General features: G+C 70.9%; 48 protein-coding genes and 2 pseudogenes (1 of these 50 running past the window's edge). 23 read left to right on the forward strand and 27 right to left on the reverse strand.

Going from position 1 to position 57671, the window contains the following annotated elements:
- Positions 1–132 (forward strand): sigma factor-like helix-turn-helix DNA-binding protein (locus ABZW18_RS19935; protein WP_356189194.1); only part of this gene is annotated, 132 nt, incomplete at its 5' end.
- Between the two features lie 68 nt (positions 133–200).
- Positions 201–431: a DUF5133 domain-containing protein gene (locus ABZW18_RS19940; protein WP_356189099.1), complete on the forward strand. Its 231-nt coding sequence runs from the start codon at positions 201–203 to the stop codon at positions 429–431.
- 177 nt (positions 432–608) lie between these two features.
- On the opposite strand, the gene ABZW18_RS19945 is transcribed toward ABZW18_RS19940, so the two are convergent.
- Positions 609–1403, reverse strand: coding sequence for a VOC family protein (locus tag ABZW18_RS19945; RefSeq protein ID WP_356189101.1), 795 nt, complete (start codon positions 1401–1403; stop codon positions 609–611).
- Between the two features lie 219 nt (positions 1404–1622).
- Positions 1623–2267: a precorrin-8X methylmutase gene (locus ABZW18_RS19950; RefSeq protein ID WP_356189103.1), complete on the reverse strand. Its 645-nt coding sequence runs from the start codon at positions 2265–2267 to the stop codon at positions 1623–1625.
- A 587-nt stretch (positions 2268–2854) separates the two neighbouring features.
- Here ABZW18_RS19950 and ABZW18_RS19955 point away from each other — a divergent pair.
- Positions 2855–3913, forward strand: coding sequence for an acyltransferase family protein (locus ABZW18_RS19955; protein ID WP_356189105.1), 1059 nt, complete (start codon positions 2855–2857; stop codon positions 3911–3913).
- Positions 3914–4138: 225 nt separating this feature from the next.
- Entirely contained in the window at positions 4139–4720 is a 582-nt protein-coding gene (locus ABZW18_RS19960; RefSeq protein WP_356189107.1) for a hypothetical protein, read from the forward strand.
- Between the two features lie 170 nt (positions 4721–4890).
- On the opposite strand, the gene ABZW18_RS19965 is transcribed toward ABZW18_RS19960, so the two are convergent.
- Positions 4891–6483 carry an ABC transporter substrate-binding protein gene (locus ABZW18_RS19965; protein WP_356189109.1) on the reverse strand — a complete coding sequence of 531 codons (1593 nt, stop codon included), beginning with the start codon at positions 6481–6483 and terminating at the stop codon, positions 4891–4893.
- A 647-nt stretch (positions 6484–7130) separates the two neighbouring features.
- On the opposite strand from ABZW18_RS19965, the gene ABZW18_RS19970 reads away from it, so the two are divergent.
- From ABZW18_RS19970 to ABZW18_RS19990, 5 genes are all read left to right on the forward strand, one after another.
- Positions 7131–8153 (forward strand): LacI family DNA-binding transcriptional regulator, encoded by a 1023-nt coding sequence (locus ABZW18_RS19970; protein ID WP_356189111.1) that lies wholly within the window; start codon positions 7131–7133, stop codon positions 8151–8153.
- A gap of 294 nt (positions 8154–8447) precedes the next feature.
- Positions 8448–8753, forward strand: a complete 306-nt coding sequence (locus ABZW18_RS19975; RefSeq protein ID WP_356189113.1) for a hypothetical protein — start codon at positions 8448–8450, stop codon at positions 8751–8753.
- Between the two features lie 17 nt (positions 8754–8770).
- Positions 8771–8941 (forward strand): hypothetical protein, encoded by a 171-nt coding sequence (locus ABZW18_RS19980; protein WP_356189115.1) that lies wholly within the window; start codon positions 8771–8773, stop codon positions 8939–8941.
- Positions 8942–8979: 38 nt separating this feature from the next.
- Positions 8980–10656 carry a glycoside hydrolase family 13 protein gene (locus ABZW18_RS19985; RefSeq protein WP_356189117.1) on the forward strand — a complete coding sequence of 559 codons (1677 nt, stop codon included), beginning with the start codon at positions 8980–8982 and terminating at the stop codon, positions 10654–10656.
- A 152-nt stretch (positions 10657–10808) separates the two neighbouring features.
- On the forward strand, positions 10809–11180 hold the full coding sequence (locus ABZW18_RS19990) for a VOC family protein (RefSeq protein WP_356189119.1): 372 nt from the start codon (positions 10809–10811) through the stop codon (positions 11178–11180).
- 188 nt (positions 11181–11368) lie between these two features.
- On the opposite strand, the gene ABZW18_RS19995 is transcribed toward ABZW18_RS19990, so the two are convergent.
- The 4 genes from ABZW18_RS19995 to ABZW18_RS20010 form a co-directional block, all read right to left on the reverse strand.
- Entirely contained in the window at positions 11369–11743 is a 375-nt protein-coding gene (locus ABZW18_RS19995) for a metalloregulator ArsR/SmtB family transcription factor (RefSeq protein ID WP_356189121.1), read from the reverse strand.
- A 93-nt stretch (positions 11744–11836) separates the two neighbouring features.
- A complete protein-coding gene (locus tag ABZW18_RS20000; RefSeq protein ID WP_356189123.1) occupies positions 11837–12205 on the reverse strand; it encodes an SCO5918 family protein in 369 nt (122 codons plus the stop codon).
- A 223-nt stretch (positions 12206–12428) separates the two neighbouring features.
- Entirely contained in the window at positions 12429–12668 is a 240-nt protein-coding gene (locus tag ABZW18_RS20005; protein WP_356189125.1) for a DUF1059 domain-containing protein, read from the reverse strand.
- Between the two features lie 164 nt (positions 12669–12832).
- Positions 12833–13456, reverse strand: coding sequence for a TetR/AcrR family transcriptional regulator (locus ABZW18_RS20010; RefSeq protein ID WP_356189127.1), 624 nt, complete (start codon positions 13454–13456; stop codon positions 12833–12835).
- Positions 13457–13649: 193 nt separating this feature from the next.
- Here ABZW18_RS20010 and ABZW18_RS20015 point away from each other — a divergent pair, with 193 nt between their 5' ends.
- Positions 13650–14237, forward strand: coding sequence for an ATP-binding protein (locus ABZW18_RS20015; protein WP_356189129.1), 588 nt, complete (start codon positions 13650–13652; stop codon positions 14235–14237).
- A 184-nt stretch (positions 14238–14421) separates the two neighbouring features.
- On the opposite strand, the gene ABZW18_RS20020 is transcribed toward ABZW18_RS20015, so the two are convergent.
- The 8 genes from ABZW18_RS20020 to ABZW18_RS20055 form a co-directional block, all read right to left on the reverse strand.
- Complete coding sequence (locus ABZW18_RS20020) at positions 14422–14565, reverse strand: FAD-dependent oxidoreductase (RefSeq protein ID WP_356189131.1); 144 nt, start codon at positions 14563–14565, stop codon at positions 14422–14424.
- A 66-nt stretch (positions 14566–14631) separates the two neighbouring features.
- The gene (locus tag ABZW18_RS20025) at positions 14632–15426 is read right to left on the reverse strand and encodes an SDR family oxidoreductase (RefSeq protein ID WP_356189196.1); all 795 of its coding nucleotides are present in this window, start codon (positions 15424–15426) and stop codon (positions 14632–14634) included.
- 239 nt (positions 15427–15665) lie between these two features.
- The gene (locus ABZW18_RS20030; protein ID WP_356189133.1) at positions 15666–18080 is read right to left on the reverse strand and encodes a LuxR C-terminal-related transcriptional regulator; all 2415 of its coding nucleotides are present in this window, start codon (positions 18078–18080) and stop codon (positions 15666–15668) included.
- A gap of 235 nt (positions 18081–18315) precedes the next feature.
- Positions 18316–19899: a GMC family oxidoreductase gene (locus tag ABZW18_RS20035; RefSeq protein WP_356189135.1), complete on the reverse strand. Its 1584-nt coding sequence runs from the start codon at positions 19897–19899 to the stop codon at positions 18316–18318.
- A gap of 143 nt (positions 19900–20042) precedes the next feature.
- The gene (locus tag ABZW18_RS20040) at positions 20043–20987 is read right to left on the reverse strand and encodes a cyclase family protein (RefSeq protein WP_356189198.1); all 945 of its coding nucleotides are present in this window, start codon (positions 20985–20987) and stop codon (positions 20043–20045) included.
- A 13-nt stretch (positions 20988–21000) separates the two neighbouring features.
- Positions 21001–22947, reverse strand: coding sequence for a glycoside hydrolase family 15 protein (locus ABZW18_RS20045; protein ID WP_356189137.1), 1947 nt, complete (start codon positions 22945–22947; stop codon positions 21001–21003).
- A gap of 308 nt (positions 22948–23255) precedes the next feature.
- A complete protein-coding gene (locus ABZW18_RS20050; RefSeq protein WP_356189138.1) occupies positions 23256–24743 on the reverse strand; it encodes a DEAD/DEAH box helicase in 1488 nt (495 codons plus the stop codon).
- 162 nt (positions 24744–24905) lie between these two features.
- Complete coding sequence (locus tag ABZW18_RS20055; RefSeq protein WP_015607926.1) at positions 24906–25109, reverse strand: cold-shock protein; 204 nt, start codon at positions 25107–25109, stop codon at positions 24906–24908.
- Positions 25110–25426: 317 nt separating this feature from the next.
- Between ABZW18_RS20055 and ABZW18_RS20060 the strand changes: the two genes are divergently transcribed.
- Complete coding sequence (locus tag ABZW18_RS20060) at positions 25427–25657, forward strand: hypothetical protein (protein ID WP_356189141.1); 231 nt, start codon at positions 25427–25429, stop codon at positions 25655–25657.
- A 116-nt stretch (positions 25658–25773) separates the two neighbouring features.
- Here the strand turns inward: ABZW18_RS20060 and ABZW18_RS20065 are convergent, their stop codons facing one another.
- From ABZW18_RS20065 to mptB, 3 genes are all read right to left on the reverse strand, one after another.
- On the reverse strand, positions 25774–26673 hold the full coding sequence (locus ABZW18_RS20065; protein WP_356189143.1) for a class I SAM-dependent methyltransferase: 900 nt from the start codon (positions 26671–26673) through the stop codon (positions 25774–25776).
- A 91-nt stretch (positions 26674–26764) separates the two neighbouring features.
- Positions 26765–28024, reverse strand: a complete 1260-nt coding sequence (locus ABZW18_RS20070; protein WP_356189145.1) for a glycosyltransferase 87 family protein — start codon at positions 28022–28024, stop codon at positions 26765–26767.
- Positions 28021–29436, reverse strand: a complete 1416-nt coding sequence (gene mptB, locus ABZW18_RS20075) for a polyprenol phosphomannose-dependent alpha 1,6 mannosyltransferase MptB (protein ID WP_356189200.1) — start codon at positions 29434–29436, stop codon at positions 28021–28023. The genes ABZW18_RS20070 and mptB overlap by 4 nt, the downstream gene beginning before the upstream one ends.
- 209 nt (positions 29437–29645) lie before the next feature.
- Here mptB and ABZW18_RS20080 point away from each other — a divergent pair, with 209 nt between their 5' ends.
- Positions 29646–31034: an FAD-binding oxidoreductase gene (locus ABZW18_RS20080; RefSeq protein WP_356189147.1), complete on the forward strand. Its 1389-nt coding sequence runs from the start codon at positions 29646–29648 to the stop codon at positions 31032–31034.
- Between the two features lie 52 nt (positions 31035–31086).
- Here the strand turns inward: ABZW18_RS20080 and ABZW18_RS20085 are convergent, their stop codons facing one another.
- From ABZW18_RS20085 to ABZW18_RS20095, 3 genes are all read right to left on the reverse strand, one after another.
- Complete coding sequence (locus ABZW18_RS20085; protein ID WP_356189149.1) at positions 31087–32778, reverse strand: MFS transporter; 1692 nt, start codon at positions 32776–32778, stop codon at positions 31087–31089.
- Between the two features lie 226 nt (positions 32779–33004).
- Complete coding sequence (locus ABZW18_RS20090) at positions 33005–34510, reverse strand: hypothetical protein (protein WP_356189151.1); 1506 nt, start codon at positions 34508–34510, stop codon at positions 33005–33007.
- 163 nt (positions 34511–34673) lie between these two features.
- Complete coding sequence (locus ABZW18_RS20095) at positions 34674–35381, reverse strand: VanZ family protein (protein ID WP_356189153.1); 708 nt, start codon at positions 35379–35381, stop codon at positions 34674–34676.
- Positions 35382–35587: 206 nt separating this feature from the next.
- On the opposite strand from ABZW18_RS20095, the gene ABZW18_RS20100 reads away from it, so the two are divergent.
- On the forward strand, positions 35588–36808 hold the full coding sequence (locus ABZW18_RS20100) for an endonuclease/exonuclease/phosphatase family protein (RefSeq protein WP_356189155.1): 1221 nt from the start codon (positions 35588–35590) through the stop codon (positions 36806–36808).
- 146 nt (positions 36809–36954) lie between these two features.
- A pseudogene (locus ABZW18_RS20105) lies at positions 36955–37922 on the forward strand (ATP-dependent DNA ligase).
- 23 nt (positions 37923–37945) lie between these two features.
- Here ABZW18_RS20105 and ABZW18_RS20110 read toward each other — a convergent pair.
- Positions 37946–40027 carry a PhoX family phosphatase gene (locus ABZW18_RS20110; protein ID WP_356189157.1) on the reverse strand — a complete coding sequence of 694 codons (2082 nt, stop codon included), beginning with the start codon at positions 40025–40027 and terminating at the stop codon, positions 37946–37948.
- A gap of 196 nt (positions 40028–40223) precedes the next feature.
- Here ABZW18_RS20110 and ABZW18_RS20115 point away from each other — a divergent pair, with 196 nt between their 5' ends.
- The 3 genes from ABZW18_RS20115 to metG all read left to right on the forward strand — a co-directional run bounded on the left by ABZW18_RS20115 (position 40224) and on the right by metG (position 44025).
- The gene (locus ABZW18_RS20115) at positions 40224–40511 is read left to right on the forward strand and encodes a barstar family protein (protein WP_356189159.1); all 288 of its coding nucleotides are present in this window, start codon (positions 40224–40226) and stop codon (positions 40509–40511) included.
- A gap of 85 nt (positions 40512–40596) precedes the next feature.
- Positions 40597–42129, forward strand: a complete 1533-nt coding sequence (locus ABZW18_RS20120) for a VWA domain-containing protein (protein ID WP_356189161.1) — start codon at positions 40597–40599, stop codon at positions 42127–42129.
- A 168-nt stretch (positions 42130–42297) separates the two neighbouring features.
- Positions 42298–44025: a methionine--tRNA ligase gene (gene metG / locus ABZW18_RS20125; protein ID WP_356189163.1), complete on the forward strand. Its 1728-nt coding sequence runs from the start codon at positions 42298–42300 to the stop codon at positions 44023–44025.
- Between the two features lie 91 nt (positions 44026–44116).
- Here the strand turns inward: metG and aspS are convergent, their stop codons facing one another.
- Positions 44117–45904 carry an aspartate--tRNA ligase gene (gene aspS / locus ABZW18_RS20130; protein ID WP_356189165.1) on the reverse strand — a complete coding sequence of 596 codons (1788 nt, stop codon included), beginning with the start codon at positions 45902–45904 and terminating at the stop codon, positions 44117–44119.
- A gap of 130 nt (positions 45905–46034) precedes the next feature.
- On the opposite strand from aspS, the gene ABZW18_RS20135 reads away from it, so the two are divergent.
- Positions 46035–48230 carry a SpoIIE family protein phosphatase gene (locus tag ABZW18_RS20135; RefSeq protein WP_356189167.1) on the forward strand — a complete coding sequence of 732 codons (2196 nt, stop codon included), beginning with the start codon at positions 46035–46037 and terminating at the stop codon, positions 48228–48230.
- Here the strand turns inward: ABZW18_RS20135 and ABZW18_RS20140 are convergent.
- The 3 genes from ABZW18_RS20140 to ABZW18_RS20150 all read right to left on the reverse strand — a co-directional run bounded on the left by ABZW18_RS20140 (position 48134) and on the right by ABZW18_RS20150 (position 51050).
- Positions 48134–49258 (reverse strand): AI-2E family transporter, encoded by a 1125-nt coding sequence (locus ABZW18_RS20140; protein ID WP_356189169.1) that lies wholly within the window; start codon positions 49256–49258, stop codon positions 48134–48136. The genes ABZW18_RS20135 and ABZW18_RS20140 overlap by 97 nt on opposite strands.
- A gap of 98 nt (positions 49259–49356) precedes the next feature.
- Positions 49357–50328 carry a pirin family protein gene (locus ABZW18_RS20145; RefSeq protein WP_356189171.1) on the reverse strand — a complete coding sequence of 324 codons (972 nt, stop codon included), beginning with the start codon at positions 50326–50328 and terminating at the stop codon, positions 49357–49359.
- Positions 50329–50585: 257 nt separating this feature from the next.
- Positions 50586–51050 (reverse strand): SseB family protein, encoded by a 465-nt coding sequence (locus ABZW18_RS20150; RefSeq protein WP_356189173.1) that lies wholly within the window; start codon positions 51048–51050, stop codon positions 50586–50588.
- A 117-nt stretch (positions 51051–51167) separates the two neighbouring features.
- Here ABZW18_RS20150 and ABZW18_RS20155 point away from each other — a divergent pair, with 117 nt between their 5' ends.
- From ABZW18_RS20155 to ABZW18_RS20165, 3 genes and pseudogenes are all read left to right on the forward strand, one after another.
- Entirely contained in the window at positions 51168–52994 is a 1827-nt protein-coding gene (locus tag ABZW18_RS20155) for an acyl-CoA dehydrogenase (protein WP_356189175.1), read from the forward strand.
- A gap of 135 nt (positions 52995–53129) precedes the next feature.
- On the forward strand, positions 53130–53690 hold the full coding sequence (locus tag ABZW18_RS20160; RefSeq protein ID WP_356189177.1) for a L,D-transpeptidase: 561 nt from the start codon (positions 53130–53132) through the stop codon (positions 53688–53690).
- 8 nt (positions 53691–53698) lie between these two features.
- Positions 53699–53824: pseudogene (locus tag ABZW18_RS20165) on the forward strand (BBE domain-containing protein); the annotation flags it as partial.
- A 1-nt stretch (position 53825) separates the two neighbouring features.
- Here ABZW18_RS20165 and ABZW18_RS20170 read toward each other — a convergent pair.
- Positions 53826–54617: a DUF427 domain-containing protein gene (locus ABZW18_RS20170; protein WP_356189202.1), complete on the reverse strand. Its 792-nt coding sequence runs from the start codon at positions 54615–54617 to the stop codon at positions 53826–53828.
- Between the two features lie 237 nt (positions 54618–54854).
- On the opposite strand from ABZW18_RS20170, the gene ABZW18_RS20175 reads away from it, so the two are divergent.
- Together ABZW18_RS20175 and ABZW18_RS20180 are read left to right on the forward strand one after the other, a co-directional pair.
- Positions 54855–56150 (forward strand): M18 family aminopeptidase, encoded by a 1296-nt coding sequence (locus ABZW18_RS20175; protein ID WP_356189179.1) that lies wholly within the window; start codon positions 54855–54857, stop codon positions 56148–56150.
- 1 nt (position 56151) lies between these two features.
- On the forward strand, positions 56152–57671 hold the 5' portion of the coding sequence (locus ABZW18_RS20180) for a BTAD domain-containing putative transcriptional regulator (protein WP_356189181.1). 514 nt of this gene lie beyond the right edge of the window; the window shows 1520 of its 2034 coding nt (coding positions 1–1520); it begins with the start codon at positions 56152–56154; its stop codon lies beyond the right edge, outside the window.

Below are 57671 nucleotides of genomic sequence, written 5' to 3' on the forward strand. Positions count from 1 at the left end.
CAGATGCGTTTCGGCCAGGAGATGACCCAGGCCCAGATCGGCACCGAACTCGGCATCTCCCAGATGCACGTCTCCCGGCTTCTCTCCCGCGCCCTAGGGCAACTGCGCAGCGGCATGCTCACCCACACGTAGAACACGCACGGCGGGCAACTGCCCGCGCGTCCGTGCCCGTTACCGTATGGCGGAGAAAGGACCGAGCTGTGCTGATGGCTCACCCCGCAGTGCTTCACAAGCTCATCGAGCAGTACGAAACCCTCCAACTGCTGCACGCCGAAGAAGCGGGCAGCGCCGAGGTCCGCCGGCGGATGGACGACGTCGCGTACACGCTGTGCGTGTCCACCGGCACGCGGGACGTGGACACCGCGCTCGTCGCCGCCCGGCACCGGCTCCCCGGAGCACGCGCCGAGGACGACTCGGCCCTCAGCGCCTGAGTAGCGCGCCTCCGCCCCAACCGAAACGCCCCTGGGCGCCCGGGGGGTGCGACGGTCTCTCGCCGTCTCCCCCGGGTGCGCGTTTCACCGAGGCCGCGGAGTGGGCGCGCGACATCCGCCCGGTCTCTTCCGCGACCGAGCGAACTCGGGCCGCCGCCGGAGGCTGCGGGAGCGGTTTCAGCTCTCGGAGGGAGTGAGCAACACGAAGTCCGCCCCGGACGGGTCGAGGCAGACGGCCAGCCGCCCGACACCCTCCGCGTCCTCCGGCCCCATCTGCACACTGCCGCCGTTCCCGGTGACCTTGGCGACCGTTCCGTCGCAGTCCGCGACCGCGAACACCGGGTGCCAGTAGGGCCGGCCGCCGGTCAGGGCCAGGTATTCCGCGGGAAGCTGCATGACCCCGCCCTGCATGCGCTCCTCGCCGAGTCCGGAAGGAGTGATCAGCGAATACGTCCCTCCACCGCCGGGCAACGGCATGTCCTGGGTCTGCCAGCCGAAGAGACCGCCGTAGAACTCCTTCGCAGCGGCCGCGTCGGTGGTGTAGAGCTCGGTCCAGCACAGGGTGCCCGGCTCGTCCACCGCGTCCAGGCCCTTGCTCCTCCCTGGCTGCCAGACGGCGAACTGACCACCCAGCGGATCGCTGAACTGAGCCATCCGCCCCTCACCGTCGGCGTCCATGGGGACGACCCGCACGGTGCCGCCCGACCGCTCCACCGCCTGGGCCGTGGAGTCCGCGTCAGGGGTGTTGAAGTAGATCATCCAGGCCGAGCGGGCTCCCTCTTCGGTGAGCCGGCCGACCGCGCCGACGATCTTGCCGTTCAGCCGGAAGACGCCGAATCCGCCGGCGTCCGGACCGTAGGACTGGAACTCCCAGCCGAGCACCGGACCGTAGAACGCGGCAGCGGCTGCGACGTCGGGGGCACCGAGATCGAGCCAGCAGGGGGAGCCGGGAACAAAGTCAGTGGTGATCATGGAGATTCCCTTCGCAGAGCCCTTTGACTCAGCGTGCCACCCCCCACTGACGCTCGCGCGTCGGCCGCTTCGCCCCCTGCGTACCGGCGGCGGAGCGGCTCCTCATCCGCCTTGGCTCGTCCTCGCTCGTCCTCACTCGTCCTTGCCGTCAGCTCGTCCGGGCCCGTACGCAAGCGTCAGCCCTCGTCCGGGCCCGTACGCAAGCGTCAGCGCTCGTGCTCACTCGTCCTCGGTCGCGATCGCGTTGATCGCGGCCGCGGCCATGGCACTGCCGCCCCGCCGACCCCGCACCACCAGGTGCTCGAGTCCCGACCGATGAGCGGCCAGCGCGTCCTTGGACTCCGCGGCGCCGACGAAGCCGACCGGTACGCCGATCACGGCGGCCGGGCGGGGTGCGCCCTCCTCGACCATCTCCAGCAGCCGGAACAGCGCGGTCGGCGCATTGCCGACGGCCACCACCGAGCCCGCCATACGGTCCCGCCACAGCTCGAGGGCGGCGGCGCTGCGCGTGGTGCCCATACGGGCGGCCAGCTCCGGCACGGCAGGGTCGGACAGCGTGCAGATCACGTCGTTTCCGGCGGGCAGTCGTTTGCGCGTGACCCCGCTGGCCACCATGGAGACGTCGCAGAGAACCGGCGCCCCGGCGCGCAGCGCCTCGCGGGCCCGGGCAACCACCTCGGGGGTGTACGCGAGATCGCGCACGAGGTCGACCATCCCGCAGGCGTGGATCATCCGCACCGCGACCTGACTGACGTCCGCGGGCAGACCCGTGAGGTCCGCTTCGGCGCGGATGGTCGCAAAGGACTGCCGGTAGATGGCCGCCCCGTCTTTCTCGTAATCGAACGTCACGGGGGTGTGGGGCATGGCGGGGAGCATACCGATCCCGCCTTCACGGCCTGACGTACGCGAGGGCCTGACGTACGCGAGGGCCTGACGTACGCGGCGGCCAGAGGTACGCGGCGGCCAGAGGTACGCGGCGGCCCGGGCGCCGCTACCACCCGCGCACGTACGCGGCTGATGGGACCCCTGTCTGCCACGGAGCGACGTCAGGACCACCTTCCGCCCCCCTCGAGCCGGCCCGGCGAGACACCGTCGGCGAGTGACCCACGCGCCCCGCGGCTGACCGGGGCCCGGCCCGGTCACGTCGTGGGGCAGGTGAGAAACGCCCGTCGCGATACGGACCGCACACCTTCTCCACAGAACGTATGGTGCAACACAAGGGCCCTTACGGAATGGCAGAGGAGTGTGCGGGAGCGGAGTGCGTTAATGCTCGGATTACTGAATGTCTCGATGCCGCCGGGTGCGGAGACCGTCGCTGTCCGCCCGTCCGGGGAGGGAGCCCGATGACCGGCGGTGGTCGGGTGACCGCCGGTCGGACGGCCACGGATGAGGTGGCTTCGAACGAAGTGGCTTCCGGCCCCGGGACTGCGGGCCCGGGGACAGCAAGCCCGGTGACAGCGGGCCCGCCGCAGGGGCAAGAAGCCGCGCGTGACCCGTTCTTCGACAACGCGAAGCTCCTGGCCATGGTCCTGGTGGTGGCGGGACACGCGTGGCAGCCGCTCAAGGACAGCCGCGCCGTATGGGCGGTGTATCTGTTCATCTACACCTTCCACATGCCGGTGTTCATCGTGCTGTCCGGCTATTTCTCACGCAGCTTCAGTTTCAAGCCGGGCCAGATCAAACGTCTGATCACGGGAATTGCCGTGCCCTACGCGTGCTTCGAGACCGCGTACACGCTCTACGGCAATGCCGTGGACGACCGTCACAACGACATCAGTCTGCTGTCGCCGTGGTATCTCACCTGGTTTCTCATCGCGTTGTTCGTATGGCGGCTCACCGCTCCGCTCTGGCTGGTGATGCGCTGGTACGTCTCCCTCGGGCTGGCCATCGCCATCGCGCTGCTCGGCGCGGCGAACGAAGTGGGCGCGGCGCTGAATCTCGATCGCGTCCTGCAGTTCCTGCCGTTCTTCGTGATCGGTCTGCTGCTGCGCCCCGAGCACTGGCAGATCCTGCGGTCCACGTGGGTACGGATCGCCGCAGTACCGGTGTTGGCCGGGGGCGCTGCCATGGCGTACTGGGCCAAGGGACGGATGACCTCCGAGTGGGCCGTCCGGAGCCGGGGCTGGGGCGAACTGCATGTGGCGTGGCCGGTCGGAGCGGCGATGACGCTCGGGCTGCTCGTCTGCTCTCTGCTGCTCGTGGCGGCCTTCCTGGCGTGCGTACCGCGCCGCCGCACCTGGTTCACCGCTCTCGGCGCGGGGACGCTGTACGCGTATCTGCTGCATGGTTTCGTCATCCGCACGGCGGCCTGGGAAGGCTGGTACGAGCCGGCGTTCTGGCACACCCCGGCGGGTGAGGTGGCCGTGGCGCTCCTCGGCGTCTGTCTCGCCCTGGTCCTCACATCGCTCCCCGTGCGCCGCATCTTCCGTCCCGTGGTGGAACCACGCCTGGACAAGGCATTCCAAAACGCCCCCGAGCAGCGGGCCGACGGAGGCACGAGGGCCGGGTAATCCGGAAACGCCATAGGGGTGGAGAGTCATACGCGTTCCGGCAAATGTCCGAAAAACCGCACCTCGTGATTGCGTTACGAGCAATATGTTCCGGCTTCTGATGGCGGGGCGTAACGAGTCCGTATCAGCGTTTCGCGTACGCCCTCAATCAAGCTTTACTGGTGCGCAGAGTCAGCGGCGCAACTCGGAGGCAGTCGAATGGGCAGGCACAGGCGACCCGACCGGGTGAGTCGCGCATATTCCCGGATATTCAAGGCGGCGGCCGCGATGAGCGTGGTGGGCGCATTGGCCTTCGCCTTCCAGCTGACCGGTGACGAGGGTCCCGTACAGGCGGAGTCCGGCTCCCGGTACGACCCGGCGCCCGACCTCGCCGAGCCCAACAACTCGGACCGGAAATCGCGGGAGGAGCCCGGCAAGGCGGACGCGTCGGAGGACACCGGCCTGTCCCCCACCTCCTCCGCGGAACCGGAGGTCCTGCCGACCGCGAACGACGCATCGGTCGCGAGGACGCGGACGGCATCCACACAGGAGCCGTCCGCGCAGCGGGGAGGAGCGGCCGGCGCTCCCACGAGCGAGGCCGCGGCGCCCGGCACAGCCGACCGCCAGGCGGACCACGACGCCGGGCGGTCCGCGCCCGAGCAGAGCCCCAGCGGGCCGGCGGAGCCGACCAGCGCGCCGGAACAACCGCAGGACGAGGACGACTCGCAGGGCGAGGACAGTACGCCGCAGCAGGGCACGGTGGGCGGAACCGTCGGCGGGCTGCTCGGCGGCGTCGGCCACAGCATCGACGGCCTGCTCGGTCACTGAGCACGGCGCGCCCCTCAGCGCAGTCGGCGCCTGCTGCGGGAGCGTCGCGGGCTGGAAACGCTGACGTCCGCCCGCGTGCGGGCGTCTTCACCGGAACCGGACCGGTCACGCCGTAGCACCGAACAGCACGGCCCCGGCCCAACAGGGCCGGGGCCGTGCTCATGCCGGTGTCACTCCTCGGACTTCCTGATCTCCCAGAAGCGCGGGACCGTCGAGGCGTCCAGGCTCCACTCGATCCCGAAGATGTTGTCGCGGGCCACCGCGTACTGCTTGCCCTGCCACAGCGGCAGTACCGGCAGATCGTCGGCGACGATGGACTGTATTTCCGCGAACTGGTCGGTGGTGACCAGCCGGTCGGGCTCGGCCACCGTCGACGGGATGAGCTGGCCGGCGATGCGCTTCGACGCGTAGTTGTTGCGGAGGACGTTCTCCTTGGTGAAGAACGGGGAGACGAAGATGTCCGGGTCCGGGTAGTCGGGGATCCAGCCCTTGGCGTAGACGCCGTAGCTCCCCTTGGCGACACCCTTCTCGAACTCGTCGAGGGAGACGCTCCGCACCTTGGCGTCGAAGAGCCCGCTCGCATTCAGCTGCTGGGCGATCTCCTTGAAGGCGGGGACCGTGCCGGGCCCGAAGCGGATGGGGGTGGCCCACAGGGTCAGCTTGACCTTGTCGTTGAGGCCCGCGCCACGCAGGGCGGCCTCAGCCTTGTCACGCTGCGGCCGGTCGCCGTACTTGTCGAAGAACGGCGTCTTGTGGCCGGTGATCCCGGCGGGGATCACCGAGTACAGCGGCTCGGCGGTGCGCTGGTACACATCGCGCACCAGTGCGGTGCGGTCCACGAGGTAGGCGATCGCCTTGCGCACTCCGAGTTTCCCGGCCACGGGGTGGTTCATGTTGAACACCATGTGCATGACCTCGGCGCTCGCACCGTCGACGACCTCTACGCCCCGCCGGTCCTTGGCCGTCGAGGTCTCCAGCTCGTAGATGTCCTTCGCCGCCAGGCCTCGGTAGGCGAGGTCCACCTCGCCGTCCTGAACGGCCTGCTTGAGGCCCAGCTGGTCGCCGCGGAAGAACTTCATCGTCATGCCGGAGTTCTGGACCTTGGCACCGCCGCGGTATTCCGGATTGACCGCGAAGACCGCTTCCTTACGGTTGATGGACTCCAGGGTGTACACACCGGAGCCAACAACCTTGTTGTCGGTGCGCAGCTTGTTCGCGGGGAATTCCGTGTGGTCGACGATCGCCCCGGCGCTCGACGAGATCTTCATGGGGAAGGTGGCGTCAGGGGCCTTGAGTTGGAAGACGACCGTTTTGTCGTCCGGGGTGTCGATCTTCTTGATCGACGAGAGCAGATAGGACGGGCCCTTGGGGTCCTTGATCCTCAGCGTGCGCTCGAAGGAGTACGCCACGTCCTCGGAGGTGAGGCTGTTGCCATTGCTGAACTTCTGGTCGTCCTTCAGCACACAGCGGTAGACAGTGCTTCTGCCGCCGTCGAAGGAACAGGACTTGGCGGCTTCCGGCTGGGGCGTCGTCGCACTTCGAGGGAAGCTGATCAGCGTCTGGAAGACGTTGTTGAACACCATCCAGGAGCCCACGTTGTAACCGGAGGCCGGGTCGACAGACTGCACCTGGTCCGTCGTTCCCATGACCACCGGTTCCCCGGTTTCGCCGACGTCGCCGTCGCCCGTACCGCAGCCCGTCAGCAGCCCGGCGACGGCTCCCGCTATGAGCGAGCCCACCAGCCACCGGTGGCGTTTCCTCAACCGCACGTTCCTCACACTTTTCCCTATCGGTCTACCAGGTGCTGCAGGGAGTATGCCGGACACACCCCGGCCGCGCCCCGGCAGTTGCAGCACCGGGGAGGAGCTGAGCGCCCGCTCACCGCCAGTGACGACGTCGCGGCAGCGACGTCATCCCTGCCTTGCCCCGGCGGGAGCACCGAAACCCCGCCGGCCTCGGTGTGCCGGATCTTTCGGAAGCCGATGGCCGCGGTGCCTGGCCCTCCTCCGGGTCGGGGGATCAGCGCACGGCGGATCATGTCGTTCCGGGTAAGGGTCGAGGAAGTTTGTTCTTGGCGAAGAACGGATCGATTAAATTTTCGGCTCCGGAAGAGTCCGGGGCCGAGCCACACCGTAGACGGATGAGGGCCCATCCCCCAACCCTCTTGATGCGAAGGTTCCGAGCAGACCGTCATGACCGTACCGGCCGGAGACCGCTGTCGGCCGCCAGTGAAGGGCGGAGTCCGGTTACCGGCCGCCCCGGTATGGCCCGGCGGGGCGGCCGCAGGGGGCACCGGCAGGCGTGATCGGCCTCGGGAGGACATGGGGGCGGTGCCCTGCGACGAGCCCTGGCAGCCTCGTCGATGAAATATGCGCAAGAACCTGCAAGAAATCTGGCATAGACTTGCCCCATGGTGAGCCGATTGGTGGAGGTCGCGGGGTACGCGGGTGTCAGCGAGGCGACGGTGAGCCGGGTACTGAACGGCAAGCCGGGGGTCTCGCAGGCCACCCGCGCTGCGGTGCTGACCGCACTCGACGTGCTGGGGTACGAGCGGCCGCCGCAGCTGCGCGGGCGGGCCAACCGTCTCGTCGGCCTGGTGGTGCCCGAGATGAGCAACCCGGTCTTCCCGGCCTTCGCCGAGGTGGTCGGCAGCACCCTCGCCCAGCGCGGTTTCACGCCCGTGCTGTGCACACGCACGCTCGCCGGAATGCAGGAGAGCGACTACGTCGACATGCTGCTGGAACACCAGGTCGCCGGCGCCGTCTTCGTCTGCGGCCTCCATTCGGAGCTGGCCGCGGACCACCGCCACTACGGCCGCCTCGCAGAGCGTGGGCTTCCGGTCGTCGCCGTCAACGGCATCGCGGAAGACCTGAAAATCCCCTGCGTATCGGCGGACGACGCGCTCGCGGTCGAACTCGCCGTGCGGCATCTGGCGTCCCTCGGCCACGAGCGGATCGGCCTCGCGGTGGGAGGGCAGGGGCACATTCCGGCGGCGCGCAAGAGGGCGGCGTTCCTGGTCGCGATGCGCGAGCACCTGGGTGTCGCCGATGCCGGCCCGGACATCGTGGAGACCATGTACACCCTGGAAGGCGGGGCCTCTGCCGCCTTCCAGCTCTTCCGGCGCGGCGTCTCCGGAGTGGTCTGCGGCAGCGATGTGATCGCACTCGGGGCCATCCGGGCGGCCCGGCGGATGAAGCTCGACGTCCCGGCCGATGTGTCCGTCGTGGGCTTCGACGACTCGGCCTTCATGCCGCTCGCCGATCCCCCGCTGACCACCGTCAGGCAACCGGTCGACGCCATGGGGCAGGCCGTGGTCACCCTGCTGCTGAGCCAGATCTCCGGCTCCAACGGGCACCCGGAGGAGATGCTCTTCGAGCCCGAACTGGTGGTGCGCGGCAGCACCGGCGTCGGCCCGTCCCGCAACGGCGGCTGACGGCCCCCACCCGGAGCCGCCCTGCCACCGCACGGACATGCCCCTCGCGTTCCCGCGCGGGCCGCGGGCGGCACCTCACCGCACCCACCCCCGTACGCCTCCCTGCCCGTGCCCGCGGTCGGGGGCGTACGTCGCGTTGCGAGCGGCACCCACAGTTTTCGCGAATGACGTCATCTTGCATAATTTATGAAAGAAACTTGCTAGTAACCGTAGACTTCCCTCCTCGGCATTCCTAGTCTTTCGTCACCGCGCCGCTGGCTGAGCCGCCGATGAGGCGTTGAGTGAGGAGAGATCATGGGTCACTGGTTGCCAAGGGCGGGCGTCGCGGCGCCGGCCTCCCGCGCACTCGCCGGATGCGGAAGCGGCACGGGCGGGGACGCTCCCGCCGATGGCGCGGCGGCGCTCACCGGTCGGGGGCCGATCACCCTCGCCACCGGCAAGGACGACAGCGGCACGCTGCCCGAGATCATTGACCGGTGGAACGCCGGGCACCCCAAGGAGCGGGTACGCACCGTCGAACTCTCCGATTCGCCGGACGAGCATCGGCAACGGATGATCCAGGACGCCGAGTTGAAGTCCGGTGAGTTCTCGGTGCTCTGATGGTCAACCGGACTTCCATGCAGACCGCAACCGTGGCCATCGCCCGATTCGGTGGCGCGACCGGCTTCGAAATTCCCTACGGCACCAAGATGGCGGCCGGTGTCGTCGTCACCGTGCCTCTCGTCGTTCTTGTCCTTGTTTTCCAACGCCGCATCATCGCCGGCCTCACCGCGGGAGCCGTCAAGTGACCCCGTCGCGAGTCCCCGTACCCCCTCAGGAGACCACCGTGCCGCACGACCCGATCCCCGCCGCAGGCGGGAACTGGTGGCGCAGCGCCGTCATCTACCAGGTGTACATCCGCAGCTTCGCCGACGGAAACGGCGACGGCACAGGTGATCTCAGCGGACTGCGCAAGCGTCTCCCGTACCTGTCCGGGCTGGGTGTCGACGCCCTGTGGCTCAATCCCTGGTACCCCTCCCCGATGGCCGACGGCGGCTACGACGTCGCCGACTACCGCGACATCGATCCGGCCTTCGGAACGCTCGCCGAAGCGCAGACGATGATCGAGGAAGCCCATGACCTGGGGCTGCGGATCGTCATCGACATCGTTCCCAACCACACCTCGGATCAGCATCACTGGTTCCGTCAGGCGCTGGCGGACGGGCCCGGCTCCGCCGCCCGGGAGCGCTACATCTTCCGGGACGGGCGCGGCCAGGACGGCGAGCTGGCTCCCAACAACTGGCAGAGCGTCTTCGGGGGCTCGGCCTGGACGCGGGCCACCGAGCCCGACGGAACACCCGGGCAGTGGTACCTGCACCTGTTCGCACCGGAACAGCCCGACCTCGACTGGGAGAGCGAGGAGGTGCGTGCGGAGTTCGAGTCGATCCTGCGGTTCTGGTTCGACCGCGGTGTCGACGGTGTCCGGATCGATGTCGCGCACGCGCTGGTCAAGGCACCTGGCCTGCCCGACCTGGGGGCTTCGGACATCGAGCTCGTCGGGTCGGCACCCGATGCCGACCATCCGCACTGGGACCGCGACGGCGTTCACGAGATCTTCCGCGGCTGGCGTGCCGTCGCCGACTCCTACGCCGAGCCCCGCGTCTTCGTAGCGGAGGCCTGGACCGGCACACCGGAGCGGCTGGCCCGCTACGTCAGGCCCGATGAACTGCACACCGCCTTCAACTTCGACTATCTGGTCGCCCCGTGGCGGGCCGCCCTGCTGCGCAGCGCGATCGACACCTCCCTGGCCGCGCTCGGCGCGGTCGACGCCCCGGCGACCTGGGTGCTGTCCAACCACGACGTCGCACGACACGTATCCCGCTACGGCAGGCCGCAGCCGGACAAGCCGGTGCGCGCGCTGGCCGATCTGGCCGGTGACCAGCCGTTCGACCTCGAACTGGGGACCAGGCGCGCCCGCGCCGCCGCCCTGCTCACCCTCGCCCTCCCCGGGGGCGCGTACATCTACCAGGGTGAGGAACTCGGCCTGTGGGAGGTCGAGGACCTCCCGGAGGAACTGCTGCAGGACCCCACGTGGGAGCGCTCGGGACGCACCGACCGCGGTCGCGACGGCTGCCGCGTGCCCCTGCCCTGGTCCGGCGACGTCTCGCCGTTCGGCTACAGCCCGGAGGGCTCACCGGCGCAACCGTGGCTGCCGCAGCCGGCCGGCTGGCGGGATGTGACGGTGCAGGCGCAGCGCGGCGACAAGGAGTCGATGCTGGAGCTCTACCGGCGTGCCCTGCAGATCCGGCACAGCCATCCAGCGCTCGGCGACGGGGCTCTGACCTGGGATTCCGCACCCGATGACGAGGTGCTGTCGTTCACCCGTGCACCCGGTCTGCGCTGCGTGGTCAACCTCGGGCCGGAACCGGTCGACCTGCCCGGCCACGACGGTGTGATCCTGTCCAGCTCACCGCTCGAGGACGGGCGGCTGCCCGCCGATACCGCCGTCTGGCTGGCCTGCTGAACCTGCGCGTACGGCACGGCTGCGACACGGGACTTCCGGGTCCCGTGTCGCGGTCGGTTGACGGGCGTCGAGCGACAGAATGGATCGTCCGGCACGCTGATCCGGACCGGCGGCCATTGTCGCGGCACGGGCGAAGGGAAAAGGGCGGATTCATGTTCAGGGACACCAAGGCGTTCAGCGGCTTCGCGGTGGACGACATGCGACAAGCCAAGAATTTCTACAGCGAGACGCTCGGTCTGCGGGTGTCCGAGGAATACGGCCTGATGACGCTTCATATCGCCGGCGACACGAACATCCTGGTCTATCCCAAGGAGGACCACACCCCGGCGTCGTTCACCGTCCTCAACTTCCCGGTGGACGACATCGACCGGGCCGTCGAGGAACTGGCCGGGCGCGGAGTGCGCTTCGAGAGGTACGACGGATTCGAGATGGACGACAAAGGCGTTTTCCGCGGCGGCGGTCCGTACATCGCATGGTTCAAGGACCCGGCGGGCAATGTCCTTTCCGTGCTCCAGGAAAGGTGACCGCCGGCCCGTCCTCATTGCGCAATGAGGGATTGCACAATGAGGACCGCACATTGAGGGGCCGACGGCTTCGGCCGCGCAAGCGGTATACGCAAGCGCGGCCGTAGCAGTCACCCGTCGCGGCCGTGATCGTGGTCGCGAGGGCGGGAGCTGGGTGGCGGCCGGACCGTACTCGCCGCCGGGCGGCGTCAGCCACGCCCGGCGAGCACCCCGGCCATCGACGCGAGCACGGCGGGGGCCACCCGGTAGTACACCCAGGTGCCGCGCCGTTCGGAGGTCAGCAGGCCCGACTCGCGCAGTTTCTTCAGATGGTGGCTCACCGTCGGCTGTGAAACACCGACGTCGGAGATATCGCAGACGCACGCTTCGCCACCCTCGTGCGACGCGACCAGCGAGAACAGCCTCAGCCGGACCGGATCACCGAGAGCCTTGAACATCACCGCGGTCTGCTCGGCCTCCGCGGCCGACAGCGGCCGCTCGGTCAGCGGCGGGCAGCACGGTGCCACGGTCTCCGCTGAGGCCGGCTCCAGCAGCGTCAGCCCACGGGGCTTCGAATTCGACATAAGTCAATATTGACACTTGTCGATAGGAGCCACAAGTTCAGCGGCGGATACCGGCCGAACCGAGAATGCGGCAGCCGGGGTGGGCTTCACCGGTCACATGCTGCCCGGAGCGCCCGCGATGGGCGGCAGCGGGGGCGGGGAAGGCTGCGACGAGGGCGTCGGGGCGCCGAGCAGCGCGGACGCCGTGAGGACCGGGTCGGAGTCGAAGCCGGGCGCCGGGGACACCGGGGGAGCCGGGTTGCAGGTGAAACCGAGCCGTTTCATGGCCCGCGTCACCTCCCCGGCGCTGAAGTCGCGGCGGTCCTGCCGCGTGATCGCGGCTCCCACCTGCTTGACGGGGTACGTACGGCGACCGATCCGAACGGACTCGCCCGTGATGGGTTCGGGCTTGATACCGCTCATCGCCTGCTCCACCTCGCTGGCGATCAGATCGAAGGGAAAGCCGGCGATGATGCAGCGCATTTTGCCTCAGCAAGGGGAGCAGGAATGGGTCGGTGTGTTCAGCGTCCCACAGGCGGGCCCCGTCGGGAAGCGCATGCCGCCATCCGGAGCCGTGCCGTCCGGTCGGTCGCCGTCACGTTGACGACCCCTCGGGCGACCAGGGCGTACGTGATTGCCGGGAACGCGCCGGGGCGCCCCGCACACCGCGACGCGGCCGGGGCACCGCCACGGGACGGCGGGAAGACTAGAGATCGAATATCTCGCCCTCGGGAGGCGGCGGTCCGGACTTCGGCACAGCGGGAATGAGCTCGTCCTCGAGCAGGGCGCGGATCTCCTGGCGCAGCTCCGGCCCGTCCGTGTGCCGATGGACCGAGACCGCGTGCTCGGCGGCCGCGCGGACGACTTCCTCCTCTTCCCCCGAGATGGTGAGGCTGCAGTTCATCTCGCTCGGGAACCTTCGGCAGTCGGCGACTTTCCTGGCCATGGCGACCTCCTGGAAGACGACTCCTACCCTCAGGTTAAACCTGCGCATACAGCAGCAAAGAGGATGGAACCTGCCCTGCGTACGTCCCGATGGCGGCCCACGGCCGAGAGCCGGAGCGGGCGGGCAGGCGGGCAAGCAGGCAGGCAGGCAGGCAGGCAGGCAGGTCAGACTTCCGCCACATCCGACCCCTGCGACACGGCGGCCCACCCCGGCTCGAGGCTGTCGAGGAAGGCCTGGAAGGCCGCGTCGGCCCGGGCCCATTCCTGGCTCGCCAGCGATCCGATGAGCAGTCCGAACGTGGCGTCGACCAGAAGCAGGGCTTCGGTGCGGGCCCGCTCAGCGGGAAGGCCCACCCCGAGAAGGATCGGGACGAGCAACTCCTCCCACTCGCCCAGCACATCGCGCATCACCGTGCCGTACCGGTCGGAGTGCCGCAGGCTGAGCACCTGGACCTCGAGGAACAACGGCCGCATCTCCCGGAGCGCCGGCGCGTTGAGCCGCTGCCACAACTCCTCCAGGAACCGTCGCAGCCCGGCGACGTCCTCGGGCGGGCCCTCTTCCGCGAGCATCCTGCGGATCTGGAACTGCGGGCGCTGCTCCTCGGCGGACAGCGCTTCGGCGATCAGCCGTTCCTTGGTACCGAAGTAGTAGAGGAGCATGCGGTCACTGGTGCCGAGCTCACGGGCCAGCGGGCGCAGGGACAGCTCGGCCAGACCGTGGCGGGCCACGTATTCGCGCACCCGGCCCAGCAATTCGCGACGCTTGGCCTCGTCGCGTGGTCGCGGCATGGATTCCTCCTGCGGGCCCGCCGGATCAGTGCGCGGGCCTGATTACCCAGCGAAGCGCCCGAATTGCTCTCTGCATTCCCCTATTTACCGTAACACCGGCTACATGTATATTGTTCTTGTAGCGAGTGCTACGCGAACAGCCTGTCGGATGCTCAGCCATGCGGCAACGCGGCCACTGAAGGGATTCCGCTCCATGACACCGCCGACCATGTCCCGGCGCCTCGACGCCGTGGACCCGACGCCCTCGGCGTCGGCGGCAGATGCGTCGATCCCACGGTTCTCCACCAGTGGCCGGAACTCCTGGCAGACGCGGCTGGGCCGACTGGCCTCCCTCTGGTCACGGGACGTCACTCCACTTCGCCCGCTCGGCGTGCCCATGGGCTGCCCGACGCACTGGGACGCCTCCTGGCCCCTCGCCACCGAGTCCGCCTCGGTGCGCAAGGCGCGGCGTCTCGCCGCCGCACAGCTCGCCCGCTGGGATCTCGAGGGCCTGACGGACACGACGCAGCTGCTCGTCAGCGAACTGGTCACCAACGCACTGCGCCATGCACGCGGCCCCGTCCGGTTCAACATGTGCGTACGCGACGACGCGCTGCGCTGCGAAGTCGAGGACGTCGCCCCCGCCGAGCCGCTGCGACGGGAGGCCGGAGAGGACGCGGAGGGCGGCCGCGGGCTTCAGCTGCTGGAACTGCTCGCCGATGGCTGGGGGAGCTGCCGGACCGCCACGGGTAAGACCACATGGTTCACCCTGCGCCTCACCGCGCCGGAGGACGGCGTCTGACGCCGTAGCCGTCAGGTACGGTACCCGCCTCCTGCCGCAAGTCCTCATCGGTCGGAGGGTGCAGGTCCCCGCGCGCATCGAGTCGGTAGAGCAGCACCAGAGCCGGTCCGACCAGCAGCACGGCGACGACCGTCACGAGGAGCAGCCACCGCAGCGTCGTCCGGGCACCCGCCCGCCGCCACCGTCAGCGAGGTGGGCACCAGATGGTGGGGCAGCGGTCGACCAGGGTCACCGCGACAGGCGAGTTGCGGAAGACCCGCGCGGCGAACAGTCCCGCGAAACCGCCACCGATGATCACCACCCGCCGGGGCTTCACATGGTCCTGCATGGTGAGCTCCTGCCGGTCTTCATGAACTCCCCCTTCAGGCCTGGCTCCCGGAACCGCAGTGCGGTGTCAGCCGCCTGTCTCGAATCCGGGGAAGAGCGTCATCCCGCCATCCACATAGAGCGTCGTTCCGACGACGTAGTCGAGCAGATCGGACGCCATCACCACGACGGCAGAGGCAATGTCCTCGGGATCGCCGACACGGCCGTAGGGAATCAGTTTCTTGAGATCGGCCTCGGCGGATTGCGTCTCCCATGCGCTGCGGTTGATCGGGGTTCTGATGGCCCCGGGTGCGACGGCGTTCACCCTGATCCGCTTCGGCGCGAGCTCCTGGGCCAGCGTCGCCATCATCATCTGCACCCCGCCTTTCGACGAGGCGTAGTTCACATGCCCGGCCCAGGGGATGATCTGGTGGACCGAACTCACGCAGATGATCTTCCCGGCGGCCCGGGACACCTCCGGTACTACACCGCGCCGCAGGAATTCCTTGACGGCCTCCCGGGCGCAGAGGAACTGGCCGGTGAGATTGACGTCCAGCACCTTGCGCCAGTAGTCGAGCGACATCTCGGTGACGGGGGCGTCGCGCTGGAGGCCCGCGTTCGCGACCAGGATGTCGATCGTGCCGAACTCCTCGACCATGGTGGCGATCATGCCGGTGACCTGGTCCTCCTGGGACACATCGGCCTCGTGCGCGTAGGCCCGTACGCCCGATCTCTCGATCTCCTTGACGACCTTTTCCGCAGCCGCGCGGTCGGCGATGTAATTGACGACCACATCGGCGCCGGCCCGGCCGAGGCCGATCGCGGTCGCTTTGCCGATGCCGGAGTTGGCGCCGGTCACCAGTGCCTTCTGGCCCTGGAGCAGAGGTACGGAAACGGCCTGATGGGCTTCGTGCGCGCGGGTGTTCACTGATATCTCCTCACCGGCGGGAACAAGAGATGCCCCGGATACCCCCGGTGAAGAAAACATCACCGTGTGCGGGCCATACGGGCCACCGCACCCCATTCGCCCGCTGGAGGGAGATATCTCAAACCAACGGCCTAACCTCGGCGGCGCGTCGGCGCATACGGCTCCTCCGGCCTCCCGCAGGCCGGAATGTCCGGTCAACCGGGCCGGCCGCCGGACTGCCGGAGCAATCCGAGTTCGAGAGCGCGGCGGACCGCCTCGCCCCGGCGGGAGGCGGACAGTTTGCGGTAGATGCTCTGCAGATGCGTCTTGACGGTGTTGGCGGAGAGGCAGAGTTCCGCGGCGATCTCCCGCGTCGACATCATCCGGGCGGCATGGGCCAGCACTTCGTGCTCGCGGTCCGTGAGCGGTTCGAGCAGAACGGGGGCCGGGCGGGCGGCGGACCGTGCGAACGCGATGCGCTGCTCGAGCCATGGCCAGGAAACGCCCTGCCGGCCGGCGCTACGGGCCCGCTCCTCCGCTGCGGCTTCGACGATGGCGAGGGCACCCCGTGCATTCCCCTCGGCCAGCTCCAGCCGGGAGCGGACGACGGCGCTCTCGGTGCCGACGACCGGATCCAGCAGCGCCCCGGCGAAGCCGGTGGCCGTACGCAGGTGGTGCCGGGCGGACGGGAGATCGTGGCGGTCCGCGGCGGCGGAGGCCAGAGCCAGATGGGCGGTCCCCGGCGGGCGGGCGGACGGCGAACCGCCGTCCACGGCAGCCCCGATGGCCTGCCGGGCATGCTCCTCACCCGCCTCAAGCGAGCCGCGGACACACTCGATCAGGGCGATCCTGCCGAGCGACTCGATGCGCAGGGTTCCGGTCACCGGAGCGGCGCAGGCCTCCAGGACTTCCCGGAACGTGCGCTCCGCGCCCGCGAGGTCCCCGGCGCGCCATCGCGCCGAAGCCAGGCCGTACAGCAGCAGGGCCCGTATCTCCGGGTGCGCCTCCCTGCGCCTCCCGGGCAGCTGCTCCAGGAGATCCCTGATGTCGCGTACGGAGTTCTCGGCGTCCTCGCGGACTGCATCGGCGGAATCCTCGCGTCCGCCGGCCAGAAGGCCGATCAGGGCAAGACTCAGCTGCGCGGCCGGCCGGTCCCCGTTCCCCGGGGCGGGCGTCGCGCACCGTACCCGTTCCAGATGGGCCAGACAGCTGCCGGTGTCCTCCCGGGCGAGGGCGCACGCCGCGGCGACGAGGGCGGGGCCGGGGGCGCCGTCCCGCCGGTCCGCGGGCAGGCGGGAGAGCGTGTCCACCAGAGGGCCGGACTCCGGTCCCGTGAGCAGGCGGCCGATCGCGAGATCGTCGATGACGAGATCGGCGGCGAACTCCCCGTCCCCGGCGGCGACCGCGTGGGGCAGCGCTTCGCCGAGCCGTTCGGCGTCGGCGAACCACCGCGCCGCCCGCCGGTGCAGCTCCGGCTCCAGCGCGGCTTCGCGGAAACGCAGACGGGTCCGGAGCAGCTCCGCGAACTGCGGGTGGTAGCGGTACCACCGCGAGCCGCCGGCCCGCTCGACGAACGCATTCGCCCTCGCCAGCGCGGGCAGGGTCCGGGCCCCGTCGTCCCTGCCGGTCATCGCGTCGGCGAGCTCCGGGTGCACCCGGTCCAGGACGCTGGTGCGCAGCAGAAAGTCCTGCACGTCCGCGGGCTGCGGCTCGAGGACCTCCGCGAGGAGGAAATCGCCCACGGCGTCCTCGTCCGGGAGGGAACCACGCGGACCGTGCGGACTGTGCGGACCGCACGGGTCGTCAGCCCGCCGCGCGGCCAGGGCGCACAGCCCGAGCCCCGCGGCCCAACCCTCCGTACGCACCGAGAGCGCCGCCACGGTCTCGGTGGACGGCGCCAGGCCGTGGCGGCGCAGCAGCAGCGCGGTCTCCTCCGCTGTGAAGGCCAGGTCCGCGCCGCGGATCTCCGGGAGCCGGCCCGCAGCGCGGTAGCGGTGCAGCGGGAGCAGGGGTTCGAGCCGGCCGGTCAGCAGCAGTCGCAGCTGGGGGCACGCGTGACTCACCACGAACTGCAGTCCGGCCGCCACCTCGCGGGAGCGCACCCGGTCGAAGCCGTCGAGCACCAGAAGCACCGGCCTGGGCAGACGCGCCATGGCGGCCGCGAGCCGGGTCAGCATCGACCGGTCCACGTGATCGGCGCTGGAGGGGGTGCCGATCCCCTCCCCCAGGGGGACGCCGTGGTGCCGGAACGCCTCCAGGACGTAGGCCCAGAACACACCGGGTGCGTCGTTGTCCGGTTCCGTGGTCAGCCACACCACCGCGCCGCGCCGCTTCCGCTCGGCGGCCCAGGAAGCGGCCAGCACCGTCTTTCCGGCGCCCGCGGGACCGCTGACGAGGGTCACCGGCCCTCCCCAGCCCGCGTCGAGCCGGGTCAGCAGCCGGGGGCGCCGCACGAAGGCCGGTGGCAGCGCGGGGATGGTGAATCGCGCGCCGAGCAGCGGGTCGCCCGCCGGCGTACGGTGCCGGTGCCAGTGCCGGTCCGCCGTCCCGCGCGGGGGAACGGCGAGTCGTGTACGTACCGCGCGCCCGGTGTTCGTCCCAACCGGTGCCGGGGGTCTGCCGAGACGCATGATGACCACCGTGAGCGCACTCCGGGTCTCCGGTCCCGCCGGCCGGCCGCCGGCCCCGCGACATCCGGGCCGCCACCGCCCTACTGGACCGGTGCGCTCCCTCACATGGGCTGAGACACCATCAAACCGGCTCGAACGGGTGATCGCCACTCGGGGCGCCCTGACCTCCCGGTACTCCGTGGCCTCTCCGGCCCCTCTTGGCTTCCTTTGGACTCTCTGGCTGGCCTCCCTGGCCTCATCCCAGGCGTTCGGCGATATGGTCGCCGACCCGCAGGGCATTGGCCATGGCGGTCAGCGAGGGATTCACCGCTCCGATGCTCGGGAAGAAGGCGGTGTCCACCACGTAGAGGTTGTCCACGTCGTGGGCCTTGCAGTTCAGGTCGAGAGCCGAGCTGCGGGGATCGGCGCCGAAGCGTACGGTGCCCGCCTGATGCGCGGTCGCCCCGATCGGCATGCCCTTGTGCAGATAGATGCTGTGCGGCAACAGACTCCGCTCGTGCATGCCGAGATGACCGAGCATCTTCTCCAGCTGGTGCTGGAGCCGTTCGACTCCCGCGGTGTTGTTGTTCTCGTCGAGCACCAGGTGGACGCCGCCGTCTCCGTCCACCGTGACCCGGTTCCCGGGCAGCGGGAGGTCCTCTCCGCACAGCCAGAAGTCGACGGCGTGGTGCGCGAGCACCTCGAACGGCATGTCCGGTGAGAGGACGCCGGCCCAGCGCGGCGCCTCAGCGTGGATCTGCGCGGCGTCGGACTTGCCCAGCATCTGGATGCCGCCCAGCGGGTAGTCCCAGTCCTCCGAGCCCAGGTACCAGTCGTTCATCGCGAGCGTCTTCTGGAACTGGGTGTCGTTGGGCTCCTTCGACACCGCCATGAGCGCCAGGTTGTTGTGCCGCATGTAGTGCCGGCCCACCACGTCCGAGCGGTTGGCCAGGCCGTTCGGATGCCGTGCGTTCGCCGAACGCAGCAGCAGGACGGCGGAGTTCACCGCACCGCACGCCACCACCACGATGTCGGCGCTGAAGTCGACCGTCGTCTCCTCCTCCGCCAGGGCCGTGACGACCTTGGTGACGCGGCGTCCGGCCGGGTCGGTCTCCAGCCGCAGTACGTGGGCGCCGGTGATCAGGCGGACGTTGTCGTGTTCCAGGGCCGGATCGACGCAGATCACCTGCGCGTCGGACTTGCCGTTGACCAGGCAGGGAAAGCCGTCGACCCGGTTGCAGCGGATGCACACACTGGTCCGCTCGGCGAGACCTTGCCCGTCCTGGGTGAGGTTGACCCCGATGGGCAGGTGGAAGGGGTGCAGACCGCGCTTCTCCAGGTCGTCGCTGAGCTGCTGGATCCGCGGCTCATGCTCGACGGGGGGATACGCGTACTGCCCGCCGGCCGGCCCTTCGGTGGGGTCCTCGCCATGGCGCCCGTGCACCAGATAGAGCCGCTCGGCCTGCGTGTAGTACGGCTCGAGGTCCTCGTACCGGATGGGCCACGCCGGGGAGAGACCGTCCTGGTGCCGCAGCTCGCCGAAGTCCTCCGGGCGCAGCCGGAACAGCGCGGCGCCGTAGAACTTGGTGTTGCCGCCGACGTAGTAGTTGGTCTCCGGGGGGAAGGTACGGCCGTGCCTGTCGTACCAGAGCTCGGGGGCACGGTACTTGGCGTTCACGAAGACGGCGGTGGACTCCCAGTTGTCGCGCTCGCGGGGAAGGTAGCCGCCGCGCTCGAGCAGCAGAATCCGCTTCCCGGAGGCGGCCAGCCGGTGGGCAAGGGTGCCGCCGCCCGCGCCGGTGCCGATGATGACGACGTCGTAGTGCCGGTCCTCTGCCACGTGATCCCCTTGCGTCCGTACGGTGCCGGGGTGGGGGCCTGCGCGCCGCAGGCGGGCCATGATCGGCCCCAGCTCTCACCGTCCCCCGGCCCCGGGCGGAGCGCATCACCCGAAACGGGTGAGCGGTGCGGGCCCGGCGGACATCACAGGACCGCGATCGGATTGACGGGCGAGCCCGTGGCCCCAGGCAGCCGCAGCGGGGCGATCACGCAGAGGAAGGACCAGTGGTCGTCCTGCTCGCAGAGCGGTACGAGGTCCTCGAACTGCAGATAGTCCAGCAGATGCAGGCCCATGGCGTGGATGCCGATCACGTGCACGGGGAAGCCGACCCCCGAAGCCTCGCTGGGGGCGGTGTCGTTGTTGCCGTCGCTGCCCAGAACCGCGACCTGCCGCTCGGCCAGGAAGCGGAGCGCGGCGGGGTGCAGTCCGGCCCGGGACTCGGCGGCGTCCCACGGCCCGACCTCGTTCCGGCGAAGCCGGTGTCCGACCCGTACGAACAGCAGGTCCCCCGGGCCGACGCGGACACGCTGGGCCTTCTCCGCCGCGGCCAGCTCCGCGGCCGTGACATGGTCCCCGGGCTCCAGCCAGCGCACACCGCGCAGCCGCGGGATGTCCAGCAGAACGCCGCGCCCGACGATTCCGTCGTGGGCCACCTCGATGGACAGCTGGGACGCTCCGCTCTCCGTGACCGTGCTCGCGGGGACGCCGTTGTAGAGCGAGCCGTCGTAGACGACATGGCACAGCGCGTCGACATGGCTGTCGGCGTCGCCGTGGACGTTCATCGCGAAGCGGTCCAGGGCGAAGTGCAGCCCCGTCGCGCTCGCGTGGCTCTCGGCCGGGCTCGTCATCCGGTGGTCGCACGGCTCGGGGTCGTCCGGCGTCGTCGCGGTCTCCACGGGCGCGGCGAGCGACACCGTACGCCCCGAACGGATCTCACCGGCCGCCGCCAGCACCCGCGCGGGCGTGATGGTGTTCAGGGCGCCGCGCCGGTCGGCCGCGCTCCGCCGGGTCTCGCTCCGCAGCCGCTCGTAGAGCGCACGGAACTCGGCCGCGCTCAGGGGTGCCGCGGCACCCCTCCCCGTCGGCATGGCCATGGCGTCATCACCGCGCGGAGCGGAGCGTATCGGGGTCCGCTCCGGCCGCGATGGGCCGCGACGGGGCGGCCGCCCGAGGCGCGTTCTGCTGGGCCCGGGTCAGCGCCGCGTCGAGCGTGATGGCCGCGTCGATGAGACCGAGGTGGGTGAACGCCTGCGGGAAGTTGCCGAGCTGCTCGCCGGTGATGGCGACCTCCTCGGAGAACATGCCGAGGTGGTTGGCGTAGGTCAGCATCTTCTCGAAGGCGAGCCGTGCCTGGTCGAGGCGGCCGGCCCGGGCGAGGGCGTCGACGTAGCTGAAGGTGCAGAGCGAGAACGTGCCTTCGGAGCCGCGCAGACCGTCTGGTGAGGCCGACGGGTTGTACCGGTACACCAGGCTGTCGGACACCAGCTCCTGGTCCATCGCCGCGAGAGTGGAGGTCCACATCGGGTCGTGCGGCGCGATGAAGCCCACGGTGGACATCCGCAGCAGGGCCGAGTCCAGGACGTCACTGCCGTAGTGCTGTACGAAGGCCTGCCGTTCGCGGTTCCAGCCGTGGCTCATGACCTGGTTGTAGATCCGGTCGCGCTCGGTGATCCAGCGGTTCAGCGCCGCGGGGCGGCCGCGTTCGGCGGCGAGGCGCACGGCACGGTCGAGCGCCACCCACGACATGAGACGGCCGTAGGTGAAGTCCTGTCTGCCTCCGCGGGTCTCCCAGATCCCGTCATCCGGCTGGTCCCAGTGCTCGGTGAGCCAGTCGACGATGGTGCTGAGCGAGGTCCATCCCTGGTGGTCCAGCTGGATGCCCCGCTGGTCGGCGAAGTACATGCTGTCCAACGCCTCGCCGTAGATGTCGAGTTGGAGCTGTTCCGCGGCGCCGTTGCCGATCCGCACCGGGCGGGAGCCGCGGTAGCCCTCCCAATGGTCGAGCACCTCCTCGGTCAGGTCGGAGGAACCGTCGACCCGGTACATCACGCTCAGCGGGCCGGCCGTGCCACCGGCCTGCTCCCGTACGCGGTCGCGCAGCCATCCGATGAAAGCGGCCGCCTCCTCGGTGAATCCCAGCCCGAGCAGCGCGTAGACGGAGAAGGAGGCGTCACGGATCCAGGTGTAGCGGTAGTCCCAGTTCCGTTCGCCGCCGAGCTGTTCGGGCAGCCCGGCCGTGGGGGCTGCCACCATCGCTCCGCTCGGGGCGTAGGTCATCAGCTTCAACGTGACCGCCGAGCGCTCGACGGCCTCCCGCCATCTGCCGATGTACTGCGAGCGGCTCAGCCAGGAGCGCCAGTACAGGACGGTGTCGTCGAACAGCTGCTGGAACTCGGCGGGGCGGATCTCCCGCGGCGGGCCGTCGGCGAAGGACTCCAGCACGATCCCGCGCTGCTGGCCCGCCTCGAGGGGCAGCCAGATGGCGATGTCGCCACCGCTCTCGCCGTCGATGGTGCGCACGCGCGCGGGCCGTGCGTCATCCGGCTCGCGCACGCTGTGGACGCTGAGCTCCATCCCGTCACTGACGAAGACCGCACCGTTCTCGGTCCCCTTGAGTTCATGCGGCTTGCGGCCGTAGTCGAACCGCGGCGCGATCTCCACGTTGAACTCCATCCGGCCCCGCACACAGCGCAGCATGCGTACGAGCCGGTGGTTCCGGGTAGCGGCGAGCCCGGTCGACACGGGCATGAAGTCGACCACCTCGCCCGCGCCCTCCTCGGTCATGAAGCGCGTGATGAGGATGGCGGTGTTCGGGTGGTACAGCTGCTTGACAGCGTAGGCGCCGTCCTCCGGGCACACCCGGAAGTACCCGCCGCGCTCGTGGTCGAGCAGGGAGCCGAAGATGCTCGGCGCATCGAACCTGGGGCAGCAGAACCAGTCGATGGTCCCGTCGGTGGCCACCAGCGCGGCTGTCTGGAGGTCCCCGATCAGGCCGTGGTCCGCGATCAGTGGGTAGTCGCTCATGGTGGCCCCTTCCCGCCAAGCCACGCGGCCCCGGAGCGGACACGGAGGGGCCGGGACCGTCCCAGCCTCGCAAGGCGCCCGCCATGGGGCATCACCCGTTCCGGGTGATTGCGGATCCGAGGGGGTCCGAGCGGATGCGAGCGGCAGCGGCTACGGACCGGGCTCAGCGGCTGCCGCCGGGGCCGAGCGGCTTCCCCGTACGGTCTCTGGGCCCCGGTCGCCCCGGCCCCTCGTACGCCGGAAGTCGGCGCTTCCGGAAAGGAGTGCGGGCCCGCGAAGATCCGGAGGGTGTCCGGATCTTCGCGGGCCCGTGAGAATCCGCTGGGCGGGCTCTACGCGGCGCGCCTGCGGCGGGCCGCGGACTTCTCCGCCGACGTGGCCCGGCCGGAGGCGGCCGACGCCGCCCGGCGGGCCTGGGCCGGACGGCTGCGGCGGCTCCGCTGCGGTGCCGCGGTGCGCGGGCGGGGGCTCTCGGCGGCGGGCACGGAGACGGTGACCGGCTTGCCGGACGGTACGCGGGCCCCGGTGATACGGGTGAGCTCGGCGTCGCCGGGACGGACCCGGGTGGTGTTCGGGCTGATGCCCGCGACCGCTATCAGCCGCTCCATGTCCCGCCTCTGGTCGGGCAGGACGAGTGTGACGACGCTGCCGGACTCGCCCGCGCGGGCCGTACGGCCGCCGCGGTGCAGATAGTCCTTGTGGTCGGCGGGCGGGTCGACGTTGACGACCAGGTCCAGGTCGTCCACATGGATGCCGCGGGCCGCGACGTTGGTGGCCACCAGAGCCGTCACCTGACCGCTCTTGAACTGCTCCAGGGTGCGGTTGCGCTGGGACTGGGACCTGCCGCCGTGCAGCGCGGCCGCCCGTACGCCACCGGCGAGCAGGTTCTTGGTCAGCCGGTCCACCGCGCGCTTGGTGTCCAGGAACATGATCAGCCGGCCGTCGCGGGCGGCGATGTGGTGGGCGGTGGTGAACTTGTCCACCGCCGTCACGTGCAGCACATGGTGTTCCATCGTGGTGACCGCACCCGCGGAGGGATCCACCGAGTGGACCACCGGGTCGTTCAGGAACTGGCGCACCAGCTTGTCGACGTTACGGTCCAGCGTGGCGGAGAACAGCATCCGCTGCCCGCCCTCGTGAACCTGCTTGAGCAGGGCGGTGACCTGCGGCAGGAACCCCATGTCCGCCATCTGGTCGGCCTCGTCCAGCACGGTGATCGTCACCTGGTCCAGGCTGCAGTCGCGGCGCTCGATGAGGTCCTTGAGGCGCCCCGGGGTCGCGATGACCACCTCGGCACCGCCGCGCAGAGCACCGGCCTGCCGGCCTATCGACATGCCCCCGACCACCGTGGCCAGCCGCAGACGCAGCGAGTGGGCGTAGGGCGTGAGGGCGTCCGTGACCTGCTGGGCGAGTTCCCGGGTGGGTACCAGGACCAGCGCCAGCGGCTTCCGCGGCTCGGCGCGCCGCCCCGCTGTACGGGCGAGCAGCGCCAGACCGAAGGCGAGGGTCTTGCCGGAGCCGGTACGCCCGCGGCCCAGGACGTCCCGGCCCGCGAGGGAATTCGGCAGGGTGGCCGCCTGGATCGGGAACGGCTCGGTCACGTTCTGCCCCGCGAGGGTCTCCAGCAGGGGCGCCGGCATGTCCAGCTCGGAGAAGGACGCGACGGCGGGCAGCGCGGGGGTGGTGCTCACCGGAAGTGCGAATTCGCCCTGGGGGGCGGGGGCCCTGCGGTTACGGTTCTGTGCGCCGGGCTGGGAGCGTCCGCGGGCGCCGCTGGGGCGCGAGGAACGGTTGTGGGACGGTCGCGGCGTGCGATTCATGAAAAGGGAAGGCCTTCCTCGGGGCGGCGCGTGCCGGGGAAGACTCCGCGTGCCTGAGGCCGGGCAGAGAATCGCAAGAACGAGCCGGTGAAGTGCGGGTGGCACAGGCCAGGGCCCGCACCTCGAAGGTGCGGGCCCCAGCTCTGTGACGCGTCTCGGGTGTTAGGCCGGGACGATGTTCTCCGCCTGCGGGCCCTTCTGGCCCTGCGTGACGTCGAAGGAAACCTTCTGGCCCTCCTGCAGCTCACGGAAGCCCTGGGTGGCGATGTTCGAGTAGTGGGCGAAGACGTCGGCGCCGCCGCCGTCCTGCTCAATGAAGCCAAAACCCTTTTCCGAGTTGAACCACTTCACGGTGCCAGTAGCCATGTCATATCTCCTTCTAAGTGGGGCAGTGCCGGAAATTCGCACCTTACGAATTCCTCGTCGCCGCATTGACCCCATCCGGAGAGACCGGCAAAAACAAAAAGAGCGCCTTCGGGCCGCAACCCATCCGGCGCGCATAGAGTTCATGGGTACCAAAACTGCAACGCGAACACGCTAGCACGTATCCAGGCTGGACGCGCGTTCTGCCTCCGGCTCTCCGGCCCTGTGCCCTGGGATGTCCCACACCCGGCCCGCTGCCCGTCACCGGAACGGTCCCTTCAAGAGGTGCGCCCCCATGCCCCCGGCCGCACGCTGGAGGCATGAGCGACAGCCCCGGCGAGAACGCGCAGCCGCCGGTCGTCGTCTGGGCTGTCAGCCCCGGCGACCCGCCGTTCCGCATGGTTCAGGTCCACGGGAACATCGTCGGGACCGCCCGGAACATGGCGGATGTGATCGTGCTGGCCCGCCGCGCGGGGGTGAAGAACGTCGACCTCGAGGATCCGGCGGTCGTGCGGTGGGTGAAGGGCGGCATGTACACCTGGGATTTCTAGGGATCCGAGAGTGCCGTCCGCCGCCCCGGGACGTCGCGCCGGTGGGCCCGGCGCCGGTGCCGGGGCGGCCGGGCACGGTGTCGGGCCGCCCCAGCGCCGGTGGCAGGCCGTCCTGGCTAGCTCCGGGCGCGGCGTATGGCGCGGGTGAGGACCGGCGGGAGGACGTCCGCCGCCAGCCGGCGGGCACGCGAGGATCGCTGCGCGGGGCGCGCCGGAGGGGTGGCGGCCCGCGGGGCGGAGGCCGGGGCCTCCTCGTGCGCGAAACGGGACTCGGGGGCCGGCGGGGGCTTGGGGCGGCCGGAGAAGCGCAGGACGCGCTGCCCGGCGATCTCCTGCACGCTCAGATTCATGCCCTCGCGCCACTCCGTGTCGGCGAGCAGCTCCTCCTGCAGCGGCAGGGGGTCGTCCCAGGTGCCGTAGAGCTTCTGGGTGCTGAGGCAGACGGGCCGCAGCCCGCGGTTGAACACCGCCTCCCAGGTGGCGGCAGCGACGCCCGGCGTGTGTTCGGAGCGGAAGTCGTCGAGCACGACCACACCGCCCGGCAGCAGCGCCTCCCGGGCCGTCGCGATGTCGTCCACCACGTGCTCGTACAGATGCGAGGCGTCGATGTGCACGAAGCGGCAGGTGTCCGGGGCGACGTGCCCGGGGACCTCGCTGGTGGGGCCGTGTATGACGGCCGGCAGCTCGTCGTGGAAGGCCAGGTAGTTCTGCTCGAAGGCCACGCGGGTGAGGGTGGAGTACGACTTCAGCGTCTCCGCGGCGTTCTCGCCGTCCGGCGCCGGGCCGTCGAAGAGGTCGCAGACCGTGAAGCGGTCGCCCGGCCGCTGGAAAGTGCCGGTGAAGATGGCGCTCTTGCCCATGTAGACGCCCATTTCCAGTAGGTCTCCTCGCTCCTGGAGGCGCTCCTGGCGGGAAAGGAACCGGGCGAAAAGGACCTGGTCAAGGCTGGGAAACCAGCCCTTGACATCATTCAGCCGACGGGGTCGCTGTTCTGCGGGAACCAGGGTCGAGGTCATGATTGCGTCCTCGGTACGGAGTGGGAACAGGCGGAAACGGCCGCCACACTATGGGCCGAAAAGCGTCTCCCGGCAGTACCCGCTGTGTGGTTTATGTGCCGGTGCTGGTCGGAGCGCCGGGCACGGGAAAAGCTTCATTCGCCGGTCGGCTGCCGTTCACCGCACAGGGGCCGGAGCTTGGCGCAACTGCGTCCGGCCGCGTTTCGCGCGCCGGGCGGACCGGGAGAGAGACCAGCAAAGCAAGCGAAATCCAGACGTAGGCGTTGGCGCCGACGAAGGCGGCCGGACCGGTCGAGTTCCACCTCCACAGCCAGACCAAACTGCTGCACAGCACGACGTACAGGGTCACGGTGCCCACCAGCAGACCGCGGTGGCCACGGCGCAGAGCGGTATCGCCGAGCACGGCGAGCGCGGGGATCAGCCAGACCAGATGGTGCACCCAGGTAATGGGACTCACCAGGCAGGCCGCAAGGCCGGTCAGCGCGAAGCCGGACCAGTCGTCGCCCTCGGCGGCGGCCCGGCGGGCCCGGTACGCCCAGACGGCCAGCACCACGAGCACGCACACCAGCCACGCGGTACGGCTGGGCGCGGCCGGCTCGAGGCGGGCCAGCACGCCCTGCACCGACTGGTTGGACACATACGCGAGGGAGCCGATCCGGTCCGTGTCCCACAGGGCCTCGGTCCAGAAGGCCCTCGAGGCGCCCGGTGCGCCCAGCGCCCCGAGGAGCGTCGCGGCCACGGCCGTGCCCGATGCGAGAGCGGCCTGCCGCCAGCGCCGGGTGACCAGCAGATAGCCGATGAAGATCGCGGGGGTGAGCTTGATCGCGGTGGCCAGGCCGATACCGGCCCCCGCGTACCGGCCGCGTCCGGTGGACAGCAGCCGGGCGTCGGCGAAGACGAGCGCCACCAGCACCAGATTGACCTGGCCGAAGCTGAAGGTGTCCCGCACCGGCTCCAGCAGCGCGAACAGACAGCCCGCCAGCGCGAAGGCGAACCAGCGGCTCCAGCCCTGACGGCTGATGACCGGACCGGCCAGCCAGTGCAGCAGCGCGGCCGCGGCGGCGACGCTGAGCCCGATGCTGATCAGCACTGCCGCCGGCCAGCTCACCAGGGCCATCGGCAGCATGCTCACCGCGGCGAACGGCGGGTAGGTGAACCCGTAGTGCGTCCCGGGGCGCAGATAGTCGTAGATCTGGCCGCCGTCGTTGATCCAGTAGTTGACGGTGCCGTAGTAGACGCCGACGTCGAACCAGTCGCGGTGCAGGGGGACCGTGACGAGGAAGACCGCCGTCGCCGCCGTCAGGCCGATGACCAGCAGCACCCTGGACGAGGAGCTCGCACGCCCGGTCACCGCGCCGCCTGCGTCCGGGGGGCGAAGACGGGTCCTGGCGCCAGGAACATCCACCACAGCGCGAGCAGCGCGAGTGCGCCGCCCGACACGGCGAGTGTCAGCTGAAGCCCGTCCGGCGCGAACCCGCTGGGCAGTACGGCCAGGGCGAGGACGCCGCTCGCTGCCGCCGCCCAGTGCCGGATGCGCCCGTCCGGGGCGGCCGCCGCGATCAGGAACAGCCCCCACAGCGCGTACCAGGGGCGGAACGCCGGGCCCAGCACGAACACGGCCACCAGACTCAGCCCCAACGCGTAGACGGTGCCCAGGCGTTCGTGGCGCCGCCAGAGGACCGCCACGGTCACGGCGACGGCCGCCAGGCCCAGCCGCCGCCACGTCGGTACGGCGAATTCGCCGAGCCCGCTGCCGGCGGCGTCCAGCAGCGCGCCGCTGAGCCGGCCGAGCCCGCTGGTCAACGACCAGTTGTGCGGCGAAACGGGTGTGCTCAGCGCCCCAATCCAGCCGTAGCCGGTGCCGGTCGCGGCGGTCACGGCCACGGTCGTGACCAGCGCGACGGCCAGGGTGAGCAGCGCCGCACGCACCATCCGCGTACGCCCGCCGAACCGCCCGGCCCAGACCACGGCGACGGCCAGCAGGCCCAGCGCGGCAGGCGCCTTGACCAGTGCGGCGAGCGCGACGAGCAGCGCGGCCGGCGCGGGCCGGCCGCGCGACGCGGCCACCAGACCCGCGCCCAGCAGCCCGAGCATCAGCGCGTCGTTGTGCGCGCCGGCGATCAGATGCAGCAGCACCAAGGGGTTGAGCGCACCGAGCCAGAGCGCGGCGGACGGCTCGACGCCGCAGCGCCGGGCGAGCGCGGGCAGGACGGCGACCATCAGGCCGACCCCGAGCAGCGCCACCAGACGCATGCCCAATATCCCGGCGGGCACCTCGAAGCGGGTGAGGCCGGCGGCGGCCGCGGCCGCGGAGAGGAACACCGGGCCGTACGGAGTCGGGGTGTGCTGCCAGACGGCGGGCACCTCGGTCGCGAGCGGCCCGCCCAGCTGTTCGGGCCCGTGCGCGTACACATCGATCTGTGCCTCGACCATGGCTCCCTGAGCCAGATAGCTGTACACATCGCGGCTGAACAGCGGCGGGCTCAGCAGCAGTGGCGCCGCCCACGTGGCCAGGGTCGTCAGCAGCGCCCGGGTCCCCGGAGGCCGCGGCCCCCGCACCGCCCGCCCCAGCCACCACCAGGCCGCGACCAGCAGGACCAGCCCGAAGTACGCGCAGACCAGGCCGAGCGCGGCCCGCCCGGACGACGGAACGAGCACTTCCGTCACCGGCAGCGCTCCCGCGGTCAGCCCGCCGGCGACGAGCGCGACGGATCCCGCGAGCCCCAGCATCCGGCAGCGGTTCGGATCCACGACAGCGTCCAGTGCCAGCACCCTGGGAGGCTGGCAGCCGGGGGTGGCCGGAAAGCGACGGCATCCTCACGGACGGGTGGCAGCTGTGCAGCGACCGCCTTACGGGAACGGCACGCAGCCCCCCATATCCGATATGCCGGGCGGAGCGGCCCAGGGTTACGGTCGAGGAGGGGGCCATCGACGTGAACAACGAACCCCCGGGGGAAAGGGCGGCACGTGCCATGGCTGCAGGCATCTTCGGCAATACGGAAGCGCTGGAAGATTTGCGCGACGGCTTCGTGGGCAGCCTGGTCACCCCCGATGACCCGTCCTACGACGAAGCACGCTCGGTCTTCAACGGGATGATCGACCGGCGGCCCGCGGTGATCGCCCAGTGCGCGTCCCCGGAGGATGTCGCCAAGGCCATCCTCTTCGGCCGTCATCTCGACCTGCAGATCGCTGTGCGGGGCGGCGGTCACAGCGTCTCGGGCATGTCCCTGAACGACGGCGGCATCGTCATCGACCTGCGGCGGATGAACGCGGTGACCGTCGATCCCGAGGCCCGTACGGCGCGGGTCGCCGGCGGCGCCACGATGAGCGATCTCGACCGGGCCGGCGAGCCGCACGGGCTGGCGACGACGGGCGGCCGGGTGTCCACCACGGGCGTGGGCGGCTTCACGCTGGGCGGTGGAACGGGCTGGCTGGACCGGAAGTTCGGGCTGTCCTGCGACAACCTGCTCTCCGTCGATCTCGTGGCCGCGGACGGCAGCGCCGTACGGGCGAGCGAGGACGAGAACCCCGAGCTGTTCTGGGCCCTCCACGGGGGCGGCGGCAACTTCGGTGTGGCGACGTCGTTCTCCTTCCGGCTGTATCCGCTCCCCGTGGTCACCGCGATGATGCTGCTGTGGAGGCCGGAGGCGGGGCCCGATGTGGCACGCGCCTACCGCGACTTCATGGCGTCCGCCCCGGACGAGGTCGGCGGCGGGCTCATCTACCTCACCGGCCCGCCCGAGGAGTTCGTCCCCGAACATCTGGTGGGACAACTGACGTTGGCAGTGCTCGTCGCCTACGCGGGCGACGAGCCGGCGGCGCGTACGGTGGCCGGGCCCCTGCTGGGCCTCGGCCATGACGCCGAAATGATCGCCGAGCTGCCGTACGCCGAGTTCCAGTGCATGCTGGACGACCCTCCCGGCTGCCGTAACTACTGGTCGGCGGAGCATCTCGACGCCTTCCCCGACCAGGCCGTGGACCTCTTCTGCGCGCGGGCGGGCGACATGATCGTGCCCTCGCCCTCCCAGCATGTGCTGTTCCCCCAGGGCGGCTTGACGGCGCGAGTCGGCGCGGACTACCCCGTCCCGTGGCGCCAGGCGTCGTGGGTGGCGCACCCGTTCGGCCTGTGGGAGGACGCCGCCGACGACGAGCGCGGGAGGCGGTGGGCGCACAACGTCCGTGCCGATCTCCAGCCCTGGTCCAGCGGCGCCGTCTACCTCAACTTCATCGGGGACGAGGGCCAGGAGCGGCTCGTCGCCGGGTTCGGCCCGGAGAACTACCGGCGGCTCGCGGCGGTCAAGGGCCGGTACGACCCGGAGAACGTCTTCCGGCTCAACCACAACATCAAGCCCGCTGCGTAGCCGCGTACCGCGGTGCCGCGTGGGCCCCTGCCTCTCAGGACTCGCAGGACGCTCAGGACTGAGCGGCAGGGGGCGGATCAGGCGGATCGCCGTCCTCGCGCGACCCGGACCCGGGCTCCGCTGCCGTGCCTGTGGCGGTGCCGGACCCTGATGTCGACGTGGACGATGTCGATGTGGACGTGCCCGCTGCGGCGACCGGAGCGGGAGCGCCCGGCGTATCGCCCTGAAGGCGTTCCAGGTCGGAGGCGCGTACCTGGATGACGAGCAGCGCGATCAGCGCGGCGACGACCGTGAAGGCGGCCGAGGCGATGAAAGCCGTCGAGACGCCGGAGGCGAGCACCTCGTCGCCCCAGGGCGGCGGCAGCTGCCCGGTCCGCTGGAATTGGGCCCGTTGCAGCGGATTCGCCTCCTGGAGGAACTGCGGCACCTGAGCGGAGGCCTCGTTGCGGCTGGCCGTACCGAAGACCGTGACCAGGATGGACAGTCCGAGCGACCCGCCCACCTGCTGGGTGGCGTTGAGCAGGCCCGAGGCGGCGCCCGACTCGTGCGGCGCGACGCCCGAGACCGCCATGAGGGTCAGCGATACGAACTGCATGCCCATGCCGAAGCCGAACATCAGCATCGGCCCGAGGATGCTGCCCGCGTACGTGCTGTGGATATCGGTCAGCGTCAACCAGGAGAGGCCACCCGCGGAAAGGACCGCGCCGAGCACCATGAACGGCTTCGGCCCGAACTTCGGCAGCAGTTGGGACGCCAGCCCGGCGCCCACCGCGATGACCCCGCTCACCGGCAGGAAGGCGAGACCGGCCTGGAGCGGACTGAACCCCAGGACGTTCTGCACGAAGAGGGTGAGGAAGAAGAACATGCCGAAGATCGCGGCGGCGAGGCTGAGCATCATCCCGTAGGTGCCCGCCCGGTTGCGGTCCCGGAACATCTTCAGCGGGGTGATCGGCTGTCTCGAGCGCCGCTCGATGGTGAGGAAGACGGCGAGCAGCACCATCGCCGCGCCGAAGGCGGCGAGGGTCAGCGGGTCGCGCCAGCCGTCCTCCGAGGCCCGGATGAAGCCGTAGACGAGGGATGCCATGCCCGCCGTGGAGGTGAGTGCGCCGGCGAAGTCGAAGTGGCCCGCATGGCGTTCGGACTCCCTGATGCAGCGGGGCGTGGCGAAGGCGATGAGCAGGCCTATCGGGACGTTGACGAAGAACACCCAGCGCCAGTCGAGCCACTCGACGAGGATGCCGCCCATGAGCAGGCCGATCGCGCCACCACCCGCGGAGACCGCGGCGAAGACGCCGAACGCCCGGTTGCGTTCCGGCCCTTCCCTGAACGTGGTGGTGATCAGGGCGAGCGCCGTGGGGGACGCGATGGCGCCGCCGACGCCCTGCAGGGAACGGGCGGCGAGCAGTTGGGCCACGTTCTGCGCGAGACCGCCGAGCAGCGAGGCGAGTACGAAGAGCAGCACTCCGAAGATGAACACCCGTCTCCGGCCGAGGATGTCACCGAGGCGGCCGCCGAGCAGCAGCAGGCCGCCGAAGGTGAGTGTGTAGGCGTTGATCACCCACGACAGGCTCTCGGTCGAGAAGTCCAACGAGCTCTGGATGTGCGGGAGAGCGATGTTCACGATGGTGATGTCGAGGACCACCATCAGCTGGCAGGAGGCGATGACGAGTAGGGCTATCCCGCTGCCTCCGCCCCGCCCGGGGGTCTCGGCAGGCTGCGCGGGTGTCGAGTGAGGGCTCGTCATGGTTGTCCTGCGCTCACCTACGGCTCACATCGGACTCACGTCAGTGGTGAACAGTGTTGTTCACCACACAACGACCGTAAACCTCGCCGTCGGGGCCCACCACCGGGGCCCTTCAGCCGCGCGGCGGCCACTGTGCGCGGCGCTCCGTTGGGTCACCGGGCGGTCCCGCCGCCAGTGGTGACCGGCCCCGCGCACCGGGTGACCGGTCGGCCCCGGCCGCCGCGTCTCAGGGCTGAGCGGACGGTGAGAGATAGGCGCGGAACCCGGCCCGCCCGCCCAGCCGCGGCAGCTCCTGGACGCGCCAGCCGTGGGTGTACGAAGGCGCGGCCCGGTCGCCGGCCACCAGTACGGCGACCGGCCGGCTGCCGGCCGCTTCCAGGAGTCCCGCCCGGGTGATGCTGCCGTCATGGCCGCCGATCTGGCGGGAGGAGCACCCGGTTCTGAAGGCGATCCGGACGGCTTCCTCGCCGCTGACCGTGCACGGCGGCCGTAGACCCTCGCGGTGCAGCTCGGCGGCGATACGTCCGACGGCCTCCCGAGTCTCGCGGCTCCGGGAAGCGACGACGTGCAGGACCGCGTACTGCACCGCGTAGTGCCCGGCGAGTGCGAGCACGACGGCCGCGACGACGAGGGGGCGCAACTGCGGCCGCGCTCCGGTCACCAGCCGGAAGAGACACAACGCGACGGGCAGCGCCAGCAGGGCGTAGGTGGGCAGCAGGAAGCGGGGCGCGGCGTAGTCGATCAGCAGCAGATAGGGCACCGCGAGCGAGATCCCGGCCAGCGCGGGCACCAGCGCGACCGCCAGGCGGTGGATGCGCGCCGCGGCCAGCACGCCGCCCGCGGTGAGCAGCGGGAGCGCGAACCACCAGGCCGCGGTGGCCGGATGCCGCCACGGAACGTCGCAGGGGCGGCAGAGGGAGCGCCCCTCGATGGCGCGCAGCTGGGCGTCGAAGGCGAGTTTCCATCCCATGCCGCCCTGGATCTCACCGGCGCGCCGGAGCCGGGCGGCGAGACCGCCGTAGCCGACGTACGCCTCGATGATCCATGGCGCGCAGCCCAGCGCCGCACCGGCCGCGAGGGCGAGCAGCACGGCCGGCCGACGCCAGGCCCGTACGCACAGCGCCGCGACGGCGAGCGGGGCCGCGAGCCACAGCGCGTCCGCGGGCCGCATCAGGGCGGCGAAGACGACCGCGCAGAACAGGCCGGTCAGCGCCCGGCGGTCGGCGGGGTCCCGTACGGCACGCAGGAAGCACCCGGTGGCGAGCAGTGCCGCGTAGGCGACCCACAGATTGGGCATGGCCTGCGGCCCGTAGAAGAGCGTGATCCACAGCCCCCCGAACAGCGCCCCGGCCAGCAGCACCACCACGACCGGCAGCAACCGCCGCCACACCCAGAGGGAGAGCAGAAGCCCGCAGCCGGAGAGGACGGAGAGATAGACCCGCAGGGCGTCCACGGAGGTGGTCAGCCCGGCCACGGGTGCGACGAGGAAGGTGATGCCGCGGGCGCGCGGCGCGCTGAAAAAGGCGGCGGGGGCCTGCGAGCCGACCTGGCTGATGTACACCGACTCGTCCCAGCCGAGGCCCATTCCCGGAGCCACCAGGACCAGCTGGGCGAGGGTGAAGACAACGGCGAGTCCGGCGAGCCACAGCAGCGGCCGGGCCGCGGGTCCGCCGCGCGGGTCCGTACGCGACTGGTGTCCGCTCGGGCTGGGGGCGAGGCGTGCTGGCTGCATGGCGCCACGCTGCGGTGCCTCCGCGCCGCCCACCACGCGAGAGACGGCAGTCGGCGGAACGGCCTCCCCGAACGGGCGTTACGGCTCCTGCGGCCGGGGCCGCGGACGAGCTCCGGTCACCGGGGCCGCGGGAGGCTCCGGTGTCCGGGGCCGCCGGCGGCGGTCAGCCGGCCGCGGGCCGCCGGGTGTAGCGGTGCCACCAGTGCGGGCGGCGCGGGTGGACCGCCCGGCCCAGCCGCCGCCCGAGCAGCAGATAGCCCAGGAGCGCACCGAGGGTGTTGAGGAGGACATCGTCGATGTCGAAGGCCCGTCCGGTGACGAGCGCGCCCTGCGTCAGCTCGACCAGCACCATCACCAGCGCCGTGGCGGCTCCGACCCGCAGCAGCCCACGGGCCCGCGGCACCAGCACCGGCAGCAGCAGCCCGAACGGAACGCCGAGCAGGATGTTGCCGCCGATCTGCTTCACCGTGTCGCGGAAGGCGGGCTGCGACACGTAGTTGCGAATGGAGTCGCCCGGTGTGAGATTGCTGTGCGTCAGCGGCTCTGAAGCCGCGGAGGGGACCAGGGTCAGCTTGGCCAGGACGACGGCGAAGGCGACCATCGCGGCGAACGCCACCAGCATCGCGAGCACCCGCAGTACGGCCGGGATCTGCGGGGCGGGGGGCGCCGGAGGGGCCTTCTCACTCTTCGCCTCCTTCGCCCGCTTCGCCCGCCGTTCCGCCGGCTTCCCCCGGGTTTCCGCCACCTTCCCCCGGGCTCTGGGACTCTTCTTTCTCCCGCTCGTGGCCTTCCCCCCGCGTGCCGCGGCCTTCCCTCGCTTCGCACCGGCCGCCTTGCTGATGGTGTAGCCGAACAGGGTTGTGCGCGCCATGCAGACTCCCAGGTCCATAGGGATCCGGTCCGCCGGATCCGCGTCCACCCTTGCCGTGCCGCCTGCTGTGGCGGTTGCCCGCGCTTCTTCGCGGCATGCGCGCGGCGGTTCTCCGGCAACCCGAACCCCGCGTGGCACCGTCTCTACGGGAGAGTCCGGACTCGTCGGGAAGAGTCCGGACCGGGCACCGGACGAAAGGGCGGCGCGTGGACGCAGCCGATACCGCCGGCACGGCCGCCGACCAGGCGGAAGCGCGCACGGCACGGGCGAGTCGGACGACGGAGGGCAGGGACGGGGCGGACCGGCCGGGCCCGGCCCGGGCACCGGGGGACGGAGCCCCGGCAGGCGGAGCACCGGGCGACGGAGCACCGGCCGGCGGAGAGCGAGCGAGCGAACCGGAACCACCGTCGGCGGAGTCACCGCGAACCGTACGCGGCCCCCGCCGGCTCCCGCTGCCGCCCGGCCGCGCCCGCCGCGCAGCCGCCTGGTGCGCGGGCACGCTGCTCCTCCTCACCACCGTGCCGGTCGCCTGCCGCGCCGCCGGGGTGGACGGCGTCACGCCCATCCCGCAGCTGCTGGCGTTCCTGCCCTGGCTGCTGGTGCCCGCCGGCCTCGGGCTGCTGCTGTTCGCCGCCGCGCGCCGGCCCGTCGGCTGTGCCTGGGCTCTCGCCGTCCTCGGCGTCACCTGCTGGTTCGTCACGCCGTACGGGGACGGCCCGGCCGAGCCGCGCGGGCCGTTGGCCGCCCGGCTGACGGTCCTCACCGCCAACCTCGAATTCGGTGGCGCGACCGCGGACCTCCTCGAGACCCTGCGCCGCGAGCAGCCCGCCCTGGTGTCGGTCCAGGAGTGCGACGACCGCTGCGCCATGGCTCTGGACTCACCCGCTCTCCGTCAGGCCTACCCGTACCGGAACATCGTTTCCGGTACGCCCGCCGAGGGCTCCGCGATCCTCAGCACGTACCCGCTGACCGACGAGCCCGGGGTGCGCGGCACGCTCGCCATGCCGGGCGCGGTCGCCGAGGTGGCCGGGCAGCGGGTGCGGATGCAGGTCGCCCACCCCATGCCGCCCGTACCGGGCCAACTGGACCTGTGGCGTACGGAGCTGGGGCGGCTGCGCGACTACGCGGACCGGCGCGGCGGTCTGCCGACCATCGTCGCGGGCGACTTCAACGCCTCGCAGGACCACGCCGTCTTCCGGGCCGTACTGGGATCCGGGATGCGGGACAGCGCCCGGCTGCTCGGCGCGGACCGCACCCCGACCTGGCCCGCGGACACCGCGAGCCGGTCCGTGGGCACCCAGATCGACCACGTTCTGGTCAGCGACGCCTTCCGCCCCCGCGCCGCCCGCTTCCTCGACCTCGACGGCACCGACCACCGCGCTGTCCTGGTCACCCTCGATCTCCACCGCGGCACCGAGGAGTTTTGACCGGTCCATCCGGGGGAGCGGCAGGGGGAGTTCGCCCACGGCCGCGGGACCGCGCCGGACCGCGCCGGCTCGCGGCAGCGGCACGGGACGCGCCGGGCAGGGCACGACGCGGGTTTGCCCCTGCGCCGAGCGGTTACCCACCGGAGGTGAGTTCACGGCGCGCAATCCGGGTCGGCCGAAGGAGCATCGAGCTCCACCGGCCGCAGAAGGTCCTGTTCCCCGACGACGGATTCAGCAAGGCCGACCTTGTCGAGCACTATCGCGCCGTCTCCCGGCGCATGCTGCCCCACCTGCGGTCGCGTCCGCTGATGATGGTCCGGCACCCCGACGGCATCGGGGGGAAGAGCCTGGTCCAGAAGAACATCCCGGACTACTTCCCCGACTGGGTCCACCGTGCCGAGCTGCCCAAGGAGGGAGGCACGGTGACCCATGTGCTGTGCGATGACTCCGCCACCCTGGGGGCACCTCCCAGCGGTAGCTGGGGGACTACCTCGCCGACCAGGCGTGCATCACCCCGCACCGCTGGCTCTCCCGCACGGACCGGCCCGACCACCCCGACCGGCTGGTCTTCGACCTCGACCCCTCGCCGGCCTCCGGCTCGGGGGACGACCACCCGGGCGCGGATTTCGAGGACGTACGGTGGGCGGCCCACCGGGTCTGCGCGCTGCTGGACGAACTCGGCTTGCCCGCCCTGCTGATGACGACCGGTTCGAGCGGCCTGCACGCCGTCGTCCCGCTGGACCGGCGCTCGACGTTCGACGCCGTACGGTCCTTCGCCGGCGCCGCGGCCGGTCTGCTGGCAGCCCGGCACCCGGACCGCCTGACGACCGAGCAGCGCAAGACCGACCGCAAGGGCCGGGTCTACCCGGACGTCCAGCGCAACGCCTACGCCCAGACAGCGGTGGCTCCGTACGCCGTGCGGGCCCTGCCCGGCGCTCCGGTCGCGATGCCCATCGCCCGCGAGGAACTGGACGACCCCGCTCTCACCGCCCGCCGCTGGACCCTGACCACGGCCGGCGAACGGCTGTCCGAGGACCCATGGGCCGGGGCGCCCCGGAGAGGCCGCTCACTCCGCACGGCGGAGCGACGCCTCTCCGAGGCCCGGAAGGACTGACCGGCCCCCCGAACCGGTCAGTCTCAGGCGCCGATGTCGCCGCCGTCCTTGCGCCAGACGCTCACGACCGACGGGCGGACCAGCTTGCCCGGACCGTCGGGCCAGGTCGAGGCGGGCTTCTCGACGGTCGCTCCGTCGACTTCGCCCGGGTGCTGGACCGCGACCAGCACGCGCCGGTCCTGCACGATCGGGCCGCAGGTCTCGGCGCCCTTGGCCACGGTGAGGAACTGCCGCACCTCACCACGGCGCCGGCCCGCGGTCGCGACCCCGAACAGGCCGTCGTGGCTGCCCAGCGCATTGCCGTCGGTGGAGATCCACAGGTTGCCGTAGGAGTCGAAAGTGATGTTGTCGGGGCAGGAGATCGGGCTGACCTCGTCCTTCGGGAAGCCGCCGAAATAGGTGCTCGGGTCATCCGGGTCGCCGCAGACCAGGAACAGCCGCCAGTTGAAGCGGCGGGCGGCCGGGTCGTCCCACTGCTCGGCCAGTTCGAGGATCTGGCCGTGCTTGTTGGCGTTGCGCGGGTTGGCCTCGTCGGCAGCGGCCTTACCCGGCTTGCCGCGGTCGGTGTTGTTGGTCAGCGCGATGTAGACGCGGCCGGTGCGCGGACTCGGCTCGACGTCCTCGGGGCGGTCCATCTTCGTGGCACCGGCCTTGTCAGCGGCGATCCGGGTGAAGACGTAGACCTCGTCGGCGCTCATGCCCTCGACGTAGGAGGTGCTGCCGGAGGCGAGCGGGATCCACTCGCCGGAGCCGTCGAACTGGCCGTCCTCGGGGAGCTTGCCGGAGCCGTCGATCTCGGCGGACGGGCTGTCGCCGGTGAACTTGGCGACGTAGAGCGTGCCGTCGTCCAGCAGCGTGCGGTTGTGCTCACGGGCGACCCGGCCGCTGCCCCGCTTCATCCGCTTGCTGGAGACGAACTTGTAGAAGTAGTCGAAGCGCTCGTCGTCGCCCATGTAGAGCACGGCGCGTCCGTCGTCGGTGAGACGCGGCTCGGCGGCCTCGTGCTTGAAGCGGCCCAGCGCGGTGAGCTTGCGCGGGGTCGAGTCCGGGTCGTACGGGTCGATCTCGACGACCCAGCCGAAGCGGTTGCTCTCGTTCGGCTCCTGCGCCACGTCGAAGCGCTTGTCGAAGCGCTCCCACTTGCGCTCGGAGGCGGCGCCGGCGATGCCGTAGCGCTTGAGCCGGGCGGCGGTGGCCGGGTCGGTGACGGAACCGCCGCCTGCGAAGTACTGGTTGAAGTTCTCCTCGCCGGACAGGACGGTGCCCCACGGGGTGATGCCGCCGCCGCAGTTGTTGAGCGTGCCGAGGATACGGGTGCCCTTGGGATCTGCCGAGGTGCGCAGCAGCTTGCTTCCGGCGGCGGGGCCGGTGACCTCGAACGGCGTCGTCGCGGTGATCCGGCGGTTGAGGTGGTGACGGGTGACCGCGGTGAGCTTCCCGGCCTCGGGGTCCTCGGCCGCGACCAGGACGGACAGCCCGTGCGCGGCCCAGGCGATCTCCGCCTGCTCGCGGGTGGGGGCGGCCGGGTCGTACCCGGCGAACATCAGCTGCTCGTCGGTGTACTCGTGGTTGATCACCAGGAGTTGGCGGTGGAGCTCGCCCGGCAGGTCGAGGACGGCCATGTAGTCGTTGTTGTAGCCGAACTGGCCCGCCTGGGCCTTCGCCGACTGCTTCTCCGGGTCGAAGGCGGGCGCGCCGCGCAGGATCGGGTCACCCCAGCGGATCACGATGTTCTTCGCGTAGCCCTCGGGGATCGTGACGCCGTCCGTGGTGTTCGGCGCGACCGGGGTGAAGCGGAGCCCGCGGGCGGGGCTGTTCGCTCCCTGCCGTGCGGCGGTCTCGGCCGCCGGGGCGGCGGGCCCCGCGGCCCGGGCCTGCGGGGCCCGGCCGACGGACGTCGCACCGGCCGCCGCGGCGACGGTCACGACCGCGCCGGCGCGCAGCGCGGTACGGCGGGAGAGCGCCCCGGATATGACGTCGCCGACATAGTCGTTCGCGCTGTTGTTCGGGACTTCGTGAAAGCACGCGTCACCGCAGCGATAGCGGCAGGTCATCGCGGAACGTCCGCCCGGGTGCGAGCTGATCAGCGGCAGCAGTCTGCGCACTTCTTCCCCTCCGTATGGGCTCCACCGGCGCGGCCTGCGCGCCGACATGATGTCGGAATGTGTCGGCCGTGACGCTATGGGCGTAGACCCGCACACCGGCGGCCTCCTGGTTAACGGGGGATGAATCCCGGGCGGACGGAGTAAGTTCCTTCGTTCACAGAGGTGTTGCCGCGGGCCTGCGGATAGCATCCGGCCCATGGCCGAGGAGTTGGTAGTCGATCTGCGCGGACGGGCACCGGCGACGCTGGACGCCTTCTGGGACGCGGTCGCGGAGCCGTGCGGCCTGCCGGACTGGTTCGGGCGGAACCTGGACGCCTGGTGGGACGCCGTCGAGTCGCGCGGAGTGTCCCCGGTCATCGACGCGCACGGAGTCCTGGTCGTACGGGCAGACGCGGCGGGTCTCTTCGCCCCGGGCCACCCGGACGGCGAACGACTCGCCCGAATCTTCACGGAGGCCACCCGCGCCAGGCTAGAACTCTGGTAAGTAGCCTTACGTGTCCGCGCCGGTCAGGGACGATCCCCGCACCTCGGACATTCATCGCACCCGATAGATGTGAAGGGCTTCTCCCATGGGCATTCGGAGTCTGCTGCGGAATGCGTTCGGCCGGTCGCGGGCGGCCCGGAACGAACCGACGGTGCCGGAGGCGCGCGCCGCCGAGCCGTCGGCCGCGGCGCAGGCCACACCCGCCGGCGAGGGGGCTTCGGCCGGCGAGCCGCCGACCGGAACGGCTCCCGAGCGCGAGCCGTCGTCGACGGCGGAGTCCGCCTCGCTCCTCGCGGCGTTCGACGCGTCGGCGGCGAAGCCGGTCGCCGCGCCGGAGAGGGAGCAGGAGCCGGAGGAGGAGCCGGCGAGTGAGCCGGCGCCGCTCCCGGCCCAGGCGAAGTCGGCGGCCCCCGCCTCCGCGACCGGGGAACCGGCTGCCGAGGCCCCGGCGGCTCCCGTCGAGCCGAAACCGGAGCCTGAGGCGAAGCCGGAGTCCGAGTCGAAGCCGGAGTCCGCATCCGCGAGCGCGGCCGAGCCGGCCGCCGCGGAAGGCCGGCCGGACGCCGAGGAGTCCACGACCGCTTCCGTACCGGCCCAGGCGGCGTCCCCGGAGCCGCGGCCCGAGAGCCCGGAGGCGAGCACGCCTCCCCAGGCACCGGCCGTTCCCGCCCAGGCCAAATCCGTTAAGGCAACCCAGTCCACCGGGCCCACCAAGTCCTCCAAGCCGGCCGAGGAGCCGCCCGCCGCCACGGTCCCGGCGCAGGCGGCGGCCAAGCCCGAGGACGCGAAGACCGGCACGGAGCCGGCCGTTCCCGCACAGCCCGAGTCCGCTCCCACGGCGGAGCCCGCCGCTCCGGGCAGCGCCGGCATCCCCGCCCAGCCGGGCCCCGCCGCCGACGGCCCCCGGATCTCCCTCGCCAAGGTCGAGGCCACCGCCCCCGCCCTGGTCAGCCTCTACAAGTCCGCCGCCTCCGCCCTCCAGAAGCAGGGCCTGGCCGGCCGGCGCGCCGCCGTGTATCTGGTGCTCGACCGGTCCGGGTCGATGCGGCGGTACTACAAGGACGGCACCGTCCAGCACCTCGCCGAGCAGGCCCTCGGGCTCTCCGCCAACCTCGACGACGACGGCACCGTCCCCATCGTGTTCTTCTCCACCGAGATCGACGGCACCGCCGACATCTCGCTCGACGACCACTCAGGACGTATCGAGACCCTGCACGCGGGCCTCGGCCACATGGGCCGTACGAACTACCACTGCGCCATCGAGGCCGTCGTCGAGCACTACGGGAAGTCCGGCTCCACCGCCCCCGCCTTCGTCATCTTCCAGACGGACGGTGCCCCCACCTCCAAGCCCGCCGCCGAGAAGGCGCTGTGCGACGCCGCGAAGCTGCCGATCTTCTGGCAGTTCGTCGGCTTCGGGGAGCAGGAGGCGAAGGGCTTCGACTTCCTGCGGAAGCTCGACGACCTCGCCGTCCCCGACAAGCGCCCCGTCGACAACGCCGGCTTCTTCTCCGCCGGCACCGACCCGCTGCTCCTCACCGACGACGATCTCTACAGCCGGCTGACGGACGGGTTCCCGCAGTGGCTGGCCGCTGCCCGGGAGGCCGGGATCCTGCGCTGACGCACCGGTCCGGGGCCGCCCGGCGCGTATCCGTACGGGGCAGCATCCGTGCGGAAAAAAGGGCGCGCGGGTGGCCCCGGACGGTCCAGTACGATATTGGCAGCCTGTAGCTGCGTACCGGATGAACTACGGGCATCACTCCGCGTAACGACCTGGGAGCAGCCGGCAATGGCTCGACACCTCATCACCAGCGCTCTTCCGTACATCAACGGGATCAAGCATCTGGGCAACATGGTGGGGTCCATGCTCCCGGCGGACGTCTACGCCCGCTATCTGCGCCGGCGCGGCCACGACGTGCTCTACATCTGCGCCACCGACGAGCACGGCACCCCCGCCGAGCTCGCCGCCAAGGAGGCCGGGCTGCCCGTCGACGCCTTCTGTGCCCAGCAGCACGATGTGCAGAAGGCGATCTACGACGGCTTCGAGCTGGACTTCGACTATTTCGGCCGCAGCTCCTCGCCGGAGAACGTGGAGATCACCCAGCGCATCGCGCGCAGCCTGAAGGAGAACGGCTTCATCGAGGAGCGCGCGATCCGCCAGGTGTTCTCCATCACGGACGACCGCTTCCTCCCCGACCGCTACATCGTCGGCACGTGCCCGCACTGCGGCTACGACAAGGCGCGCGGCGACCAGTGCGAGAACTGCACCCGGGTCCTCGATCCGACCGACCTGATCGATGCCCGTTCCGCGGTCAGCGGCAGCAGTGACCTCGAGGTCCGCGAGACCAAGCACCTCTTCCTCCTCCAGTCGAAGCTCCAGCACGAGGTCGAGGCCTGGCTCGACGGCAACGGCAGCAAGGAGTGGCCGACCCTCGCCTCCTCCATCGCGCACAAGTGGCTGACGGAGGGCCTCAACGACCGGGCGATCACCCGCGACCTGGACTGGGGCGTTCCGGTACCGGCCGACACCTGGCCGGAGCTGGCGGCCGAGGGCAAGGTCTTCTACGTCTGGTTCGACGCGCCGATCGAGTACATCGGTGCGACGAAGGAGTGGGCGGACGCCGACCCGGAGAACCGCGACTGGAAGTCCTGGTGGTACGAGGCCGACGACGTCCGCTACACGGAGTTCATGGCGAAGGACAACGTCCCGTTCCACACGGTGATGTTCCCGGCCATGCTGCTCGGCACCCGCGAGCCGTGGAAGAAGGTCGACTACGTCAAGGCCTTCAACTGGCTCAACTACTACGGCGGCAAGTTCTCCACCTCCCAGAAGCGCGGCATCTTCACGGACGCCGCGCTGGAGCTGCTGCCCGCCGACTACTGGCGCTACTTCCTGATGGCGAACGCCCCGGAGTCGGACGACACCTCCTTCTCCTGGGAGCTGTTCTCCTCGGTGGTCAACAAGGACCTCGCGGACACCCTCGGGAACTTCGTCAACCGCGTACTGTCCTTCTCCCGCAAGCGCTTCGGCGACGAGGTGCCGGCGGGCAAGGCGCCCGGAGAGGCGGAGGCGCGGCTGGGCGCGGAGATCGCGCGGCTGCTCGCCGAGTACGAAGGCCACATGGACACCCTCCAGTTCCGCAAGGCGGCCGCCTCGCTGCGCGCCCTGTGGAGCGCGGGCAACGCCTATCTGGAGGAGAAGGCGCCCTGGCTGGAGATCAAGACCGACCAGGAGGGCGCGGCGCTCACCCTGCGTACGGCCATGAACCTGATCCACCTCTACGCGGTGATCTCCGAGCCGTTCATCCCGGCGTCGGCGAAGGCCATGCGGTCGGCGTTCCGGCTCGAGTCGGACGACGCCCGCTGGGTCGGCCCCGAGCAGGCCCGCGCTCTGGAGTCCGTCCCGGCGGGCACGGGCTTCACCGTCCCCCCGGTGCTCTTCGCGAAGATCACCGAGGACGACCTGGCGTCCTACCGTGAGCGCTTCGGCGGCGCCGAGCAGGACGACGCCGCATAGTTCCCCGCCGCGCCGGCGGACGGCGCCGGCACACGAAGGGCCCGGACCGTCTCGGTCCGGGCCCTTTCGGCGTTCCCTGCCCTGCCTGCTACTACTTCGTCGGCTTGTACGGCGTCGGCTTGGCCGGCGCCTTGCTGATGGCGATGTGGAGCTCCTTCAGACGGGCCTCGTCGACCTCGCTCGGGGCGCCCATCAGCAGGTCCTGCGCGTTGCCGTTGAGCGGGAAGGAGATCGTCTCCCGGATGTTCGGCTCATCCGCCAGCAGCATCACGATGCGGTCCACACCGGGGGCGATGCCGCCGTGCGGCGGGGCGCCGAAGTGGAAGGCACGCAGCATGCCGCCGAACTCGCGCTCGACGACCTCCTTGTCGTAACCGGCGATCCGGAAGGCCTCGTACATGACCTCCGGCTCGTGGTTACGGATCGCGCCCGAGGACAGCTCCACGCCGTTGCAGACGATGTCGTACTGCCAGGCCAGGATGTCCAGGGGGTCCTTGGTGCGGAGCGCCTCGAGGCCGCCCTGCGGCATGGAGAACGGGTTGTGGGAGAACTCGACCTGCCCGGTCTCCTCGTTCCGCTCGAACATGGGGAAGTCGACGATCCAGCAGAAGCGGAAGACGTTCTCCTCGAAGTGGCCCGCACGGCGCGCGGCCTCGACGCGGACCGCGGACATGATCTTCGAGACGTCGTCGAACTCGCCCGCGCCGAAGAAGACCGCGGTGCCGGGCTTGCCGCCGACCTCGGCGACGAGCTTCTCGGCATCGCTCTCGGTGAGGAACTTGGCGATCGGCCCGGTGAGCTTGTTGCCCTCCCCGATCCGGATCCAGGCCAGGCCCTGGGCGCCCTGCTCGACCGCGAACTCGCCCATCTGGTCGAAGAACTTGCGCGGCTGGTCCGCGGTGTCCGGCACCGCGAGGGCCCGTACGTGCTTGCCCGCGAAGGCCTTGAAGCCGCTGTCGGCGAAGAGGTGCGAGACATCGGCGAGCTCGAGCTGGGCGCGCAGATCCGGCTTGTCCGTGCCGTACTTCACGATCGCCTCGCGGAACGGGATCCGCGGGAACGGCGAGGTGACGTGGCGGCCACCCCCGAACTCCTCGAAGAGCTCGGTCATGACCTTCTCGATGACCTGGAAGACGTCCTCCTGCTCGACGAAGCTCATCTCGACGTCGAGCTGGTAGAACTCACCCGGCGACCGGTCGGCGCGGGCGTCCTCGTCGCGGAAGCACGGGGCGATCTGGAAGTAGCGGTCGAAGCCCGCGATCATCAGCAGCTGCTTGAACTGCTGCGGGGCCTGCGGCAGCGCGTAGAACTTCCCGGCGTGCAGCCGGGAGGGGACCAGGAAGTCGCGCGCGCCCTCGGGGGAGGTCGCGGACAGGATCGGGGTCGCCATCTCGTTGAAGCCCTGCGCGGTCATCTTCTGCCGGATGGCCGAGATGACGGCCGAGCGCAGCATGATGTTGCGGTGCATCCGCTCGCGGCGCAGATCGAGGAAGCGGTACTCCAGGCGCCGCTCCTCGTTGACCCCGTCCTCGGGGTAGACGGTGAAGGGCAGCGCGTCGGCCGCGCCGAGCACCTCGACCTCGGTGACCTCGGTCTCGATCTCACCGGTGGGCAGCTCGGGGTTGACGTTGTCCGCGCCACGCGCCAGGACCGTGCCGTCGACGCGGACGACGGTCTCCTTGGTGATGCCGCTGAGCGCCTCGTACGCCGGGGTGTCGGGCCGTACGACGAGCTGGACCAGACCGTAGTGGTCACGGAGATCGATGAAGAGGATGCCGCCCAGGTTCCGCCGGTTGTGCAGCCAGCCGCTCAGCCGTACGTCTGCGCCGACGTCAGCGGCGCGGAGCTCGCCGCAGGTGTGGGACCGGTACCGATGCATCGCTCATCCAAGTCGTGTGGTCGGGGTGTGCCCTGGGGCCGGCCAGTCATAGGCCGTATGCCAGGGTACCGGCACACCTCCGGCCTGCGGCCGGTCGTCAAAGAAGCCGAATTCCACATAAAGTGTTCCAATGCGCACCGAGGACGTCCTGGCCGCCATTGGGACCGGCCTCTGGCGCTGGGACAACGCCTCGGAGACCGTCAACCTGGACGCCGAGGCGGCCCGGCTGCTGGGGCTGCCCGCGGCGCCTGTCACCCTGTCCGAGTCGGCCGTGCGCTCCCGCTTCCACCCCGTGGACTGGGTGGAGATCAACGGCGTGGTGAACCTCGCCGTCTCCGAGGGGACCCTGGCGGAGGCCCGACTGCGGATCATGGGCAGTGACGGGAAGGTGCTGCGGATCGTCCGCAGCCGCTCCCGTCCCTACCGCCACGGCAGTGACTTCGAGCTGGTCGGCACCCTCCAGGAGGTACCGGAGCCGCAGCCCGGCACCACCGCCGCGCGCACCGGGGTCACCGGCGACTGGCGGCGCTCCCGCGAGGCCTTCCTGCTGGACGCGGGCCGGGCGCTCGCCGAGGCCCGCTCCACCTCCGAGGTGCTGCGGGTGGCCGCGAACCTCTCGATGCCGGGCTTCTCACCGAACGGGCTGGCCGTCTTCGGGGCGGAGGGCGACCATCTGAGCATCACCGGTTACCACGGATACGAGGCCGGCGACGACGCCCCCTTCCTGCACATGCCGCTGGACACCGACTACCCCGCCGCCGAGGTCGTACGGACCGGCCGCGCGATCTACCTTCCGAGCCCCGAGGAGTACCAGCGCCGCTTCCCCTCCACCTGGCCGCTCGCCCAGCGGTTCCACCGCCAGTCCTGGGCCTTTCTCCCGCTGATCGTCGCGGGCCGCACCATCGGCGCGTGGCTGGCCGCCTTCGGCTACCCGGTCGCCTTCACCCCGGACGAACGCTCGGTCCTGACCACGGTCGCCCGGATGCTCGCCCAGGCCCTGTCCCGCGCCAGCGTCCAGGAGTCGGAGCGCGCGCTGGCCAGCGGCCTGCAGCGCAGCATGATGCCGACCCTGCAGCCGGACATCCCGGGGATAACGGTGGCCGCGCGGTACGTGCCGACCGGCGGCGGGCTCCAGGTCGGCGGCGACTGGTACGACATGATCCCGCTGCCGTCCGGCCGTATAGCCCTGGTCATCGGCGACGTGCAGGGGCATGACGTCCGGGCCGCGGGTCTGATGAGCCAGCTGCGGATCGCGCTGCGCGCGTACGCCTCCGAGGGCCACCACCCCGACGGGGTCCTCTCCCGCGCCTCACGCTTCTTCGCCGGGCTGGCCGACCAGTGGCCGGACGGCGGCGGCGACGGCGGCCCCGGCTCCGACCCGCGCTTCGCCACCTGCCTCTATATCGAGGTCGACCCGGTGACCGGAACCCTGGACATCGCGCGGGCCGGCCACCCCGACATCGCCACCCGGATGAGTGACGGCACCATGCTGATCCGGCCGACGGCGGGCGGTCTGCCGCTGGGCATCGACCCGGACAGCGACTACCCGACCACCCGGCTGGAGCTCGAACCCGGCGAGCTGCTGATGGTGTGCACGGACGGGCTGATCGAGACCGGCGGGCACGATCTGGAGAGCGGCTGGCGGCGGCTGCGCTCCGTCATCGAGCAGCATGCGGGGGAGAACCTGGAGTCGCTGGCCGACGGCCTGGTGCAGGCCGTGCACGGGCCGCCCTCACACCACACCACCGGGCCGCTCGCCGACCGCCGCGAGGACGACATCGCGCTGCTGCTGCTCTGCCGGACGGCACCGGGCGGCGGCTGCCTCCCCGCCGAGGACGCCGTGGTGCCACGGCCGCTCCGGCGGACGGTCCTCACCATCGACCAGGCGGAGCCCGAGCGGGTCTCCGGCGTACGGCAGCAGCTGCGGGAGCTGCTGCACGACTGGGCCGACGCGGAACAGGTGGACTCGGCCGCGCTGATGGTCTCCGAGATGGTCACCAACGTCCTGCTGCACACCGACGGCGACGCGCTCATGGTCGCCGAGATCGTCGGCGAGCGGGGCGAGCGGCGACTGCGCGTGGATGTCGCCGACGGCAGCGACGCGCTGCCGCACCGCCGCCACCCCGGCGAGATGGCCTCGTCCGGCCGCGGTCTGGTGCTGATGCAGGAGCTGGCCCACTCCTGGGGCGTGGACCCGCGGGGCGAGGGCAAGTGCATCTGGTTCGAGCTCTACGAGGAGCCGGAGGGATCGGCCGGATCGGACGGATCGGACGGATCGGACGGATCGGAGGGGGACGCGTCGGGAGGGGCGGAACCCGCCGCGTAACGGTCCCGGAGCTCGGAGATCACACCGAAGGCGGCCGCGGCGATCGGCACGGCCAGCAGCATCCCCAGGACTCCGGCGACCGCGGCGCCCGAGGTGATCGCGATCATCACCATCGCCGGGTGCATCCGGACCATCCGGCTCTGGATCACCGGCTGCAGCACATGCCCCTCGAGCAGCTGCACCGCCAGGACCACGCCCAGCACCCACACGGCGATGACGAATCCGCGGTCGGCGAGCGCGACGAGAATCGCCACCGTGCCGGAGATGAAGGCGCCGAGGTAGGGGATGTAGGCGCCGACGAAGACCAGCGCACCGAGGCCCAGCGCGCCCGGTACGCGCAGAATCAGCAGCCCGACGGTGATGAAGATCCCGTCGATGAGCGCGATGAGGGTGGTGCCGCGCATGAAGCCCTCGACGGCCCCGAAGGCACGCCGCGCGAAGACCTCCATCTGCGGGCCCGTGGCGCCGGGCGCCAGGGCGCGCACGAGCGGGGCCGCCAGGTGGGAGTCGCGCAGGAAGAAGAAGGTCAGGAACAGGGCCAGTACGGCCGTGGCGAACAGATGGCCTACGACACTGACCCCGGTCAGCAGCCCGGACGCGGCCGTTCCGCCGAACTTGCCGAACAGCTCCTTGCCGTTGGACGCCAGGTCGTCGAGTGACGTGCCCGCGGCGCCGAAGCGGTCCGTCAGGTCCTTGGCCGCCTCCTTGAGCGAGGCGATGATCTGGTCACCGCTGTCGACCAGCACGGCGGCCACGACGTATCCCGCCCCGCCGACCACCGCGACCAGCGCCACACAGGTCAGAGCGGCGGCCAACGAGCGGCGGACCTTCATTTTGACCAGCCGGCGGTGCAGCGGCCCGAGCAGCGCGGTGCCGAGCAGCGCGAGCAGTACGGGCGTGACCGCGGTGGAGAGCTCGACGCAGAGCCAGATCGCCAGCGCCCCGACCCCGGCGACCAGCAGCACCACAGCACACCAGGCAGCCGTCCGCCGGGCTCCGCGGGGCAGCAGTGGCGGCTCGGTCTGCACCGCCTCAGCCCATCACGGCCGCGCCGGGGCCTCCTGCCCAGCGCGGCCGTGTGGGTGACGGGGCGTCACTTCCCGGCCGCGCCCCGCCGCCCCGGGCGTCAGCCCGCCGTGGGGATCTCGCCGAGACGGCCCGCCTGGAAGTCCTCGAAGGCCTCGGCCAGTTCCGTGCGGGTGTTCATCACGAACGGCCCGTACTGCATCATCGGCTCGCGGATCGGCGTGCCGCCCAGCAGCACGACCTCGAAGTTCGGGCTGCGCGACTCCTGCGAGGTGTCGGCGCGGATCGTCAGCACGTCCGCCCCGTCCTTCGACCGGGCCCCGGCGGGACCGAACACCACCGACTGACCCATACGGAACGGCCGCCCCTCCGTGCCCGCCGTGCCGCGCCCGGCCAGCCCGTACGCCAGGGCGTTGAAGTCCGGCCGCCACGGCAGCGTCAGCTCCGCGCCGGGACTGACCGAGGCGTGGATCATCGTGATCGGCGTATGGGTCGCGCCCGGCCCCCGGTGGCCGTCGATGTCGCCGGCGATCAGCCGCAGCAGCGCCCCACCGTCGGCGGAGGTCAGCAGCTTGACCTGGCCGCCGCCGATGTCCTGGTACCTCGGCGGCATCATCTTGTCCTTGCGCGGCAGGTTCACCCACAGCTGCAGGCCGTGGAAGAGACCTCCGCTGGTCACCAGCGACTCCGGCGGTGCCTCGATGTGCAGCAGCCCGGAACCCGCGGTCATCCACTGGGTGTCCCCACCGTTGATGACTCCGCCGCCGCCGTGCGAGTCCTGGTGGACAAACGTTCCGTCAATCAGATAGGTCACCGTCTCGAAGCCACGGTGGGGGTGCCACGGGGTGCCCTTCGGCTCGCCCGGCGCGTACTCCACCTCGCCCATCTGATCCATCATGATGAACGGGTCGAGGTGCTGGTAGTCGATCCCGGCGAAGGCCCGGCGGACGGGGAAGCCCTCGCCCTCGAAGCCGCTGGGAGCGGTGGAGACGCCGAGCACGGGACGAGACTGTCCGCCCGGCGCGGACACGCGCGGCAGGGTCAGCGGGTTCTCGACGGTTACAGCAGGCATGACGGCCTCCTCGAATCTCGCCCCCGAATTTAGTTGAATGGTGAACATCTAGCAAGGCGTGCGGTATTCCCGGGCACACTCCGGGCCCACCCCCGGACATGACCCGGGCATGCGAGAGGGCCCGCCGCTGATCGCGGCGGGCCCTCGTGGCGGGCTCCAAGGGGCGGCGGCCGTACAGCCGCATGAACAATGGTCCGGTCGGTGCGACCGGACCGGTCGGGCCCCGCACGGTGTCGGCAGCCCCGGGGGGCACCCGGCTAGCCGTACATACGGCGCATCGCGAAGTCCACCATCTGCTCCACGGCCTTCGCGTCGAAGACCATCCGGTGATCACCCTCCATGTCGAGCACGAAGCCGTACCCCGTCGGCAGCAGGTCGAGCACCTCCGCGCCCGAGATCACGAAGTACTTCGACTCCTTGCCCGCGTAGCCCCTCAACTCCTTGAGCGAGGTGAACATCGGGATCACCGGCTGCTGCGTGTTGTGCAGCGCCAGGAAGCCCGGCCCCTCACCCCGGGGGCAGTAGACCTTCGAGGTCGACAGGATCCCCTGGAAGTCCTCGGCCGACATCGACCCGGTCGTGAAGGCGCGCACCGCGTCCGCGAGCGAGGGTGGTGACGGTTCGGGATACAGCGGTTGCGCACCGTAGCCACCGGGTACTTGCTGCGGCGGCGGGGCGGCGTACCCCTGCCCTGCACCCACGTTCTGGTCGTAGCCGTACATGCCCCAAAGGGTACTGAGTCACAGTTGGACCGTTAGGGCTTGCTTCTTATTACCGACGGGTAGCATCATTCTGACTAGCCCACCCTGTACCTACCCGAGCATTACGGAGCCGTCGCCATGGGGCACTACAAGTCGAATCTCCGCGACATCGAGTTCAACCTCTTCGAGGTGCTCGGGCGCGACAGCGTGTACGGCACCGGTCCGTTCGCGGAGATGGACACCGAGACCGCCAAGAGCGTCCTGTCCGAGATCGCCCGGCTCTCCGAGAACGAGCTGGCCGACTCCTACGCGGACGCCGACCGCAACCCTCCGGTCTTCGACCCCGACACCAACACCGCGCCCGTCCCGGACACCTTCAAGAAGAGCTACCAGGCGTACATGGACGCGGAGTGGTGGCGTCTCGGCATCCCGGAGGAGCTGGGCGGCACCACCACCCCGCGCTCGCTGCTGTGGGGCTTCGCCGAGACCATCCTCGGTTCGAACCCCGCTGTGTGGATGTACGCCTCGGGCCCGGCCTTCGCCGGTGTGCTCTACGAGGAGGGCACCGAGGAGCAGCGCCACATCGCGAAGCTCGCGGTCGACAAGCAGTGGGGCTCCACCATGGTGCTGACCGAGCCGGACGCCGGCTCGGACGTGGGCGCCGGCCGCACCAAGGCTGTCCAGCAGGATGACGGCTCCTGGCACATCGAGGGTGTGAAGCGGTTCATCACCTCGGGCGAGCACGACATGTCCGAGAACATCATTCACTACGTCCTCGCCCGCCCCGAGGGCGCCGGCCCGGGCACCAAGGGCCTGTCCCTCTTCCTCGTGCCGAAGTACGAGTTCGACTTCGAGACCGGCGAGCTGGGCGAGCGCAACGGCGTCTACGCCACCAACGTCGAGCACAAGATGGGCCTCAAGGCCTCCAACACCTGCGAGATGACCTTCGGCGACCGCCACCCGGCCAAGGGCTGGCTCATCGGTGACAAGCACGACGGCATCCGCCAGATGTTCATGATCATCGAGTTCGCCCGGATGATGGTCGGCACGAAGGCCATAGCCACCCTGTCCACCGGCTACCTGAACGCCCTGGAGTACGCCAAGGAGCGTGTGCAGGGCCCGGACCTGGCCGCCTTCACCGACAAGACCGCGCCGCGCGTCACCATCACGCACCACCCGGACGTGCGCCGCTCGCTGATGACGCAGAAGGCGTACGCCGAGGGCATGCGCGCGCTGGTCCTCTACACCGCTTCCGTGCAGGACGAGATCCTGGTCAAGCAGGCCGCGGGCGAGGACTCCTCCGCCGAGGCCCGCCTCAACGACCTGCTCCTGCCGATCGTGAAGGGCTACGGCTCGGAGAAGTCCTACGAGCAGCTCGCCCAGTCCCTGCAGACCTTCGGTGGTTCCGGCTACCTGCAGGAGTACCCGATCGAGCAGTACATCCGGGACGCCAAGATCGACACTCTCTACGAGGGCACCACCGCCATCCAGGGCCAGGACTACTTCTTCCGGAAGATCGTCCGTGACCAGGGCCAGGCGATGACCGCCCTCTCCGAAGAGATCAAGAAGTTCCTGGCCGGGGGTGTCGGCGGCGAGGAGCTGGCCGATGCCCGCGAGGAGCTGTCCAAGGCGGCCGTGGACCTGGAGGCGATCGTCGGAGCGATGCTGTCCGACCTCGCGGCCACCGAGAAGGACGTCAAGTCCATCTACAAGGTCGGCCTCAACACCACCGGCCTGCTGCTGGCCTCCGGCGACGTCGTGATCGGCTACCTGCTGCTCAAGGGCGCGGCCGTCGCGGCGGAGAAGCTGGCCGGTGCCTCCGCCAAGGATGTGCCCTTCTACCAGGGCAAGATCGCCGCGGCGAAGTTCTTCGCGCACAACGTCCTGCCGGGCGTCTCGGTGCAGCGAGGTCTCGCCGAGTCGGTCGACAACTCCCTGATGGAGCTGGACGAGGCGGCCTTCTGATCCGTCTGGCGCGCTGACCGCTGCTGCCTGCGAAGACCCCTGTCGGACGTCCTGGCCCGACAGGGGTCTTCGCGTCGGCGCTACGCTTCCGGGAGTCAGCACCTCCAGTAGCAGGACATCGGGAGACATCGACCCATGGCACGCACGATCCCCTCATGGGCCGCGGTGACGGGCCTCACCGCGTCCGCGATCGCCGTGGTCGCGGTTCTCGCCCTGCAGGCGAACGGCGCGGCTCCGCGGCACCTCGCGGAGGACAGGAAGGCCAAGGCCCCGCAGGCGCCGAGCGCCGACGCCGAGCCGCGCCCGCCCAAATCCCCTGCTGTTCCCGCCGATTCGGGTCAGGGGAAGCGAATAATCTACTCCCTGGGCCAGGACCGGGCATGGCTGGTGGACGCCCGCGGAGCGAAGGCCGGCACCTTCCCCGTATGGCCCGGGACGCTGGACCCCGGCCTCGGGAACCACCAGGTGACCATCCGCCGCCCCTCGACGACCGGCAGCGACGGAGTACCGATCGAGCACGTGATCTACTTCGGCACCTCGGGCGACGTCTCGATCGCCTTCTCCGCGGCCGTGGACGGCTCGTCGCCGAAGCCGGTTCCCGGGAAGCAGACCGGAGGAATCCGCCTCCGCTCCGACGACGGCACCGCGCTCTGGAACTTCTCGGCCGTCGGAACACCGGTGGTCGTCGTCCGCTGACTCCTGTCCTGGACCACGACGACCAGCACCGCGTCCGCGCCGACCACCGCCAGAACCACGACCGGCCGGCCGCCGTCAAGCGCCGCTACGACCCCGGCAACCTGTTCCGCCTCAACCACAACATCAGCCCGTGAGCTACCGGGACAGCATCTTGCTGAAGAAGGTGACCGGGCGCTCCAGCCGCTCACCGTCGAGGACGATGTCGACCACCTCGTTGTAGAAGGCGACCATGCCCGTGATCTCACGGACCGCGGGGAGGGGGTCGGGGTAGCTCCAGGCCAGGTTCGGCGGAACGCGCCCGCCGCCCGCCCATGACCAGTACTCCGTCGCCACGCCTTTGTACGGGCACCGGGTGTGCTGGTCGGTGGGGGTGAGCAGGCCGAACCGGACGTCCTCGCGGGGGATGTAGTAGCGGACCGGGAGATGCGTCTCGAACAGGAGCACCGGTGTGCGGGTGTCGGCGACGACCGTGCCCTCGATCTCGACCTGGACGTGCCGGCTGCTGGGAAGGGCGTCGACCCGCTTGAACGGGTCACGCGGGTGGACAAAGATCTCCGTGTCCTCCTCGTACCAGTGGTCGAGGACGTTCCGCCCGAACCACTCGAAGGCGATGTACCCGGCGAGCTGCTCGCCGGGGTAGGACCACGCCGCTTTCCTGACGACCTCGCCCTCGATCTCGAGGTCGTAGAAGACCGTCGATCCCGAGTGACGTCCGGTCGCGGGCGGCGCGGCCTGCCGCAGCAGGTCCGTGCGGACGTCCTCCTCCGGGAAGGCGTAGAGCGGCACCGGGCGGCCGGGCTCCCACACGAGGAGGGGCCGACGGCTGTCGACGACGGTGACCTCCCCCTTGGTCCCGCGCACCCAGCGCTCGCTGGGCTCCCAGGTGAGGCCGTCGCCCGGAAGCGGCGGGTGGCGGGAGACCCGCACGGTGCCGCCGGTGTCGTTCCCGGTCCCGTCCTGCGATGGCGTACCCACTGTCCGGCCTCCGTCGGCTCTGCGCTGTGCGGATGGATTCCCCACACTCCTTCGATCCTGCTCGCACGTCACCCCGGCCGCACCTCGCCGACGACGCGGGAGGCCGCCGGGGTCCGCTCCGGCCCCGGCGGGCGGCCGGCGCACCCGCCAACGGAAGCTCGGGGGAGGACCCGTCTCTATGCTGTGCCCATGAGCGCGCGCCCCCGCTTCGACCGCGGCCACACCGACGACCTGATCACTTTCCTCACCGAGAGCCCGTCGCCGTACCACGCAGTGGCGAGCGCCGCCGGGAGGCTGGAGAAGGCCGGGTTCCGGCAGGTCGAGGAGACCGCGTCCTGGGACGGCGAGGCCGGTGGGAAGTACGTGCTGCGGGGTGGCGCGATCATCGCCTGGTACGTGCCCGAGGGCGCGGCGCCCGCGACCCCGTACCGGATCGTCGGCGCGCACACCGACTCCCCCAACCTCCGCGTCAAGCCGGTCCCGGACACCGGGGCGCACGGCTGGCGGCAGATCGCCGTCGAGATCTACGGCGGCACGCTCCTCAACACCTGGCTCGACCGCGATCTGGGGCTGTCCGGGCGGCTCACGCTCCGCGACGGCGCCCACCGGCTGGTCTCGGTCGACCGGCCGCTGCTGCGCGTACCGCAGCTCGCCGTGCACCTGGACCGGTCCGTCAACAGCGAAGGGCTGAAGCTCGACAAGCAGCGCCACATGACGCCCGTCTGGGGCCTCGGGGACGTGAGCGAGGGCGATCTGATCCGCTTCCTGGCGCAGGAGGCGGAGGTCGACGCCGAGCAGGTCACCGGCTGGGATCTGATGGTGCACAGCGTCGAACCACCCGCCTACCTCGGCCGGGACCGGGAGCTGCTCGCCGGGCCGCGGATGGACAACCTGCTGTCCGTACACGCGGGCACGGCCGCGCTCACCGCCGTGGCGGGCTCAGGGCAGGGACTCAGCCACATCCCGGTGCTGGCCGCCTTCGACCACGAGGAGAACGGCAGCCAGTCCGACACCGGCGCCGACGGACCGCTGCTCGGCAACGTCCTGGAGCGGTCGGTCTTCGCGCGGGGCGGGAGTTACGAGGACAAGGCCCGCGCCTTCGCCGGGACGGTGTGTCTGTCGTCCGACACCGGCCACGCCGTGCACCCCAACTACGCGGAGCGCCACGAGCCCGGCCACCACCCGATGCCCGGCGGCGGCCCGATCCTCAAGGTGAACGTCAACCAGCGTTACGCCACGGACGGCAGCGGCCGCGCCCTGTTCGTCGCCGCCTGCGAGCGCGCCGACGTGCCGTGGCAGCCGTTCGTCTCCAACAACTCCATGCCCTGCGGCACCACGATCGGCCCCATCACGGCCGCCCGGCACGGCATCACCACCGTCGACATCGGGGTGGCGATCCTGTCCATGCACTCGGCACGTGAACTGTGCGGGGCGAAGGACCCGTATCTCCTGGCGAACGCGCTGACCGCCTTCCTGGGGGACTGAGTTGGAATTCTCGCTGCTCGGCCCGGTTGTCGTCAGCACTGGGTCCGGCGAGCTCCCGCTGGGGCCCGCCAAACGGCGCAGCGTGCTCGCCATGCTGCTGCTGCAGCCCAACATCACCGTCTCCCTCGAGCAGTTGATCGCCTCCCTCTGGGAGGACGAACCGCCCGCCCACGCCCGCACCGTCATCCAGGGCCATGTGTCGCGGCTGCGGGCGACCCTGGCCGAAGGGGGCGCGGCGACGTACGGCATCGAGCTCGCCACGCACGGCTCGGCCTATCTGCTGCGGCTGCCGGACGAACTGATCGACGCCCATCGGTTCAGCGAGCTGCTGTCCCTCGCACGGCCCCAGGCGGCCCCGCAGGACGCCGTGTTCCTGCTCCGCGAGGCGCTCGGCCTGTGGCGCGGTCCTGCTCTCACCGGAACCGTGGAGAGCCCCCAGTTCGCCGCCGCCTCGCACGCGCTGGAGGAGCGGAGGCTGACGGCCGTCGAGGCACTGGCGAGCGCCCACGGGGCACTGGGTGAGCACGAGAAGGCCGCGGCCGTGCTGTACGCGGAGGCGGCGGCGAACCCGCTGCGCGAGGGGCTGGTCGCGGCGCTGATGCAGGCCCTGTACCGGGCGGGCCGCCAGTCGGACGCGTTCCGCTGGTTCCACCGGACCCGGCAGCTGCTCGACGAGGAACTGGGCGTCGATCCCGGCGAGCGGCTGAGCCGGGCGTACGAGGAGATCCTGCGGGCGGAAGCGGCGGCCTCACCGCCGTACTCCCCACAGGCGCACGGCAGTCCGCCGGCCCACGGAACCCGAGCGGCCCGGGACTCCGGGCAGCCGCACGCGGGGCACAGCGGGGCGCCGGCTCCGACCTTTCCGGCATCGGCACACCAGGCCCCCGCGCACCGGGCACCCGCACACCAAGCCCCCGCACATCAGGCGCCCGATCCGGGGAGGGGCACCGGCGACGCCCCGCACGCCCCGTACACCGTCCCCCGCCTCCTGCCCCGGCTTCCCACCCGCTTCCTCGGCCGGGAGACGCAACTGGCCGAGCTGACCCGGTGGGTCACCGCCACCGCGAACGGGCAGAGCCCGGTCGCCGTGGTGACCGGCCCGGCCGGGGTCGGCAAGACCGCGTGCGCCGTGCAGTGGGCGCATCTGTACGGCCACGCGTTTCCCGACGGGCAGCTCTTCGCCGACCTCGGCGGCTTCGGCGAAGGGGACGAGGCACAACCCGCCGAGGTGCTCCGCGAGTTCCTGCTGGGCCTGGGCACGCCGCCCGCGCACATACCCCCGTCGGCGGAGGCCGCATCCGCACTCTTCCGGTCGATCGTGGCGGGCCGCAGGCTCCTCGTCGTCCTGGACAACGCGCGCAGTTCGGCACAGGTACGCCCGCTGCTGCCGGGCGGGCCGGACTGCGCCACCCTCGTGACCAGCCGGAGCCGGCTCGACGGACTGGTCGCCACGGACTGGGCGCGGCCGGTTCCCGTACAGATGCTGGAGCCCGGCGAAGGGGTGGCGCTGCTCGGCGCCCT

Origin of the sequence: Streptomyces sp. NPDC004647, from assembly GCF_040609575.1 — a bacterium.
Classification (GTDB): domain Bacteria; phylum Actinomycetota; class Actinomycetes; order Streptomycetales; family Streptomycetaceae; genus Streptomyces.

Coding starts and splice junctions, on each gene's coding strand:
- ABZW18_RS20030 (WP_356189133.1), bottom strand. CDS start 18,080: ATGCGTCTCGGCAGACCCCCGGCACCGGTTGGGACGAACACCGGGCGC.
- ABZW18_RS20000 (WP_356189123.1), bottom strand. CDS start 12,205: ATGCGCTGCATCATCGCCGGCTTTCCCTTCGATCTGATCGCCAGCGAG.
- ABZW18_RS20145 (WP_356189171.1), bottom strand. CDS start 50,328: ATGCCTGCTGTAACCGTCGAGAACCCGCTGACCCTGCCGCGCGTGTCC.
- ABZW18_RS20150 (WP_356189173.1), bottom strand. CDS start 51,050: ATGTACGGCTACGACCAGAACGTGGGTGCAGGGCAGGGGTACGCCGCC.
- metG (WP_356189163.1), top strand. CDS start 42,298: ATGGCTCGACACCTCATCACCAGCGCTCTTCCGTACATCAACGGGATC.
- ABZW18_RS20015 (WP_356189129.1), top strand. CDS start 13,650: ATGACACCGCCGACCATGTCCCGGCGCCTCGACGCCGTGGACCCGACG.
- ABZW18_RS20010 (WP_356189127.1), bottom strand. CDS start 13,456: ATGCCGCGACCACGCGACGAGGCCAAGCGTCGCGAATTGCTGGGCCGG.
- ABZW18_RS20005 (WP_356189125.1), bottom strand. CDS start 12,668: ATGGCCAGGAAAGTCGCCGACTGCCGAAGGTTCCCGAGCGAGATGAAC.
- ABZW18_RS20020 (WP_356189131.1), bottom strand. CDS start 14,565: ATGCAGGACCATGTGAAGCCCCGGCGGGTGGTGATCATCGGTGGCGGT.
- ABZW18_RS20050 (WP_356189138.1), bottom strand. CDS start 24,743: ATGAATCGCACGCCGCGACCGTCCCACAACCGTTCCTCGCGCCCCAGC.
- ABZW18_RS20065 (WP_356189143.1), bottom strand. CDS start 26,673: ATGACCTCGACCCTGGTTCCCGCAGAACAGCGACCCCGTCGGCTGAAT.
- ABZW18_RS20135 (WP_356189167.1), top strand. CDS start 46,035: ATGCGCACCGAGGACGTCCTGGCCGCCATTGGGACCGGCCTCTGGCGC.
- ABZW18_RS20080 (WP_356189147.1), top strand. CDS start 29,646: ATGGCTGCAGGCATCTTCGGCAATACGGAAGCGCTGGAAGATTTGCGC.
- ABZW18_RS19980 (WP_356189115.1), top strand. CDS start 8,771: ATGCAGACCGCAACCGTGGCCATCGCCCGATTCGGTGGCGCGACCGGC.
- ABZW18_RS20120 (WP_356189161.1), top strand. CDS start 40,597: ATGGGCATTCGGAGTCTGCTGCGGAATGCGTTCGGCCGGTCGCGGGCG.
- ABZW18_RS20175 (WP_356189179.1), top strand. CDS start 54,855: ATGAGCGCGCGCCCCCGCTTCGACCGCGGCCACACCGACGACCTGATC.
- ABZW18_RS20055 (WP_015607926.1), bottom strand. CDS start 25,109: ATGGCTACTGGCACCGTGAAGTGGTTCAACTCGGAAAAGGGTTTTGGC.
- ABZW18_RS20115 (WP_356189159.1), top strand. CDS start 40,224: ATGGCCGAGGAGTTGGTAGTCGATCTGCGCGGACGGGCACCGGCGACG.
- ABZW18_RS20160 (WP_356189177.1), top strand. CDS start 53,130: ATGGCACGCACGATCCCCTCATGGGCCGCGGTGACGGGCCTCACCGCG.
- ABZW18_RS20090 (WP_356189151.1), bottom strand. CDS start 34,510: ATGCAGCCAGCACGCCTCGCCCCCAGCCCGAGCGGACACCAGTCGCGT.
- ABZW18_RS20095 (WP_356189153.1), bottom strand. CDS start 35,381: ATGGCGCGCACAACCCTGTTCGGCTACACCATCAGCAAGGCGGCCGGT.
- ABZW18_RS20060 (WP_356189141.1), top strand. CDS start 25,427: ATGAGCGACAGCCCCGGCGAGAACGCGCAGCCGCCGGTCGTCGTCTGG.
- ABZW18_RS20040 (WP_356189198.1), bottom strand. CDS start 20,987: ATGCCGACGGGGAGGGGTGCCGCGGCACCCCTGAGCGCGGCCGAGTTC.
- ABZW18_RS19975 (WP_356189113.1), top strand. CDS start 8,448: ATGGGTCACTGGTTGCCAAGGGCGGGCGTCGCGGCGCCGGCCTCCCGC.
- ABZW18_RS19990 (WP_356189119.1), top strand. CDS start 10,809: ATGTTCAGGGACACCAAGGCGTTCAGCGGCTTCGCGGTGGACGACATG.
- ABZW18_RS19995 (WP_356189121.1), bottom strand. CDS start 11,743: ATGTCGAATTCGAAGCCCCGTGGGCTGACGCTGCTGGAGCCGGCCTCA.
- ABZW18_RS19970 (WP_356189111.1), top strand. CDS start 7,131: ATGGTGAGCCGATTGGTGGAGGTCGCGGGGTACGCGGGTGTCAGCGAG.
- ABZW18_RS19945 (WP_356189101.1), bottom strand. CDS start 1,403: ATGATCACCACTGACTTTGTTCCCGGCTCCCCCTGCTGGCTCGATCTC.
- ABZW18_RS19950 (WP_356189103.1), bottom strand. CDS start 2,267: ATGCCCCACACCCCCGTGACGTTCGATTACGAGAAAGACGGGGCGGCC.
- ABZW18_RS20085 (WP_356189149.1), bottom strand. CDS start 32,778: ATGACGAGCCCTCACTCGACACCCGCGCAGCCTGCCGAGACCCCCGGG.
- ABZW18_RS20155 (WP_356189175.1), top strand. CDS start 51,168: ATGGGGCACTACAAGTCGAATCTCCGCGACATCGAGTTCAACCTCTTC.
- aspS (WP_356189165.1), bottom strand. CDS start 45,904: ATGCATCGGTACCGGTCCCACACCTGCGGCGAGCTCCGCGCCGCTGAC.